The 56,120-nt window shown below is 71.1% G+C and carries 53 protein-coding genes and 1 pseudogene; 28 read left to right on the plus strand and 26 right to left on the minus strand.

The window, feature by feature from the left end; translation table 11 throughout:
- Positions 1–136: 136 nt before the first annotated feature.
- The 3 genes from ABT063_RS42480 to ABT063_RS42490 form a co-directional block, all read right to left on the minus strand.
- Positions 137–328 (minus strand): hypothetical protein, encoded by a 192-nt coding sequence (locus ABT063_RS42480; RefSeq protein ID WP_351066307.1) that lies wholly within the window; start codon positions 326–328, stop codon positions 137–139.
- Positions 329–400: 72 nt separating this feature from the next.
- Positions 401–1,405 carry a TIGR01777 family oxidoreductase gene (locus ABT063_RS42485; RefSeq protein ID WP_351066308.1) on the minus strand — a complete coding sequence of 335 codons (1,005 nt, stop codon included), beginning with the start codon at positions 1,403–1,405 and terminating at the stop codon, positions 401–403.
- 146 nt (positions 1,406–1,551) lie between these two features.
- The gene (locus ABT063_RS42490) at positions 1,552–2,505 is read right to left on the minus strand and encodes an ROK family protein (protein WP_351066309.1); all 954 of its coding nucleotides are present in this window, start codon (positions 2,503–2,505) and stop codon (positions 1,552–1,554) included.
- A gap of 172 nt (positions 2,506–2,677) precedes the next feature.
- Here ABT063_RS42490 and ABT063_RS42495 point away from each other — a divergent pair, with 172 nt between their 5' ends.
- Together ABT063_RS42495 and ABT063_RS42500 are read left to right on the plus strand one after the other, a co-directional pair.
- Entirely contained in the window at positions 2,678–3,772 is a 1,095-nt protein-coding gene (locus tag ABT063_RS42495; protein WP_351066310.1) for a LacI family DNA-binding transcriptional regulator, read from the plus strand.
- Positions 3,773–3,779: 7 nt separating this feature from the next.
- The gene (locus ABT063_RS42500) at positions 3,780–4,577 is read left to right on the plus strand and encodes a hypothetical protein (protein WP_351066311.1); all 798 of its coding nucleotides are present in this window, start codon (positions 3,780–3,782) and stop codon (positions 4,575–4,577) included.
- A 1,292-nt stretch (positions 4,578–5,869) separates the two neighbouring features.
- On the opposite strand, the pseudogene ABT063_RS42505 reads toward ABT063_RS42500, so the two are convergent.
- Both ABT063_RS42505 and ABT063_RS42510 read right to left on the minus strand, forming a co-directional pair.
- Positions 5,870–7,069 (minus strand): annotated as a pseudogene (locus ABT063_RS42505) (serine/threonine-protein kinase); the annotation flags it as partial.
- A 95-nt stretch (positions 7,070–7,164) separates the two neighbouring features.
- On the minus strand, positions 7,165–8,469 hold the full coding sequence (locus ABT063_RS42510) for a DUF6986 family protein (RefSeq protein WP_351066312.1): 1,305 nt from the start codon (positions 8,467–8,469) through the stop codon (positions 7,165–7,167).
- Positions 8,470–8,684: 215 nt separating this feature from the next.
- Between ABT063_RS42510 and ABT063_RS42515 the strand changes: the two genes are divergently transcribed.
- Positions 8,685–9,584 (plus strand): endonuclease/exonuclease/phosphatase family protein, encoded by a 900-nt coding sequence (locus ABT063_RS42515; protein ID WP_351066313.1) that lies wholly within the window; start codon positions 8,685–8,687, stop codon positions 9,582–9,584.
- A 64-nt stretch (positions 9,585–9,648) separates the two neighbouring features.
- On the opposite strand, the gene ABT063_RS42520 is transcribed toward ABT063_RS42515, so the two are convergent.
- From ABT063_RS42520 to ABT063_RS42535, 4 genes are all read right to left on the minus strand, one after another.
- A complete protein-coding gene (locus ABT063_RS42520) occupies positions 9,649–10,611 on the minus strand; it encodes an electron transfer flavoprotein subunit alpha/FixB family protein (RefSeq protein ID WP_351066314.1) in 963 nt (320 codons plus the stop codon).
- A 51-nt stretch (positions 10,612–10,662) separates the two neighbouring features.
- A complete protein-coding gene (locus ABT063_RS42525) occupies positions 10,663–11,451 on the minus strand; it encodes an electron transfer flavoprotein subunit beta/FixA family protein (RefSeq protein ID WP_351066315.1) in 789 nt (262 codons plus the stop codon).
- Between the two features lie 250 nt (positions 11,452–11,701).
- Positions 11,702–12,211: a flavin reductase family protein gene (locus ABT063_RS42530; protein WP_351066316.1), complete on the minus strand. Its 510-nt coding sequence runs from the start codon at positions 12,209–12,211 to the stop codon at positions 11,702–11,704.
- A gap of 228 nt (positions 12,212–12,439) precedes the next feature.
- The gene (locus ABT063_RS42535; RefSeq protein ID WP_351066360.1) at positions 12,440–12,853 is read right to left on the minus strand and encodes a TlpA family protein disulfide reductase; all 414 of its coding nucleotides are present in this window, start codon (positions 12,851–12,853) and stop codon (positions 12,440–12,442) included.
- Between the two features lie 86 nt (positions 12,854–12,939).
- Here ABT063_RS42535 and ABT063_RS42540 point away from each other — a divergent pair, with 86 nt between their 5' ends.
- Both ABT063_RS42540 and ABT063_RS42545 read left to right on the plus strand, forming a co-directional pair.
- Positions 12,940–13,356, plus strand: a complete 417-nt coding sequence (locus tag ABT063_RS42540; protein ID WP_351066317.1) for a DUF4395 domain-containing protein — start codon at positions 12,940–12,942, stop codon at positions 13,354–13,356.
- 189 nt (positions 13,357–13,545) lie between these two features.
- Positions 13,546–14,274, plus strand: coding sequence for a lysophospholipid acyltransferase family protein (locus ABT063_RS42545; protein ID WP_351066318.1), 729 nt, complete (start codon positions 13,546–13,548; stop codon positions 14,272–14,274).
- A 70-nt stretch (positions 14,275–14,344) separates the two neighbouring features.
- Here ABT063_RS42545 and ABT063_RS42550 read toward each other — a convergent pair whose 3' ends face one another.
- Together ABT063_RS42550 and ABT063_RS42555 are read right to left on the minus strand one after the other, a co-directional pair.
- On the minus strand, positions 14,345–15,040 hold the full coding sequence (locus ABT063_RS42550) for a B3/B4 domain-containing protein (protein ID WP_351066319.1): 696 nt from the start codon (positions 15,038–15,040) through the stop codon (positions 14,345–14,347).
- 8 nt (positions 15,041–15,048) lie between these two features.
- Complete coding sequence (locus ABT063_RS42555) at positions 15,049–15,621, minus strand: transglutaminase domain-containing protein (RefSeq protein WP_351066320.1); 573 nt, start codon at positions 15,619–15,621, stop codon at positions 15,049–15,051.
- 300 nt (positions 15,622–15,921) lie between these two features.
- Between ABT063_RS42555 and ABT063_RS42560 the strand changes: the two genes are divergently transcribed.
- Positions 15,922–17,217: a hypothetical protein gene (locus ABT063_RS42560; RefSeq protein ID WP_351066321.1), complete on the plus strand. Its 1,296-nt coding sequence runs from the start codon at positions 15,922–15,924 to the stop codon at positions 17,215–17,217.
- Positions 17,218–17,249: 32 nt separating this feature from the next.
- Here ABT063_RS42560 and ABT063_RS42565 read toward each other — a convergent pair whose 3' ends face one another.
- From ABT063_RS42565 to ABT063_RS42575, 3 genes are all read right to left on the minus strand, one after another.
- Positions 17,250–18,320, minus strand: a complete 1,071-nt coding sequence (locus ABT063_RS42565; protein ID WP_351066361.1) for a threonine aldolase family protein — start codon at positions 18,318–18,320, stop codon at positions 17,250–17,252.
- Positions 18,317–19,063: an SDR family NAD(P)-dependent oxidoreductase gene (locus tag ABT063_RS42570; RefSeq protein ID WP_351066362.1), complete on the minus strand. Its 747-nt coding sequence runs from the start codon at positions 19,061–19,063 to the stop codon at positions 18,317–18,319. Before ABT063_RS42570 ends, ABT063_RS42565 begins: the two co-directional genes overlap by 4 nt.
- A gap of 68 nt (positions 19,064–19,131) precedes the next feature.
- Complete coding sequence (locus ABT063_RS42575) at positions 19,132–20,529, minus strand: DUF6421 family protein (RefSeq protein ID WP_351066322.1); 1,398 nt, start codon at positions 20,527–20,529, stop codon at positions 19,132–19,134.
- 285 nt (positions 20,530–20,814) lie between these two features.
- On the opposite strand from ABT063_RS42575, the gene ABT063_RS42580 reads away from it, so the two are divergent.
- The gene (locus ABT063_RS42580; RefSeq protein ID WP_351066323.1) at positions 20,815–21,498 is read left to right on the plus strand and encodes a glycerophosphodiester phosphodiesterase; all 684 of its coding nucleotides are present in this window, start codon (positions 20,815–20,817) and stop codon (positions 21,496–21,498) included.
- A gap of 23 nt (positions 21,499–21,521) precedes the next feature.
- Here the strand turns inward: ABT063_RS42580 and ABT063_RS42585 are convergent, their stop codons facing one another.
- Positions 21,522–22,097 (minus strand): GNAT family N-acetyltransferase, encoded by a 576-nt coding sequence (locus ABT063_RS42585; protein ID WP_351066324.1) that lies wholly within the window; start codon positions 22,095–22,097, stop codon positions 21,522–21,524.
- 72 nt (positions 22,098–22,169) lie between these two features.
- Here ABT063_RS42585 and ABT063_RS42590 point away from each other — a divergent pair, with 72 nt between their 5' ends.
- Positions 22,170–22,562 carry a VOC family protein gene (locus ABT063_RS42590; RefSeq protein WP_351066325.1) on the plus strand — a complete coding sequence of 131 codons (393 nt, stop codon included), beginning with the start codon at positions 22,170–22,172 and terminating at the stop codon, positions 22,560–22,562.
- Positions 22,563–22,564: 2 nt separating this feature from the next.
- On the opposite strand, the gene ABT063_RS42595 is transcribed toward ABT063_RS42590, so the two are convergent.
- On the minus strand, positions 22,565–23,479 hold the full coding sequence (locus tag ABT063_RS42595) for a GNAT family N-acetyltransferase (protein ID WP_351066326.1): 915 nt from the start codon (positions 23,477–23,479) through the stop codon (positions 22,565–22,567).
- A 164-nt stretch (positions 23,480–23,643) separates the two neighbouring features.
- Between ABT063_RS42595 and ABT063_RS42600 the strand changes: the two genes are divergently transcribed.
- Together ABT063_RS42600 and ABT063_RS42605 are read left to right on the plus strand one after the other, a co-directional pair.
- Positions 23,644–24,408, plus strand: coding sequence for a VOC family protein (locus ABT063_RS42600; protein WP_351066327.1), 765 nt, complete (start codon positions 23,644–23,646; stop codon positions 24,406–24,408).
- A 173-nt stretch (positions 24,409–24,581) separates the two neighbouring features.
- Positions 24,582–25,337 carry a hypothetical protein gene (locus tag ABT063_RS42605; protein WP_351066328.1) on the plus strand — a complete coding sequence of 252 codons (756 nt, stop codon included), beginning with the start codon at positions 24,582–24,584 and terminating at the stop codon, positions 25,335–25,337.
- On the opposite strand, the gene ABT063_RS42610 is transcribed toward ABT063_RS42605, so the two are convergent.
- Positions 25,297–27,900: a cellulosome protein gene (locus tag ABT063_RS42610; RefSeq protein ID WP_351066329.1), complete on the minus strand. Its 2,604-nt coding sequence runs from the start codon at positions 27,898–27,900 to the stop codon at positions 25,297–25,299. The genes ABT063_RS42605 and ABT063_RS42610 overlap by 41 nt on opposite strands.
- Before the next feature lie 261 nt (positions 27,901–28,161).
- On the opposite strand from ABT063_RS42610, the gene ABT063_RS42615 reads away from it, so the two are divergent.
- From ABT063_RS42615 to ABT063_RS42640, 6 genes are all read left to right on the plus strand, one after another.
- A complete protein-coding gene (locus tag ABT063_RS42615; RefSeq protein ID WP_351066330.1) occupies positions 28,162–28,701 on the plus strand; it encodes a DUF5134 domain-containing protein in 540 nt (179 codons plus the stop codon).
- A gap of 134 nt (positions 28,702–28,835) precedes the next feature.
- Positions 28,836–29,771 carry a M56 family metallopeptidase gene (locus ABT063_RS42620; protein ID WP_351066331.1) on the plus strand — a complete coding sequence of 312 codons (936 nt, stop codon included), beginning with the start codon at positions 28,836–28,838 and terminating at the stop codon, positions 29,769–29,771.
- 89 nt (positions 29,772–29,860) lie between these two features.
- Complete coding sequence (locus ABT063_RS42625) at positions 29,861–30,532, plus strand: phosphatase PAP2 family protein (RefSeq protein ID WP_351066332.1); 672 nt, start codon at positions 29,861–29,863, stop codon at positions 30,530–30,532.
- The gene (locus ABT063_RS42630; RefSeq protein ID WP_351066333.1) at positions 30,529–30,825 is read left to right on the plus strand and encodes a hypothetical protein; all 297 of its coding nucleotides are present in this window, start codon (positions 30,529–30,531) and stop codon (positions 30,823–30,825) included. Before ABT063_RS42625 ends, ABT063_RS42630 begins: the two co-directional genes overlap by 4 nt.
- 9 nt (positions 30,826–30,834) lie before the next feature.
- On the plus strand, positions 30,835–31,527 hold the full coding sequence (locus tag ABT063_RS42635; protein WP_351066334.1) for an HAD family hydrolase: 693 nt from the start codon (positions 30,835–30,837) through the stop codon (positions 31,525–31,527).
- A 189-nt stretch (positions 31,528–31,716) separates the two neighbouring features.
- Positions 31,717–32,424 carry a TetR/AcrR family transcriptional regulator gene (locus ABT063_RS42640; protein ID WP_351066335.1) on the plus strand — a complete coding sequence of 236 codons (708 nt, stop codon included), beginning with the start codon at positions 31,717–31,719 and terminating at the stop codon, positions 32,422–32,424.
- Here ABT063_RS42640 and ABT063_RS42645 read toward each other — a convergent pair.
- Positions 32,412–33,911, minus strand: coding sequence for an LVIVD repeat-containing protein (locus ABT063_RS42645; protein WP_502991000.1), 1,500 nt, complete (start codon positions 33,909–33,911; stop codon positions 32,412–32,414). The genes ABT063_RS42640 and ABT063_RS42645 overlap by 13 nt on opposite strands.
- A gap of 211 nt (positions 33,912–34,122) precedes the next feature.
- On the opposite strand from ABT063_RS42645, the gene ABT063_RS42650 reads away from it, so the two are divergent.
- Entirely contained in the window at positions 34,123–34,776 is a 654-nt protein-coding gene (locus ABT063_RS42650) for a DUF305 domain-containing protein (protein WP_351066337.1), read from the plus strand.
- A gap of 23 nt (positions 34,777–34,799) precedes the next feature.
- On the opposite strand, the gene ABT063_RS42655 is transcribed toward ABT063_RS42650, so the two are convergent.
- On the minus strand, positions 34,800–35,258 hold the full coding sequence (locus ABT063_RS42655; RefSeq protein ID WP_351066338.1) for a DUF6214 family protein: 459 nt from the start codon (positions 35,256–35,258) through the stop codon (positions 34,800–34,802).
- A gap of 198 nt (positions 35,259–35,456) precedes the next feature.
- Here ABT063_RS42655 and ABT063_RS42660 point away from each other — a divergent pair, with 198 nt between their 5' ends.
- Both ABT063_RS42660 and ABT063_RS42665 read left to right on the plus strand, forming a co-directional pair.
- Complete coding sequence (locus ABT063_RS42660) at positions 35,457–36,800, plus strand: FAD-dependent oxidoreductase (RefSeq protein WP_351066339.1); 1,344 nt, start codon at positions 35,457–35,459, stop codon at positions 36,798–36,800.
- Positions 36,801–36,928: 128 nt separating this feature from the next.
- The gene (locus ABT063_RS42665; protein ID WP_351066340.1) at positions 36,929–38,350 is read left to right on the plus strand and encodes a nucleobase:cation symporter-2 family protein; all 1,422 of its coding nucleotides are present in this window, start codon (positions 36,929–36,931) and stop codon (positions 38,348–38,350) included.
- On the opposite strand, the gene ABT063_RS42670 is transcribed toward ABT063_RS42665, so the two are convergent.
- A complete protein-coding gene (locus ABT063_RS42670; RefSeq protein WP_351066341.1) occupies positions 38,273–38,623 on the minus strand; it encodes an ArsR/SmtB family transcription factor in 351 nt (116 codons plus the stop codon). The two genes, ABT063_RS42665 and ABT063_RS42670, sit on opposite strands and share 78 nt — an antisense overlap.
- 120 nt (positions 38,624–38,743) lie before the next feature.
- Here ABT063_RS42670 and ABT063_RS42675 point away from each other — a divergent pair, with 120 nt between their 5' ends.
- The gene (locus ABT063_RS42675; protein ID WP_351066342.1) at positions 38,744–39,823 is read left to right on the plus strand and encodes an NADH:flavin oxidoreductase/NADH oxidase; all 1,080 of its coding nucleotides are present in this window, start codon (positions 38,744–38,746) and stop codon (positions 39,821–39,823) included.
- 60 nt (positions 39,824–39,883) lie between these two features.
- Here ABT063_RS42675 and ABT063_RS42680 read toward each other — a convergent pair whose 3' ends face one another.
- Positions 39,884–41,209, minus strand: coding sequence for an extracellular catalytic domain type 1 short-chain-length polyhydroxyalkanoate depolymerase (locus ABT063_RS42680; protein ID WP_351066343.1), 1,326 nt, complete (start codon positions 41,207–41,209; stop codon positions 39,884–39,886).
- A gap of 64 nt (positions 41,210–41,273) precedes the next feature.
- Positions 41,274–42,356: a glycoside hydrolase family 62 protein gene (locus ABT063_RS42685; RefSeq protein WP_351066344.1), complete on the minus strand. Its 1,083-nt coding sequence runs from the start codon at positions 42,354–42,356 to the stop codon at positions 41,274–41,276.
- A 377-nt stretch (positions 42,357–42,733) separates the two neighbouring features.
- On the opposite strand from ABT063_RS42685, the gene ABT063_RS42690 reads away from it, so the two are divergent.
- Positions 42,734–43,711, plus strand: coding sequence for a pectate lyase family protein (locus ABT063_RS42690; RefSeq protein ID WP_351066345.1), 978 nt, complete (start codon positions 42,734–42,736; stop codon positions 43,709–43,711).
- A 27-nt stretch (positions 43,712–43,738) separates the two neighbouring features.
- Positions 43,739–44,533, plus strand: a complete 795-nt coding sequence (locus ABT063_RS42695; protein ID WP_351066346.1) for a pectate lyase — start codon at positions 43,739–43,741, stop codon at positions 44,531–44,533.
- Positions 44,534–44,596: 63 nt separating this feature from the next.
- On the opposite strand, the gene ABT063_RS42700 is transcribed toward ABT063_RS42695, so the two are convergent.
- Positions 44,597–45,355 (minus strand): PaaX family transcriptional regulator C-terminal domain-containing protein, encoded by a 759-nt coding sequence (locus ABT063_RS42700; RefSeq protein ID WP_351066347.1) that lies wholly within the window; start codon positions 45,353–45,355, stop codon positions 44,597–44,599.
- A gap of 72 nt (positions 45,356–45,427) precedes the next feature.
- Between ABT063_RS42700 and ABT063_RS42705 the strand changes: the two genes are divergently transcribed.
- Positions 45,428–47,080, plus strand: a complete 1,653-nt coding sequence (locus ABT063_RS42705; RefSeq protein ID WP_351066348.1) for an acyl-CoA dehydrogenase family protein — start codon at positions 45,428–45,430, stop codon at positions 47,078–47,080.
- Positions 47,081–47,146: 66 nt separating this feature from the next.
- A complete protein-coding gene (locus ABT063_RS42710) occupies positions 47,147–47,644 on the plus strand; it encodes a HEAT repeat domain-containing protein (RefSeq protein WP_351066349.1) in 498 nt (165 codons plus the stop codon).
- Positions 47,645–47,843: 199 nt separating this feature from the next.
- Here the strand turns inward: ABT063_RS42710 and ABT063_RS42715 are convergent, their stop codons facing one another.
- A complete protein-coding gene (locus ABT063_RS42715; protein WP_351066350.1) occupies positions 47,844–48,428 on the minus strand; it encodes an Rv1733c family protein in 585 nt (194 codons plus the stop codon).
- Between the two features lie 273 nt (positions 48,429–48,701).
- Between ABT063_RS42715 and ABT063_RS42720 the strand changes: the two genes are divergently transcribed.
- The 4 genes from ABT063_RS42720 (at position 48,702) to ABT063_RS42735 (ending at position 52,616) form a co-directional block, all read left to right on the plus strand.
- Positions 48,702–49,787, plus strand: a complete 1,086-nt coding sequence (locus tag ABT063_RS42720) for a WD40/YVTN/BNR-like repeat-containing protein (RefSeq protein WP_351066351.1) — start codon at positions 48,702–48,704, stop codon at positions 49,785–49,787.
- Positions 49,788–49,881: 94 nt separating this feature from the next.
- The gene (locus ABT063_RS42725; RefSeq protein ID WP_351066352.1) at positions 49,882–50,559 is read left to right on the plus strand and encodes a uracil-DNA glycosylase; all 678 of its coding nucleotides are present in this window, start codon (positions 49,882–49,884) and stop codon (positions 50,557–50,559) included.
- Entirely contained in the window at positions 50,556–51,548 is a 993-nt protein-coding gene (locus ABT063_RS42730; RefSeq protein ID WP_351066353.1) for an N-acetylglucosamine kinase, read from the plus strand. Before ABT063_RS42725 ends, ABT063_RS42730 begins: the two co-directional genes overlap by 4 nt.
- A 144-nt stretch (positions 51,549–51,692) precedes the next feature.
- The gene (locus ABT063_RS42735; RefSeq protein WP_351066354.1) at positions 51,693–52,616 is read left to right on the plus strand and encodes a sirohydrochlorin chelatase; all 924 of its coding nucleotides are present in this window, start codon (positions 51,693–51,695) and stop codon (positions 52,614–52,616) included.
- Between the two features lie 81 nt (positions 52,617–52,697).
- Here the strand turns inward: ABT063_RS42735 and ABT063_RS42740 are convergent, their stop codons facing one another.
- Both ABT063_RS42740 and ABT063_RS42745 read right to left on the minus strand, forming a co-directional pair.
- On the minus strand, positions 52,698–53,735 hold the full coding sequence (locus tag ABT063_RS42740; protein WP_351066355.1) for a lactonase family protein: 1,038 nt from the start codon (positions 53,733–53,735) through the stop codon (positions 52,698–52,700).
- A gap of 126 nt (positions 53,736–53,861) precedes the next feature.
- On the minus strand, positions 53,862–55,346 hold the full coding sequence (locus ABT063_RS42745; protein ID WP_351066363.1) for an FUSC family protein: 1,485 nt from the start codon (positions 55,344–55,346) through the stop codon (positions 53,862–53,864).
- Positions 55,347–56,120: the final 774 nt, after the last annotated feature.

A 56,120-nucleotide genomic window follows, 5' to 3' on the forward strand; every position in this document is an offset into this window, starting at 1 on the left:
TTGGACGCCCCCGTGGTGCTCCCCCCCACCCCCCCCCCACCCAACCCCCCCCTTCTTCTCCCACCCACCGCGGGGCGGCCCCCCCCCCCCCCGGGGGGCGCCCCCCCCCGCCACGGTAGTGCTGTGCCGTACCTCGTCAGCCGTTCTGCCCGGGTGCCTTGTCGTCGGCTGCCGGGCTGTCGTCGGCGAGCGTGTGGTCGAGGCCGCTGAGGGTCTTGTCGGCGTCGGGGTGACCCAGTTCCTCGCCCAGGCCGTGGGACGGGGTGACCGCCGCGACGACGAAGCCGGTGGCGAGGGAGGCGATGGCGAGCATGCTGCGCTTCTTCATGCCGGGTTCAACTGGCGAACCGCGCGGGGGTCACGCCCGGCATCGGTGTGATCACGGCCGCCGCGCCGATGCTCACGAACGGAGCCGGACCGTCCGCTGCGGCCGACGCGGTGCCGGGATCCGTTCGGTCCGGCCGGACATGCTGCGCCGGCGCTGGACCAGATCCTCGGCGGCCTCCGGCCATGCGGCATGATCGAAGGCGAAGCCCGCTTCGAGGAGGCGGCCGGGGACGACACGGCGGCTCTTCAGCAGGAGTTCGGTGTCCGAGCGAAGCACGAAGGCGCCGAACTCCGCCATCCACTTCGTGGCGGGCAGACCCGCCGGCACACCCCAGGCGGAGCGCAGCGCGCGCATGAACGCACGGTGCGGCAGGGGCGCGGGGGCGGCGAGGTTCACCGGGCCGGTGAGGTCGTGCCGGTCGATCAGGAACTCGACCGCGCGGACGAAATCGCGGTCGTGGATCCAGGAGACGTACTGGGCACCGCCCGCGACGGGGCCGCCGAGCCCGAGCCGCGCGAGCCGCGACAGGACGTCGAAGACGCCGCCGCGGTCGGGGCTCATCACCATGGCCGAGCGCAGGGCGACCTTGCGGGTGTGCGGGGTGTCGGCCTGTTCCTGCGCCCGCTCCCAGGCCTTGGCGATCTCGACGCTGTAGGCCCAGTAGTCCGGGACGCCGGGCTCGCCGCCGCCCACGAGGCCTGTCGCCTCGTCGTGGGGCGCGTCGAGGCGGTGGGCGTAGACGGTGGCCGTGCTCATCTGCAGCCAGACCCGGGGCGGTCGCGCGGCGGCCGCTATCGCCTCGCCCACGACCTGTGTGGAACGCACCCGGGAGTCCATCATGGCCCGCAGGTTGGCCTCGGTGTAGCGGCAGCCGACACTGCGGCCGGCCAGGTTGATCACGATGTCGCTGCCGTCGATCTCCTCGGTCCACGGGCCCAGGCTCTCGCCGTCCCAGCCGACTTCGCGCGCGCGTTCCGGCCGCCTGGTCAGGACCACGACCTCATGGCCGTCGGCGGTCAGCGCGCGGTTCAGGACCGTGCCCACCTGCCCGGTTCCTCCGGGTATCACGATCTTCATCCGGCTCCCCCTTCGTGTGGGGACGAGCCTAGCGCAAAAAATTGAACATGTTCAAAAAGGCTTCCGAGATACGCGCGACATGCAAGGAGCCCGGCCAACCCATGCGGTCGGCCGAGCTCCCGACTGAACGTTCCTGCGGAGGCTCGTCACACCCCCGCCGCGGTCGCGCCCGCCTGCCGGGTGAGCGCCGCCGCGGCCGCCCCCACCAGCCCCGCGTCCGTACCCATCTGCGCGGGCGCCACCGTCAGACCCTGGACGAAGGACAGGGTCGCGTAGTCGCTGAGGGCCTTGCGCAGCGGCGTGAACAGCACGTCGCCCGCCTTGCCCACGCCCCCGCCGATGACGGCGATGTCGATCTCGACGAGGGTCGCGGTGGCCGCGATGCCCGCGGCCAGCGCCTGGGCGGCCCGCTCGAAGGAGGCCACGGCGACCGGATCACCGGCCCGGGCCGCGGCGGCCACCGCGGCGGCGGAGGTGTCGCCGTCGGGGCCGGGCAGCCAGCCGTTCTCGATCGCCCGCCGAGCGATGTTCGGGCCGCTGGCGATCCGCTCGACGCAGCCACGCGCGCCGCACGGGCACGGGTCGCCGTCGAGGTCGACGCTGATATGGCCGATATGGCCCGCGTTCCCGGTGGGACCGGGATGCAGCTGGCCGCCCAGGACCAGGCCGCCGCCGACGCCCGTCGACACCACCATGCACAGCGCGTTGTCGTGGCCACGGGCGGCGCCCTGCCAGTGCTCGGCGGCCGTGATCGCGACACCGTCGCCGATCAGCTCGACAGGCAGCCCCCCGGTCACCGCCTGGACCCGCGGGACCAGCGGGAAGTCACGCCAGCCGGGCACGTTCACCGGGCTCACCGTGCCCATGGAGGCGTCCACCGGGCCCGCGCTGCCGATGCCGAGGGCCGTGGCGCGACCAAACAAGGGCGCGGCGGTCAGCTCGCCGAGCACCTCCTCGACGGCCCGCATCACGGACTCGCCGTCTTCTTGTGCGGGCGTGGCCCGCTGCGCGCGGGTCAGGATCCGGCCGTGGCCGTCCACCAGCGCCCCGGCGATCTTGGTGCCGCCGATGTCGAGCGCGGCCACGAGGTCGGTGTGCATCAGTGTCGGATCTCCCCGTCAGACGTGAGAACAACCAGAGAACAACCATGAGGAAACAGCAGGCCGACTCTCGCGGTGGGGGCGCAGGCCGGAGATTGCGGTGGACAGTGTCCCCCGCATCTGACAACGTTGTCCAGGCTCTATGCTCGACGCCACATCCTCATACAACATCATGACCGACGCATCCGAAGTGGACGACAGGACAGGACACCGCACCGTGCCCGAGACCCACCGCCGCGCAGACCGCCTCTCCGGAAGTCGTTACGGCAACCGTCCGACCATGAAGGACGTGGCCGCGCGGGCCGGCGTCGGACTCAAGACGGTCTCGCGGGTGGTGAACGGGGAGCCGGGTGTCACGCCGGAGACGGAGCGCCGTGTCCAGGAGGCCATCGACGCCCTCGGGTTCCGCCGAAACGACAGCGCGCGGGTGCTGCGCAAGGGCCGCACCGCCAGCATCGGGCTGGTCCTGGAGGACCTCGCCGACCCGTTCTACGGCCCCCTCAGCCGCGCGGTCGAGGAGGTGGCCCGCGCCCATGGCGCGCTGCTCATCAACGGCTCCAGCGCGGAGGACCCGGAGCGCGAGCAGGAGTTGGTGCTGGCGCTGTGCGCGCGGCGGGTGGACGGGCTGGTCGTCATCCCGGCCGGGGACGACCACCGGTATCTGGAGCCCGAGCTGAAGGCGGGCGTGGCGACGGTGTTCGTGGACCGTCCGGCCGGGCACATCGACGCCGACGTGGTGGTCTCGGACAACTACGGCGGCGCCCGCGACGGCGTGGCGCACCTGATCGCCCACGGGCACCGCCGGATCGGTTTCATCGGCGACATGCCCCGCATCCACACCGCCGCCGAGCGGTTGCGCGGCTACCGGGCCGCCATGGAGGACGCCGGCATCCCGGTGGAGGACTCCTGGATGTCGCTGGGCGTCACCGACCCCGAGCGCGTACGGCGGGCGGCCGAGGCGATGCTCTCCGGGCCGTCCCCCGTCACCGCGGTCTTCGCGGGCAACAACCGGGTGACGGTCACCGTGATCCGGGTCTTGGCCGAACACGCCCGCCGGGTCGCCCTCGTCGGCTTCGACGACATCGAGCTCGCCGATCTACTCCAGCCGGGGGTCACAGTCGTCGCCCAGGACGCGGCGGCCCTCGGCCGTACCGCCGCCGAGCGGCTCTTCCGCCAACTGGACGGCACCCTGCTCACCCCGGAGCGCATCGAACTTCCGACCCGGCTGATCACCCGCGGCTCGGGCGAGCTGCCGCCGGCGGACTGAGCGGCTCGTGGACAACCGCACACTGGAGGCGCTCGGCCTCGCCGAGGCGCCGCGCGATCGCCCGCTGCTCTACCCCGGGGCCTGGCCGCGGGAGTCCGGGCTTCTCCACGGCGACCGGCTGCTGCCCCTCGACCTTCCCGTGCACGAGGACCGCGTCCCCGTCCTGGCGGTCGGCTCCAACGCCAGCCCGGCCCAACTGCGGCACAAGATGGCCGAGTTCGGCATCGCCTCGCCCATCCCGATGGTCAAGGCGCGGGTCACCGGCATCGACGTGGGCGTCTCCGCGCACGTCAGCCGCATGGGATACGTCTCCGCATCACCCTTCGAAGCGCCGGGCACGGTACGGGAGTTGTTCGTCATCTGGCTCGACGCCGAGCAACTCGCGGTGGTCGACGCGAGCGAGGGCGTGCCGCTGCCGAACGGCAACTACGGCCGCGCCTGGCTGCCCGCATCCGAGGTGCGGGTGGAGGTGAGCGCCGGAGTGACGCTGCCCGGCGTGCACATGTACGTCAACCGCCACGGCGTCCTGCACAACGGCACTCCCGAGGCCCCGCGCACGCACCCCGGCCAGCGGCCCCTGCTCACCGAACTCCTCGTGGGTTCCGCCCGGTTGAGGGAACTGTTCGGGGTCACTCCCGAGGAGTTCTGCGCGCGTGCCCGGGCGGACCGTCGGCTGTGCGAGCGGGGCACGCGGCTGTTCAGGGAGGAGAAACGGGTGACGGTCTCCGGCCTGGAGCGGTATGTGCGGGTTCAGCAGACCGGGAGTCCTGGGACCGGCGCGTCGTTGTCGCCGCCCTTGATGTAGACGTCGCTGACGAAGACGTTCGTGTTGCCGCTGTCGTCGTCCGTCTTCGCCCACCATACGTTGGTCCATTCGCCGTACGTCTCGCGGCGGCCCAGGTTCTGCTGGCAGTAGAAGTAGTTGGTGCCCGCGTTGAGGATGCCGGCCTCAGTGCCGTCGGCAGTGTAGGACTTGGCGGTGCGCCAGACGTTGCAGTTGTACTTGCCGTCGCCTATGTGCCAGCAGGAGGGGGCCGGGCTGGTCTCGCCGCCTCCGCCGCCCACCGTAGCGCCGCCACCGGTTGTGCCGCCGCCCGAGGTCTTGGTAGGGGATGGGGTGGTCCGGTCGGCGGGCGCGGTCTCGTCCTTGTCGCCCGGCGTCTTCGTCGCGGTCGGGGTCTTCCCGTCGCCCTCCTCGGCGGGCTTCGGGTCGTCCGAGCGCTTGGCGTCGGTGCGGTCGGCGGTCGAGGACGAGGCGGCCGCGGAGGCGCCGGAGGTGGGCTGCGCGCCGGCTTCGGCCTCACCCGGGTCGTTCAGCAGGGCGACGGTGGCTCCGGCCGTGGCGAGGACGACGGTGACGGCCGCTGCGGCGAGCAGGACGCGTCCCTTGCGGCGGGAGGGGCCGGAGGAACCGGCGGAGGACAGGGGGCTGGTGACGGACGGGTCCGGCCCGGGCGGGGTGGGGGGTGCGAAGCCGGGCGTGTGCGATCCGGCGGGGGCGGTTTGGCCGGCGTGGCCGCTCGGGGCGTCGTGGGCGCTCCGGGCGGCGTGGGCGGTTTGACCAGCTTGCCCGGCCTCGCCGGCATGCCCCGCCTGGCCGGTCGGACCAATCGGGCCGCTCGCCCCGGGCAGACCGGCCGAGCCGACCGAGCCGGACGAGCCGGGGGGTTCGAAGGCAGGTGTGGGCGATCCACCGTGGGCGCTCTGACCGGCGTGGCCGCTGTGAGCGGCCTGACCAACGTGCCCGGCCTCACCAGCATGCCCCGCCTGGCCGGTCGGACCAATCGGGCCGCTCGCCCCGGGCAGACCGGGCAGACCGGACGAGCCGACCGAGCCGGACGAGCCGGGGGGTTCGAAGGCAGGTGTGGGCGATCCACCGTGGGCGCTCTGACCGGCGTGGCCGCTGTGAGCGGTCTGACCAACGTGCCCGGCCTCACCAGCTTGGCCAGCATGCCCGGCGTGCTCGATCGGGCCAGCCGGGCCAGTCGGGCCGCTCGCCCCGGGCAGACCGGCCGATCCGGCCGATCCGCTGTGCCCCGCCGACCCACTCGACCCAGTCCGCCCCGCAGACCCAGCCGGCCCGTTCTCCCGCGCCGCCCCGGAATCGCCGAAGCCGGAAGCCGCCGGTGCTCCATGGCCTGGAGTGCCCTGACCGGGAGCCTGCGGTGTCCCCTGCTCCGGAGCCCCGAACCCTCGCGCCTCCGGCGTTCGCCGCTCTGAAGCGCCGGCCCCCTGAACCCCTGGAATGCCCTGCCCCGCAGCCCCGAATCCCTGCCCGGCCGAATCCCTCGACTCGGCCGAACCCTCCGTCTCCCCCGATCCCGACGGCCCCAGCGCCCCGCCCCCCGGCGGTACCGCCGGCACGCTCCGCTCCGGCTTCGTCGGCGCCGGCCTCGGATCCGTCGCCGCCCGTAGCGTCGTCGTCGGCGTGTCCCTGGCGGACGCGTCCGCCACTGTCTGCAACAGCTCTCGCGCCTCGTCGGCCTCCGGGCGGCCCTCCGGTCGCTTGTCCAACAGGCGCTGGAGGACGGGGCCCAGGGGCCCGGCGAGACGGGGCTCCGGGAGTGGCTCACTGACGATCGCGGTGAGCGTGGAGAACGTCGACGTACGACGGAAGGGCGAACCGCCCTCGACGGCCGCGAACAGCGTGGCGCCCAGGGCCCAGATGTCGGAGGCCGGGCCGGGGTCGGCGCCCTGGGCGCGCTCGGGCGCCAAGTAGTCCAGGGAGCCGACGAGTTCGCCGCTGCGGGTGAGGCGGGAGGCCGAACCGTCGTCCGGGTCCTCCATGGTGGCGATGCCGAAGTCCGTCAGCATGACGCGGCCCGACCGGTCGAGCAGGATGTTGCCGGGCTTCACGTCGCGGTGCAGGACGCCGACGGCGTGGGCGGCGGCCAGCGCGTCCATGACCTTGGCACCGATCCCGGCCACCTCGCGCGGCTCCAGGGTGCCCTTCTCGCGCAGTACGTCGTCCAGGGACGGCCCGTCCACCAGCTCCATCACGATCAGCGGACGGCCGTCGACCTCGGTCACGTCGTGCACGGCCACGACGCCGGGATGGCGCACCCGAGCCGCCGCGCGGGCCTCCCGCTGCATCCGCAGCCGCAGACCGGCGAGTTCGGGCCCGTCGGCGTCGGTGTAGGTGCGCAGCTCCTTGACGGCGACCTCACGGCCGAGCACGTCGTCGACTGCCCGCCAGACCACCCCCATGCCGCCGCGCCCGAGCTGCGCCACGACGCGATAGCGCCCCGCCAGCAGCCGCCCGGCCCCCTCCGCCTGCCCGTACTCCCCCGAAGACACCGCCGCCCCGTTCCTGTGACCCGTCCTTGCGTGCCGTACAGACTACGGGGCAGGGGTGACAACGCCGACCGGATGGTGCCGCTGTGACAGGCCCGCTACTTGGCGGAGACCGTCAGATCGCCCCGGCGGGGCGCCGCGAAGCCCTCGAGGTCGGCCCGGGTCAGGCCGGTCAGGCGGGCGACCTCGGCGATGTCGAGGGCGCCGCAGTCCAGGCCGCGCAGCAGGTAGCCGCCGAGTGCCTTGGCGGTGGCGGGCTCGTCCATGACGTCACCGCCCATGCGGCCCGCGTAGCGGGCGAGGCGACCGGCGGCCTGTTCGAAGCCCTCGCGGTAGAAGGCGAAGACGGCCGCGTACCGGGTGGGGATGTGGCCGGGGTGCATGTCCCAGCCCTGGTAATAGGCGCGGGCCAGGGCGCGGCGGGTGAGGCCGTAGTGCAGCCGCCAGGCGTCGTGGACCTTCTCGGTCGGGCCGACCGGCAGGACGTTCGTCGAGCCGTCCGAGACGCGGACGCCCGTGCCCGCCGCCGCGACCTGCATGATCGCCTTGGCGTGGTCGGCGGCGGGATGGTCGCTGGCCTGGTAGGCGGCCGACACGCCGAGGCAGGCGCTGTAGTCGAAGGTGCCGTAGTGGAGGCCGGTGGCGCGGCCTTCGGCGGCCTGGATCATACGGGCGACCGTCGCGGTTCCGTCGGTGGCGAGGATGGACTGGCTGGTCTCGATCTGGATCTCGAAGCCGATCCGGCCGGGTTCGATCCCGCGCGCCTTCTCGAAGGCCTCCAGGAGCCGCACCATGGCGGTGACCTGCTCGGGGTACGTCACCTTCGGCAGCGTCAGCACCAGCCCGTCGGGCAGGCCGCCGGCCTCCATCAGGCCGGTGAGGAAGATGTCGAGGGTGCGGATGCCCCGCTCGCGGACGGGCGCCTCCATGCATTTCATACGGATGCCCATGTACGGGGCCGCCGTGCCGTTCTCGTACGCCTCGGCGATCAGCCGTGCCGCTCGGGCGGCCGTCTCGTCCTCCTCGGCGTCCGGGCGCGGGCCGTAGCCGTCCTCGAAGTCGACACGCAGGTCCTCGATGGGCTCGCGTTCCAGTTTGGCGCGCACGCGCGCGTAGACCGGCTCGGCGAGTTCGTCGGACAGGCCGAGGACGGCGGCGAAGGAGGCGGCGTCCGGGGCGTGTTCGTCCAGGGTGGTGAGGGCCCGGTCGCCCCAGGAGCGGATGGTGTCGGCGGCGAAGGCGTCGCCGGGGACGTAGACGGTGTGGACGGGCTGACGGGTGCCGGGGTCTCCGGGGTAACGGCGCTCCAGTTCGGCGTCGACCGGCGCGAGGGAGGCGCTGATCTCCTCGCTGACGGCGCCCGCGAGGCTCGTCGCCACCTGCTCCTGCTGGCCCTGGCCCATCCCACATCCTCCTAGTTTCCGCTATACGGAATCAACAATCCGTAGAATGAAGCTAACGGTCACCCTTCCCGCCGGTCAACACCGTCTTTCAACTCGATCCACTCCGGCATCTCGGCATGTTCACGTCCATCTGGCACCGTTTCCTCACCTGCTTCGCACAACTGCACAGCGCACCCCGCCCGACTCGCCCGGAAGCCGCCGCAGAAGGAGCCCCTGTGCGAAACCACAGCCGAGTCACGCGCCGCATGGGCCTGAAGGCCGCGTTAGCCGCCACGATCTCCGTACCCCTGTCCAGTACAGCACTCTCCCCCGCGCCCGCCGCGGCGGACGAACGCCTGAGCGGTCCACTGGAGGTCATGTCCTTCAACCTCCGCTTCGCAAGCACCACCCAGCCCAACAGCTGGGCCGTCCGCAGACCCGTGATGCGCGAGCTGCTGCGCCGCGAGGGCCTGCACCTCATCGGTACCCAGGAGGGCCTTTACCAGCAGTTGCACGACATCGAGTCCGACCTCGGACCGCAGTGGGACTGGATCGGCACGGGGCGCGCGGGAGGCAGCCGCGACGAGTTCATGGCGATCTTCTACGACACCCGCCGCCTGGCCCCGCAGGAATACGACCACTTCTGGCTCTCCGACACGCCGAACGTGGTCGGGTCGAACACCTGGGGCGGCGGCTCCATCCGGATGGTCACCTGGGTCCGCTTCCGGGATCTCCTCGACGGCGACCGGGAGTTCTACTTCCTGAACACCCACCTCGACAACGCGAGCCAGTACGCGCGTGCCGCGACCCTGACCACCCAGCGGATGGCCGGGCTGAACCGCTCGCTGCCGCGCGTGGTGACCGGCGACTTCAACGTCGCCGCCCACAAGAACCCGGTCTACGACACGATGCTGGGCGCCGGCCTGGTCGACACCTGGGACACCGCGGCCGAGCGGAGCAAGCTGTACGCGACCTTCCACGGCTACAAGCCACTGACGCCCGACGGCGACCGCATCGACTGGATCCTCGCCACGCCCGGCGTTCGGACGCACCGGGCCTCGATCAACACCTTCGCGCGGAACGGGCAGTTCCCGAGCGATCATCTGCCGGTGCAGGCGTCCCTGAGCCTGGGATGAGCCGAGGCCCCCGCGACCGCGCCCAAGAAGCGGTCACGGGGGCCTCGTACGCCCGAGAGCGGGATCAGCCCTTGCGGGTCTTGATCTCCTCGGTGAGCTGCGGCACGACGTCGAAGAGGTCGCCGACCACGCCGTAGTCGACCAGGTCGAAGATCGGGGCCTCGGCGTCCTTGTTGACCGCCACGATCGTCTTGGAGGTCTGCATGCCGGCCCGGTGCTGGATGGCGCCGGAGATGCCGGAGGCGATGTACAGCTGCGGGGAGACGGACTTGCCTGTCTGGCCGACCTGGTTGGTGTGCGGGTACCAGCCGGCGTCCACCGCCGCGCGGGAGGCGCCGACGGCCGCGCCGAGGGAGTCGGCGAGGGCCTCGATGAGTCCGAAGTTCTCCGCGCCGTTCACACCACGGCCGCCGGAGACCACGATCGCGGCCTCGGTCAGCTCCGGACGGCCCGTCGACTCACGGGGCGTACGGGCGGTGACCTTGGTGCCGGTGGCCTTCTCGGAGAAGGACACCGCCAGGGCCTCGACCGCGGCGTTGGCCGGGGCGGCCTCCACTGCGGCCGAGTTCGGCTTGACCGTGATGACCGGGGTGCCCTTGGAGACCCGGGACTTGGTGGTGAAGGCGGCGGCGAACACCGACTGGGTGGCCACCGGACCGGAGTCGCCGGCCTCCAGGTCGACGGCGTCGGTGATGATGCCGGAGCCGATGCGCAGCGCGAGGCGGGCGGCGATCTCCTTGCCCTCGGCGGAGGACGGGACCAGCACGGCGGCCGGGGAGACGGCCTCGTACGCGGCCTGCAGGGCGTCGACCTTCGGCACGACCAGGTAGTCGGCGTACTCGGCGGCGTCGTGGGTGAGGACCTTGACCGCGCCGTGCTCGGCGAGGGTGTCGGCGGTGTCGGCGGCGCCGTTGCCCAGCGCGACGGCGACCGGCTCGCCGATGCGGCGGGCCAGCGTCAGCAGCTCCAGGGTGGGCTTGCGGACGGCACCGTCCACGTGGTCGACGTAGACGAGAACTTCAGCCATGGGATTGCTCTCCTGCTTACGAAAGTTGAGGGGCGGTCAGCGAAGTCGAGCTCAGATGAACTTCTGGCTCGCGAGGAACTCAGCGAGCTGCTTGCCGCCCTCGCCCTCGTCCTTGACGATCGTGCCGGCCGTGCGGGCCGGGCGCTCCGCCGCGGAGTCCACGACCGTGTAGGAGCCCTCCAGGCCGACCTCCTCGGCCTCCAGGTCCAGATCCGACAGGTCCCAGGACTGAACCGGCTTCTTCTTGGCCGCCATGATGCCCTTGAAGGACGGGTAGCGCGCCTCGCCCGACTGGTCGGTGACCGACACGACCGCCGGGAGGGAGGCCTCCAGCTGCTCCGAGGCGGCGTCGCCGTCGCGACGGCCCTTGACGGTGCCGTCCTCGACCGAGACCTCGGACAGCAAAGTGACCTGCGGTACACCCAGGCGCTCCGCGAGCAGGGCGGGTACGACGCCCATGGTGCCGTCGGTGGACGCCATGCCGGAGATCACCAGGTCGTAACCGGCCTTCTCGATCGCCTTGGCCAGCACCAGCGAGGTGCCGATGGCGTCGGTGCCGTGCAGGTCGTCGTCCTCGACGTGGACGGCCTTGTCGGCGCCCATGGACAGCGCCTTGCGCAGCGCGTCCTTGGCGTCCTCCGGGCCCACCGTCAAGACGGTGATCTCCACGTCGTCGTCGGAGTTCTCGGAGATCTGCAGCGCCTGCTCGACCGCGTACTCGTCGAGCTCGGAGAGCAGACCGTCCACGTCGTCCCGGTCGACGGTCAGGTCATCGGCGAAGTGCCGGTCGCCAGTGGCGTCGGGCACGTACTTCACAGTGACAACGATCCTCAAGCTCACGCCGGCTCTCCTACTGCATCGACATTTCTCTGCTGCCTCTTGCAGGCAGCATAGGCGCCCCAAGCGGCCGATCCCGGTCGGGGCGACCCGCGCTCCGAACGAAATATTACTCGCCAGTACACCCAGTTCATTCCCGCTAAGCAAGCGCTTTGAACTGTGACCTTTGCAACGCAGCGTAATCGGAACTCGACGGCTTCGCACTCGACGACTTCGACGGCTTCGGCGACGTCACAGAAGACGGGCGAGCCGATCAGTCCCGCAGGCCGTGGAACCGTCCCTGGTGGTAGAGGAGCGGGCGGCCCGGGCCGGTGGGGTCGCCGAGGACGACCTCGGCCACCACGATGCGGTGGTCGCCGGCCGGTACGCGTGCGGCGATCCGGCACACCAACCACGCTTGGACGTCGTCGAGGACGGGGACGCTTTCGGGGCCCTCGTGCCAGGAGGTCGACGGGCCGAAGCGGTCGGCGCCGCTGCGGGCGAAGGTGGCGGCCAGGTCCTGCTGGTGCTCGCCGAGTATGTGCACGCCGACGTGGTCGGCCTTGGATATCGCCGGCCAGCTGGAGGCACCCGTGCCGATACCGAAGGAGAGGAGCGGGGGTTCGGCGGAGACCGAGGTGAGGGAGGTGGCGGTGAAGCCGACCGGGCCGGCGTCGCCGCGCGCGGTGATCACGGCGACTCCCGCCGCGTGCCGTCGGAAGACGGAGCGCAGGAGGTCGGGAGAGGCGAGCCGCGGGGTGCCGAGGCCGGACGTGGCCGTCATGAAGTGGTCCTTCTGCGAGGAATGGCGATCGGGTCCGTGGCTGCTCAACAGCCCGGACAGCGCGCGCTCGCGGTACGGGCCAGGTCGACGTGGACCCGTCCGAGGAGAAGGAGTTCCGAAGGCATACGGTCAGGCTGACGATAGGTGGTGCGCACAGTCAAGTACGTCCCGGCATATGGGAGATGCCTCACGCCCGCACCACCGCCCTCACGTCGGCACACGCCGCCCTCACACGGCCTCCCCCAGCGCGGCGATCACGTCGGCCCTGCGCGGCTGGCCGGTGGCACGCCGTACGACCCGGCCGTCGGCATCCAGGACCAGCACGGTCGGGGTCTTGAGGATGTCGAGTGCGCGGACGAGGTCGAGGTGGTCCTCGGCGTCGATCTCCACATAGGTCACGCCCGGGACCATGTCGGCCACCTCGCCGAGGACCCGTCGGGTCGCCCGGCAGGGGGCACAGAAGGCGCTGGAGAACTGGACGAGCGTGGCGCGCTCACCGAGCGGCCCGCCCAGTTCGGCCGCGCCGAGCCGCTTTCCGTCGTCGCGCCCGCGCACCCGTACCCTCCCGCTCCGCCGTCGATGCAGCACTCCGTAGGCGCTCGCCAGCGCGAGCACCGCCACGCACACCACGAGTCCGGTCATCTTCTGCACAAGCATTCACGAGACCGCAAAGATTCCCGGCCCCCCGAACCCCCTCCGGTGCGGAATGCTTGGTTCCCATGAACCCCATGGACATCGATGTGAGGGGGCCGCGCTTCGGTGCGGCCGTGACGACCGTCGTGCTGGCGGTCGTGCTGATCACGGGCAGCGCCTGGCTGCTGGCCTGGCAGACGCTGGCGTTCGCGACGGGGGCGGCGGGCGGGGTGGGCCGTTCGCCGTACGGCTGGCTGTTCCGCAAGGCGCTGCGGCCGCGGATCGGGCCGCCGACCGAGTTCGAGGCGCCGGAACCACCGCGGTTCGCGCAGGCGGTGGGGCTGGTCTTCGCCGGCGTCGGGCTCGTCGGTTACACGCTCGGGCCGGACTGGCTGGGACTCGCCGCCACCGGTGCCGCGCTCGCGGCCGCCTTCCTGAACGCGGCGTTCGGGTACTGCCTGGGGTGCGAGATGTACCTGCTTGTACGGCGGGCAACGGTACGCGCGCAGTAAGGGCGCCTTAAAACCGCGAGGTGGGTCATGGGGGTGGACGTGACGAGAATCTCGCTGTCGACGGGCACCAGGACTGGCTACCCGTCCGTTCTTCGGGCACGATCTGCGAGATGCCGTAAACCTACGGCCGCGTAACTTTCCGCCTGGAGCTTCCCTTCCCAGGCAGAGAAGGAAGGGCCCACACCGTCCATGGCAGAGCTTGTCTACCGTCCCGTCGTTGGTCTCGCCCAGGTGTTGTTCAAGGCGTGGGACCTCAAGATCGACTGTAAGGGTTCGGAGAACATCCCCCGCTCGGGCGGTGCCGTGCTGGTGAGCAACCACATCAGCTACCTGGACTTCGTCTTCAACGGACTGGCGGCGCTCCCGCAGAAACGTCTCGTTCGTTTCATGGCGAAGGAGTCCGTCTTCCGCCACAAGATCTCCGGCCCGCTGATGCGAGGGATGAAGCACATCCCGGTCGACCGCAAGCAGGGCGAGGCCGCGTACGCGCACGCGCTGGACTCGCTGCGGTCCGGCGAGATCATCGGGGTCTTCCCGGAGGCCACGATCTCGCCATCGTTCACGCTGAAGACCTTCAAGTCGGGTGCCGCGCGCCTGGCCCAGGAGGCGGGCGTTCCGCTGATCCCGATGGCGGTGTGGGGTACGCAGCGGCTGTGGACCAAGGGCCACCCGCGCAACTTCAAGCGCAGCCACACCCCGATCACCATCCGGGTCGGGGAGGCGCTCGAGGCCTCCCGCGACAAGTACGCGGGCGCCATCACCCGGCAGCTGCGCGAGCGCGTCCAGGAGCTGCTGGAGGCCGCTCAGCGGGCCTACCCGGTGCGCCCCAGGGACGCGAACGACACCTGGTGGATGCCGGCGCACCTCGGCGGCACCGCGCCGACACCGGAAGAGGTCCGCGCGGCCGAGGCACGCTGACACGACACCGCACCCCGGGGGCCGTACGACAGCCGACCGCTGAAACCGGTCGGCTGTGCGGCGGCGTGGGTCAGGACACGGCGGACCCGACCGTGATCCGCGCCCCCGGGCTGAACTTCTCCAGCAGTTCGGCGAGTTCGGCGGCCGCCGCCTCGACGTCCGCGACCGGCATCGGTGCCAGGCCCTCCAGCAGGAAGATCCCGGAGACGGTCTCCTCGGTGAGTCGGGTGCGCGGGCCCTGGCGCCAGTTCCAGCGGCGGCAGGTGACGCCCGCCTCGTCGCGCCACACGACCTCGCCGGCGTCGGGGTGTTCGACGACCTCCTCACCGTCGGCGACCGTCGGGAAGTCCTCGTCGCCGGTGGCGCGCACCAGCCGCATCCCGCCCTGGATGCGGTCGATGTCCTCGCCGCCGACGGGGATGAGGTGGGCGACGCTGATGGCGTTGTAGAGGTCGACGAGCAGGTTGATCCGAGGCAGTCCCGCCTCCGACAAGGCCCTTTTCGCCAGCGCCTCGGCCGAGTTGCGGGTGCGCGACGGTTTCGACCCGAACGCCGTGTAGACCTCGCGCCAGGCTGCCATGTGCGGGTCCTCGTGCGGGGCGCGGCCGTCCAGGCGTACGGCGAGACGGCGGGCCGCTTCGTCGAGGATGGCCGAACTGCCGTCGGTGCTGGGACCGTTGACGAGACCATGGGCCTCGATGGCGACGTGCGTGAAGCCGGGTGCGAGGGTGCGCACCTCGTCGGACACGGTCAGGGAGAGAGTCATCGCCTGCCTCAGAGTGCGGTGGGGAGCGTCTTCCACAGATACGGCCGGTCGGGGGCGGCTTTGAGGACGCCGAGCACCACCGGGTGTGGTTCAGCGTACAGGACCGGGTAGTCCAGCTCATTGGACTTCGCGTCCGGCATGAAGGCCAGGCGCTCCCCTTCGAGGGAGAACCGGGCGTCCACGCCCGGCTTGTTGCCCCGGGGATCCTGCCGATGCCAGGCCCCGTTGAACCGTACGGCGACCAGACCGTGGACCACTTCCAACTTCTGGTAGCACAGCGCGGTCGGGATGTCCTCGACCCGGAGCAGCGCGGCGAGGGCATGTGCCTTGGCGTAGCAGATGCCGGTGCCCTGCTTCAGGACGTCGGAGGCGCGCCAGGTGACACGCGGATCGCCCGAGTCCTGGGAGTGCGGGATGGCGTCACGGACGAACTCGAACGCCGCTCGCGCATACTCATACGAATCCACCACTCCCTCGGCCAGCTTGGCGGCCGTCTCCCGGACAAGCGGATGGTGGTGGTCGATCGCCTCATCAGCGGCCAAATAGGCAGAGAGGTCAGCGGTTTCCTGGATCAGCTGCATGCCCGTAGAGCATAGGTATGGGACCGGGCGAACGTCAATGGATTTTCGATCACACGTATATCTATGCAACTCGTCGCTCGGCGGACGAAGAACGGCCGAACACCGCCGCAACCCGATGCCCCGGCACAACCCTTCCTCCGTACCGCGGGTCTGGCCACGGACAGACCGCAGATCATGCACAAGGGGGAAGACATGAAAGACCCACAGACCAGGCCGGCGCGACCCGCGAGACACCGACTGCTCGGAGCCGCACTCGCCGGTTGCGCCTTTGCGGCGGTCGGGGCCGGGCCCGTGCAGGCCGTGTCCCACCAGCTGTGGATCAGCGCGCCGTACGAGACGGTGCTGCCCGGGGCGGACGCGGACGGCAGCGCGCGTGAGCGCACCTTCGCGGTGGGGGTCAGCCGCGACAACGCCGACGACAGCGTGCCGGCCGGCCAACTGACCGTGGACGCGAGCGAGATCGGCTCCTTCGCGCGGGTGTCGTGGCCCGCCAACTGCGTGCCCGAGTCGGCGGTCAAGGCGGTGTGCGCCTTCCCTGAGATGCCGGTCGGGACAGACGGCGTGCGGGCCGCCGAGTTCGGGGTCCGCGCGCTGCCGGGCGCGGACCCCGACGCGTCGGGGTACGTGCGCTACACGGCCACCGCCGGGGAGGCTACGTCGCATCCGCAGGAGACCCGGGTCACCGTGGGCAACGGCCCGGACCTGGGGCTCAGCGAGGCCGACGACCAACGGGGTCTCAAGCCGGGCACGGACACCCGCGTACGGGCGAGCGTCTCCAACAGCGGCAACCGCATCGCGGAGCGTACGCTGCTGTGGCTCAACGCCTCGTACGGGCTGCGCTTCATGGAGCGGCATTCCAACTGCGAGTACCACGAGCGCGCCACCGGTACGTCCGCGCTGTGCGTGCTGGACGAGCCCGTGGCGCCGGGGCAACAGTACGCGCTGGAGACGGAGCTCGGCGTCGGGCGGAAGGCGCTGTACGAGCGGTTCGACCACTCCGTCCAGCCCTACTCGGACGAGGCGCTGGAAGCCGCCCGCGGCAGCGCGACGTACACCAAGGGCACCGGGCCCGAGCTGAACCTGCGCCCCGTGGCAGCGGCACGGGGCGCGGCCGAGGACCCCGACCTCGACATGTCGGACAACTACCGGACGGTCATCCTCGAGGCCAGGAACACCGCCGACCTGAAGCTCACCGGCAGCAAGGTGCTCGGGGCCGCCGGTGACACCGTGACCGCCCGGATGACCGTGTACAACCGCGGCCCGGCGTGGGTGGCGTCGCTGGGCGCGGGCGCGGCCGTGGCCACGGTGCGGTTCCAGGCGCCGGAGGGCACCACGGTCGTCGGCCTGCCGGAGGACGACTGCTGGACGCTGCCGCCGTCCCCGGAGGGCCAGCCCGCCACGACGTACTTCTGCGCGACGCCGATCTGGCTGCACGACAAGGCGTCCCACACCATGGAGGTCCAGTTGCGGATCGACCGGGTGGTGCGCGGGGCACGCGCCGCCATCGCCACCGTCAACGACCACCCGGAGCTGGACATCCGGAAGTTCGACCCGAACCTGCGCAACAACAGCGCGGCGATCGTCGTCAACGGCTGAACACCACGCAGGGCCTGTCCGCCGGGCAGGCCCTAGCGGGCCATCTCCTCCTTCAGCGCCGCCACGAACATGTCCACGTCCTCCTCCGTCGTGTCGAACGCGCACATCCAGCGCACGTCGCCCGCCGCCTCGTCCCAGAAGTAGAAGCGGAACCGCTGCTGCAGGCGCTCGCTCACGTCGTGCGGGAGGCGTGCGAAGACCGCGTTGGCCTGCACGGGGTAGAGGATCTTCACTCCGTGCACGGCCCGCACCCCTTCCGCGAGCCGCTGGGCCATCTCGTTGGAGTGGCGGGCGTTGCGCAGCCACAGGTCCCTGGCGAGCAGGGCCTCCAACTGCACCGACACGAAGCGCATCTTGGAGGCGAGCTGCATGGACAGCTTGCGCAGGTGCTTCATGTGGCTGACGGCGTCCTGGTCGATGACGACGACCGCCTCGCCGAACAGCGCGCCGTTCTTCGTGCCACCCAGGGAGAGGATGTCGACGCCCACGGCGTTGGTGAACGTCCGCATCGGCACATTCAGAAAGGCCGCCGCGTTGGCTATGCGGGAGCCGTCCAGGTGCACCTTCATGCCGCGGGCGTGGGCGTGGTCGCAGATCGCGCGGATCTCGTCCGGCGTGTAGACCGTGCCCAGTTCGGTGGCCTGGGTGATCGAGACGACCTGCGGCATCGCGCGGTGCTCGTCCTCCCAGCCGTGCGCCTGCCGGTCGATCAGCTCGGGCGTGAGCTTGCCGTCGGGCGTGGGCACTGTGAGCAGCTTCAGGCCGCCCATGCGCTCGGGGGCGCCGCCCTCGTCGGCGTGGATGTGCGCGGTCTCGGCGCAGATCACCGCGCCCCAGCGGTCGGTGACCGCCTGGAGGGCGACGACGTTGGCGCCGGTGCCGTTGAAGACCGGGAACGCCTCGGCCGTGGCGCCGAAGTGGCTGCGGACGATCCGCTGGAGGTTCTCGGTGTAGACGTCCTCGCCGTACGCGACCTGGTGCCCGCCGTTGGCCAGGGCCAGGGCGGCGAGCACCTCCGGGTGGGCCCCGGCGTAGTTGTCGCTGGCGAAACCGCGAACCTCCGGGTCGTGATGGCGACGCGCGTCGGTCTTCGGCGGGTTCACGGCTTCTCGGTCAGCCACAGACGTTTTCCGTTCACTTCGGCGGCGGGCTTCTCCCAGATTCCGACGATCTTCTCGGCCAGGTCCTCGACGTCGGTGAAGCCCGCGAACTTCGCGTTGGGGCGCTCGGCGCGCATGGCCTCGTGCACCAGTGCCTTCACCACCAGGATCGCAGCCGCCGACGTCGGCCCCTCGGCGCCCCCGGCCTTGCGGAAGTAGTCGGCCATGGCCAGCGTCCACGCCTCGGCGGCGGCCTTGGCGGCGGCATAGGCGGCGTTGCCCGCGGTGGGCCTGCTCGCGCCCGCGGCGCTGATCAGGACGTACCGGCCGCGGTCGCTGCGCTGGAGCCCCTCGTGGAAGGCGAGGGAGGTGTGCTGGACGGTGCGGACGAGCAACATCTCCAGGAAGTCCCAGTCGTCCAGGCTCGTCCTGGTGAAGGTCTCGCTGCCGCGCCAGCCGCCGACGAGGTGGACCAGCCCGTCGACACGGCCGAAGTCCTTCTCGACGCGAATGGCCCACTCGCGGGTCGCCTTCAGGTCGAGCAGGTCGACCGTGTCACCCGTGACGGTCGCGCCGCCGTGCGCGTAGCTCGCCGCGTCCACGGCTTCGGCCAGGCGCTCGGGGTCGTTGTCCGAGCCGATGACGGTCGCGCCCGCCTCGGCGAGCCGGAGCAGTGTCGCCCGCCCGGCGGGTCCGCCCGCGCCGGCCACCGCGATCACCGCACCGCTGAGAGCCCCATTCCCCATGATCTTCGCCTCCTGAGCAGTGTCCGTGTCCATGGTGTGCCGCGGGGGCGCACCGGTAGCGCGGTCGCTCACGCGGCGACCCGCTCGGCGCCGTCCGCCGTGATGCCCTTGGTGGAGGCGATCACGTTCTTGAGCTTCTTGGACAGTGCCTCATAGAACATGCTCAGCGGAAACTCGTCCGGAAGCACGTCATCGACGAGTTTCCGCGGCGGCAGGCTCAGGTCCAGGGCGTCGGGGCCCTTGGCCCACTTGGAGCCCGGGTGCGGGGCGAGGTAGGTGGCGACCAGCTCGTACCCGGCGAACCAGTGGACGAGCTTGGGGCGGTCGATGCCCTCGCGGTAGAGCTTCTCGATCTCCGCGCACAGCTGGTTGGTGACCTGCGGGGCGCGCTGCCAGTCGATGGACAGCTTGTTGTCGGTCCAGCGGACGACGTCGTGCTTGTGCAGGTAGGCGAAGAGAAGCTGGCCGCCCAGGCCGTCGTAGTTGCGCACGCGCTCGCCGGTGACCGGGAAGCGGAACATGCGGTCGAACAGCACGGCGTACTGCACGTCACGGGCCTGCGGGACGCCGTCCGCCTCCAGCTTCACGGCCTCCTTGAAGGCGGTGAGGTCGCAGCGCAGCTCCTCCAGGCCGTACATCCAGAACGGCTGGCGCTGTTTGATCATGAACGGGTCGAACGGCAGGTCGCCGTGGCTGTGGGTGCGGTCGTGGACCATGTCCCACAGCACGAACGCCTCCTCGCAGCGCTTGTGGTCGTCGACCATGGCGGCGACGTCCGCGGGCAGGTCCAGGCCCAGGATGTCGACGGCGGCCGCGGTGACGCGGCGGAAGCGGGCGGCCTCGCGGTCGCAGAAGATGCCGCCCCAGCTGAACCGCTCGGGGGCCTCGCGCACGGCGATGGTCTCGGGGAAGAGCACGGCGGAGTTGGTGTCGTAGCCGGCCGTGAAGTCCTCGAAGGTGATGCCGCAGAACAGCGGGTTGTCGTAGCGGGTGCGCTCCAGTTCGGCCAGCCAGTCCGGCCAGACCATGCGCAGCACGACCGCTTCGAGGTTGCGGTCCGGGTTGCCGTTCTGCGTGTACATCGGGAAGACGACCAGGTGCTGGAGGCCGTCCGCGCGGTGTGCGGCGGGCTGGAAGGCCAGCAGCGAGTCGAGGAAGTCGGGCACCTTGAAGCCGCCGTCGGCCCAGTGGCGCAGGTCCTTCACGAGGGCCGCGTGGTAGTCGGCGTCGTGCGGGAGCAGCGGGGACAGCTCCTCGACCGCGTGGACGACACGCCGTACGGCGAGTTCGACGTCCGCGGGTTCCGGGGCGCCCTCGGCCTCGAAGTCGATCGATCCGTCCTTGGACTGCCATGGCCGGATCTGCTCCACGGCATCCTTGAGCACCGGCCACGCCGGGTGCTCGACCACCCGAGTCGCGGGAGGAACCTGCTCCTCCGAAGCCGTCTGCACAAGAATTTCCGTCATGTCCCATCCTCCACTGGAGAACCTCGCGTAAGGAGACCGTATACACACGCGGTTTCTCCCAGCAAGCGGAGACTCGGGAAATTATCCTGCACACCCCTGGTCTACACAGAATATTTTCCTGCCTGATACCGCGATGGCAACTGCTTCCGCTCCACACACCCGCTCCCGGCGCAGGCTCGGGTCCAACACGGGGCAGGGCCGTTAGGCTGCGAATCTGCCCGCGTGGCCGCCCCCCTGCGGCCCGCGCGAGCCTCCGAGTCGCCGTCGACGGAAGCGAGTTGAACCTTGAACTTCCTTACCATCGGTCACCGCGGAGTCATGGGTGTCGAACCCGAGAACACCCTCCGTTCCTTCGTCGCGGCCGAACAGGCCGGCCTCGACGTACTCGAACTCGATCTGCATCTGAGCAAGGACGACGCCCTGGTCGTCATGCACGACACCCACGTGGACCGCACGACGGACGGCAGCGGCCCGATCGCCGAGCTGACCCTCGCCGAGCTGCGTGCCCTGGACGCAGGCCGCGGGGAGAACGTTCCGGTGTTCGAGGAGGTCCTGGACGCCGTGCGGTCGCCTTTGCAGGCCGAGATCAAGGACGTTGCCGCGGCGCGTGCGCTGGCCGAGGTGATGCACGAGCGAGACCTGGTCTCGCGGGTCGAGGTGTCCTCGTTCCACGACGAGGCGATCGCCGAGATCGCCCGGCTGGTGCCGGGTGTACGGACCGCGCTCATCGGCAGCCGCTACGGCACCGACATCGTGGACCGCGCGGTGGAGGCCGGTGCCGCGACCGTCTGCCTGAACATCCGCCGGCTCACCCTGGAGGTCGTGGAGCACGCGCGGAAGGCCGACCTGAAGATCATCGGCTGGGTGGTGAACACGCAGGACCACCTGCGACTCGTACGCGCCCTGGAGCTGGACGGCGCGACCACCGACTACCCGGAGATCAAGCGCACCGGCCGCTTCACGGCGTAAGGATCGGCTGACCGCCGTAACGATTATGCGAGCTCCTTGACCAGCAGCTCGAACTGCAGGTCGTCGCGCTGCGGGATGCCGAAGCGCTCGTCGCCGTACGGGAAGGGGGTCATCCGACCCGTACGGCGGTAGCCGCGGCGCTCGTACCAGGCGATGAGGTCGTTCCGTACGGAGATCACGGTCATGTGCATCTCCTGAGCGTCCCAGGTCTCGCGGGCCGTGCGCTCCGCCTCCGTGATGATCACCTTGCCGAGGCCCCCGCCCTGCTGCTCGGGGCTGACCGCGAACATCCCGAAGTAGGCGTGGTCACCGCGGTGTTCGAGCTGGCAACAGGCGACGATCCGCCCGTCGCGCTCGACCGTGAGCAGCCGGCTGTCGGGCGACTTGATGACGGCCAGCACGCCCTCGGGGTCGGTCCGCTGCCCTTCGAGGATGTCCGCCTCGGTGGTCCACCCGGTGCGGCTGGAGTCCCCTCGGTACGCCGACTCGATCAGCGCGACCAGCGCGTCCACGTCGGCCTCGGTGGCATCACGGAAGGTCAGTCCGGTGGCGGTTCCGGTGGCGGTTCCGGTGGCGGTTCCGGTGGCGGCGGTGTCCATGACTCGGATCTCCGGTTGCTCGGCGCGGCTCAGGCATCGAAGAGAGTAACCCCGCCACTAGGCTCCGGGTGCATGGTGCACGTACTGAGTGGCCGAACGCTGCTGCGGCCCACCGATCCGGAACGGTCCCGTGTCTTCTACGGCGAGCAGCTGGGCCTCGCCGTCTACCGCGAGTTCGGCACGGGGGCGGAGCGCGGCACCGTCTACTTCCTCGGTGGCGGCTTCCTGGAGGTCTCCGGGCGGTCCGACACTCCCCCGTCCCCGGCCGTGCGGTTGTGGCTCCAGGTCGAGGACGTGGCCGCGGCGCACGACGAACTGCGGGGCAAGGGCGTCGAGATCGTCCGGCCGCCGGTGAAGGAGCCGTGGGGGCTGGTCGAGATGTGGATCGCGGATCCGGACGGCACGCCGATCGTGCTGGTGGAGGTGCCTGCGGACCATCCGCTGCGCTACCGGCCCGGTGTCTGAGGTCAGCCGGGCCGGTGCTCCCAGCGGCGGTCGGTGCGGGTCAGTTCGCGGAAGCCCGCCGAGGTCAGGTGGCCGATCATCGTGCGGTCGGTGGCCGGTTCGTAGGCCAGGAGCCGGTCCACGCCGCACAGGCGCAGCCAGTCGGCGGCCTGGCCGAGGAGCCAGTGCTCCAGGCCCTGGCCGTACTGCTCCGGGTCGATGTGCAGGTTGCCGATGTCGGCGAGGCCCGCGGCGCGGGTGTGGCGTTCGGGGCGGGCGAGGGAGGTGTCGACCTCTATGAAGCCCAAGGTGCGGCCGTCTGCGTACGCCGTGAAACGGGTGCCGCACTCCCCCAGCGTGCGCTCGACGGTGACGCCCGCCCGGGGCTCGCAGGGCGGCAGGTCGGCCACCCGCGCGATCAGGATCACCTCGGTGTCCCCGGTGTGCCGGAAACCCGCGCGTTCGAAGACGGCGCGGATGTGCGGCCAGTTGCGGGGCAGGCCGTAGACGACGGGGGCGGGCACGTCGGCACTGGCGTACCGGGCGCGGACGTTCCAGCGGGCGAGCCGGGCCAGGCAGGCGGACATCAGCAGGTCGGCGGCCTCGTCGGAGTCCGGCCAGAAGGAGGCCGGCGGCTGCCGGACGAACCAGTCGATCTCACCGATGTCCCGGTAGCACTCGCCGACGTCGGCGTCGGCGCGGTAGCGCAGCAGATGGGCCGCCGCCACCACGGAGCCGCGCTGCACGGCGACGAGAGTGACCCGCTCGCTCACCCACGGGTCGGTGAAGGACTCGCCGGGCTGTCGCTCCATGTCGCTGAGAACCGTGTTCACCGAGACGGAGACGCCGGGGACGACGGCGGCGACGTGGGCGTTGATCAGGTCGGTGAGCTGGTCACGGTCGTCGCGGCGGAAGGGGCGCACCTCGATCGCGGACATGCGGGACCTCCGGGCAGGGCGGTGGGCGGGAGGCCGCGACGGGTGCGGTACGGGGTCGAGCGTACGTCGGTGTACGGCGCCGGCTCCAGTGAATTTCGCCGGATGGCCGGTGGCCGGGGAGGGGCTTAGCGTGCTGGAAGGGGCTTCTCAGCGGAAGGAACGCCATGAAGCTCGACAAGCCGGTGACCGGCGGGCCCTGCTGGGCCGAGCTCGGGACCAGTGACCTGGCGGGTGCCAAGCGATTCTACGAGGAGTTGTTCGGCTGGCGTGCCGAGACGGATCCCCGCCAGGAGGCGGGTGGCTACACGTTCGCGCACCTCGGGGACGCGCCGGTCGCCGCGCTGAGCCCGCTGTACCAGGAGGGGCAGCCCGTCGCGTGGAGCGTGTCGTTCGCCGCGCCGGACGTGGACGCCACCACGGCGCGGGTTGCGGAGGCCGGCGGGAGCGTCCTGGTGGGCCCGATGGACGTCTTCGACCTGGGCCGCTTCGCCGTGGTCCGCGATCCGACCGGCGCCGCCTTCCACCTGTGGCAGGCACGGGCCTTCCCGGGCGCCGGGCTGCTCAACGCGCCCGGCTCGCTGGGCTGGGTGGAGCTGCTGACCCGCGCCCCCGAGCGGGCCGTCGACTTCTACACGACGGTGTTCGGCTGGAGCGTCAACGCCTCGGAGCACTACACCCAGTGGCGCATCGACGGCGCGGACTTCGGCGGCATGGTGACGATGGACGACAAGTTCCCCCACGAGGTGCCGGCGCACTGGCTGCCGTACTTCGCGGTGGAGGACGTGGACGCGACCTCGGCCAGGGCGACGCAGGCGGGCGGCGCCATCCTCATGGAACCCACCGCCGTGCCGGACGGACCGCGGATCGCCGTGCTGCGGGATCCGCAGGCGGCGATGTTCGGTGTGTACCGGGCGGCCGACGAGGGCTGAGCGAGGGAGAAAACCGGGGGCGGGCGGCCGTCCGAGCCGGGTAGCGTGCGGCGCGTGCGTTGACCTTCAGGGCGGCGGCGCAGCGGCCGCCGCGGACGGAACGACCACCCTCCCGCCGGCGTGGCGGCGAGGGCGGTCGGTGTTCTCATCCCGTCGCACCCTGGAGATCACACGTGAGTCACGAACTCCCCTTGTCCTACGACGCGTTCCTCGCCCGCGCCGCCGACGACCCGGCCGTCGTCGGTCTCGTCCTGAAGGGCTCCCAAGCCCACGACGGCATGGCCACGGAACACTCCGACCACGACCTGTACGTCGTCCTCGCCGACGACACGGTGAGCGACCTCACCCGTCTTGACGGCCACCGCTCCGCGCGGCTCGACCTCGTCGTCACCACGGTCGAGGACTTCCGCCGGCTCGGCGGCTGGGAACGGTATGCCCTCGCCCGGGCTCGGGTCCTGCTCGACCGGCTCGACGGCGGGATCGCCGAGATCGTCGCCACCAAGGGACACCTGGGCGAGGAAGAGGCGTTCAGGGCCGCGGCCGGCTGCCTGGACGCCTACGCCAACTCGCTCTACCGGTCGGTCAAGAACGCCCGGGACGGCCATCCGCTCGCCGCCCGGCTGGACGCGGCCGACAGCATGTCGTCCCTGTTGGACCTGCTCTTCGCCCTCGATCGCCGTCCGCGGCCGTACAACAAGTACCTGGAGTGGGAGCTGGAACGGTTTCCCTTGCCTGGATGGGAGACGGACGCGCTGCTGGAGGTGGTCGGCCGGATCGCGGGCACCGGCGAGGTGGCTGTGCAGCGGCGGCTCTTCGCCCGGGTCGAGGACGCGGCACGACGGGCCGGGCACGGCCCCACGCTGGATGCGTGGGGCGAGGATCTGGACCTCATGCGGCCGAGGTGCCCGGGAACAGCGGCGTCACGGTGACTTGGTCGATGACCGGGGCGTGAGCGGAACGCCGGCCGTGCTCGTCGCCGGTGTCGCCGTCGAAGCCGGGGAGGAGGTCGGCGGTGAAGGTGACCGTGTTGACGCCTTGTCGCAGCGTGACGGGGATCGAGAGGTTCCAGAAGTTGTTGAAGTGGAAGGTCGTGGGGAACAGCACACGCCGCGGGTCGGCCGCGTTGACGGAGACGTCCGCGTGGCGGCAGACCGGGTCCGGGTTGTAGTGGGTGGCGGGCGCCTGCTCGCCGCTCGCGTAGCGGATCGTCAGCGCGTGGCGTCCGGCGCGCTCCGCCGTCACGGTCAGCGTGAGCGCGTTGTCGGTCCCGCCGCCGATGCCGTCCACCGCCTTGCCGCCGGTGGCGTACGAGTATCCGGTCACCTTCGCGGTGCCGGTCAGGACGCCTTCCTCGGCCGGGTACGCGGTGGTGGGCAGCAGCCCGCGGGACGGGCCGACGCGCAGCCGGTCCACCACCAGGCACTCCGAAGTGCCGGTGACCGTGAGCTTGTTGATCCCTCCGTTCAGGAACAGCGGGACGGTTCCCCGCTCCACGCGTCCGGCCTCCTCGCCGTTGACCGTCAGCAGGCCCTCCCCGGGTCCGAGCACGTCGACGGTCACGCTCGCCTCGCCCCCGTCGGCCGCGTGCACCCAGAAGGTGACCGTGCCGCCCTTCGGCAGCACGGCTGCGCCGGGCCCCGACGCGCCGAGATGCGCGTGGCTGACGACCGCGCCGCCGCCGAGAGACGCGTACTCGGCCTCGTACAGCGCGGTGTCGTCGTCGGGGCGCAGGGCGAGGTCCAGCTTGTCGATGACCGCCTCGCCCTTCGTGACGCCGAGGTCCGGGTCCTGTGCGGCGAGGGTGATCCGGTGCCGGCCGGCGGTCAGCTCGACCCGCGTGTCCGTGTGGCCCCACACCGCCCACTTGTAGCCGAGCGGCAGCCGCAGCTCTCGCGGGTCCTCGCCGTCGACGCGCAGGAAGACGTTGGTGGGGCCCTGCTCGCGCACCGGCTCGGCGAGGTTGTAGGAGTTGGCGAACACGCTGATGTCGTACGTCCCGTCCTGCGGGACCTCGACGTCGAAGGTGAGGACGCCGTCGGAACCGGTGCGCAGACCGCCCACGTGGTAGCCGCCGGAGGTGGCGAACCTGTCCACTGCGGACGGGGATCCCTCGGGCCCGTTCTTCGAGTAGCCGCCGCCGGTGTACGTGGCGTCCTCGGCCTCGTACGTCCATCTCCCGCCGACCGAGGGCGGCAGGGACACGGCTCCGTTGCCGCCCGGCGACAGGATGACCTGGTAGGCGGACATCGCGTCGAGATCGCTCACCGGAAGCGTCACCCGGCCGTCCACGACCGGCAGTTCACCGTCGTGCAGGCGCAACGGCCGGGCACAGGCGCCCACTTGCCCGGTCCACGGGATCTCCTGGAGCCGTATGTGCACGGCCGAACCGAAGACGTCCGGGTCCACGCCCTCGAAGACGACGTCGGCCGCCCCGCCCGCCCCGCCGAACAGGACCCGGGCCTGCCGTTTGTCCCGGTCCAGGGTGGCCAGCCCCTGCAGCGTGTACTGCACGTTGGGATGCGGCGCGACGACCCTGACCGTGTTCCCGGTCAACTGCCCGTACGCGTTGAACAGCCACCACTGCCCGTTGCCCTTGCCCGCCTCGACCGCAGAGTCGTTGAGGTTGCCGGCGATGTTCCAGTACGCGATGTCGGCGTCGACCTTGGACTCCTCGATCGCGGAGATCCACTGCACCATCTGGCCGGGTACGGACACGTGGTAATTGTGCGCGTACTCGTTGAGGTTGACGGGCAGCGGGCCGATGCCCAACTCCCGTTCCATCTCACGGTACTTGGCGACGTTCGTGCGGACCTCGGCCGGTGAGGACAGCTCGTGCCAGGTGATCACGTCGGGCAGGACGTCGTGCGCCTCGGCGAACTCCAGGAAGCCCCTGACCTCGGGGTACAGGATGCTGGTGTTGGGTCCGGCGATCCGCGCATCGGGGTCGAGGCCCTTGATCAGGCGGTAGGCGTCCTTCCAGGCCGCGAAGTAGTGCCGTGGATCGGTGCGCCAGGAGACCCCGTCGTAGCTCCACTCCCCCTCGCCGAACATGTTGCCCTCGGGCTCGTTGAAGGGGACGTACACGACGTGGGACTTGTGCGCGCCCAGCGTCAGGACCTGTTCGACCTGGCGGCGGATGATCTCCAGGAAGCCTGCGAGCCGTTCCTCGCCGGTGGTGCCGGGCCATTCGTAGGGGAAGCCGCGGTAGAAGTCGGTCAGGTAGACGTACACGTCCTTGCCGCCCGCCGCGACGAAGGACGGCAGGATCTCCAGGGCGTCGGCGCCGGGGTGCTGGACGCCGTCCTGGGCCTTGGTCGTGACCGTGCGGACGTACATGCCCTCGACCAGGGCGCGACTGGGGACACCGTCGCCGTACAGGCCGTAGAGCGTTCCGCTCGCGCCGCCGTGGAAGGGGCCGGTCTCGGTGCCGAGATCGACGACGAGCTGCTGGGGATCGGGGGCGGCGGGGGTCTCGGCTGCCACGGCATCCATCCTTCGTCCGGCATGTCGTACGCCAGTCGATGATCCGAACCGGCCCGGGTCGAACGTAAGAAGGAGGCGTCGGCCACGTCAATGGCCCGCCGGCCTCCGAAACTTCCGGTACCCGACCGCGGAGCAGTTCAGGCGCGGATCGAACATCGGTTACCCGCTGTGCTCCGTCGAGTGCTCCCCGTGTACACCCTTGCGCTCGCGTTCGCGCCGCACGGCCCGGGCATCGCATCCCTTGACCGACCGTCGAGCGGGGAGGTGGGCGTGCACGGACCGGCTTCGCCCGGCTGGCTGCTGGTGGCGTTGTGTGCGGCGACCGGGGCCTACTGTCTGCTGCGCATGCGCAGCACCGTCGAGGAGCAGCGCAGTGCGGCGGGCGGCGAGGCGCTCATGGGCTTCGGGATGGCCGCGATGGCCGTACCGGCGGCGGTGTTCACCCCGCCCTCGTGGGCCTGGCCCCTGTACGCGGTCGTCTTCGGCGTGGCCGCGCTGCACGCCCTGTGGGCGGCCAGGGCAGGCGCCCGCCATCTGCACCACCTCGTGGGTGCCTCGGCGATGGTCTACATGGCGGTGGTCATGGCCGCCTCCCCCGTCGGCCACACCGGGCACGGTGGTGCCGGGGTCCCGCTGCTGACGGGGGCGCTGCTCCTCTACTTCGCGGGGTACGTGCTGCTGTCGGGCGTACGGCTGGTCCCTGTGGCCGCCGGTGGCGGGGCCGGGGGGTGGGGCGACCGGCCGGAGCTGGCGCGGGCGTGCCGGTTGTCGATGGGGATCGCGATGGTGGCCATGCTGCTGACGCTCTGACGCCGGGACGTGGCGCGCCGTACGACGGCCTTGCTGCCGTACAAAGCCATTGCCGCCGTACGCAACCGTTGCCTGCGTCACTTTGGCCTCGCGGTCCGTACCCCTGAGCGGCACGGCGCTCATAGGGTGGCCGCATGATGCTCCCCGCGGCACTGTTGCTGCTCGGCGGCCTGACCGCCGTCGTCGCGCCCCGGCTGCTGGCCCGGGCCGACTGGGCGGATCGTGAACCGGTGCTCGCGCTGTGGGTGTGGCAGTGCGTGGTGGCGGCGGTGCTGGTGTGCTGTGCGCTGTCGATGACGCTCAGCGCGGCGGTGGCCTGGCAGGCGGTGCGCGGCCATGTGTTCGCCCCGGCGCCGCATGCCGTCGTGGAGGCCTACACCCTGGGTACGGCCGCCGGACCGTGGGCCGCGACGACCGCGGTGGCGCTGGCCTGCGGCGGGGTGTGGAGCGCGGCGATGCTGGTGCGCGAGGTGGTGCGGGCGCGTGCCCGGCGTCGGCTGCGCCGGGCCGAACTCCTCGTCCGCGCCCCGCTGTTGCCCGGCGAGGAGCCCGGCGGCGGGCTGGTGGTACTGGAGGGCGAGCGGCCCGACGCCTGGTGGCTGCCGGGTGCGGCGCCCCGGCTCGTGGTCACCACGGCCGCCCTGAGCCGGCTGAAGGGCAGGCAGCTGAACGCCCTCGTCGCCCACGAGGAGGGGCACGCCCAGGCCCGGCACGACTGGCTGCTGCACTGCTCGGCCGCGCTGGCCGGCGGCTTCCCCCAGGTGCCGGTGTTCGCCGCGTTCCGCGACGAGATGCACCGCCTGGTCGAGCTCGCCGCCGACGACATGGCCTCCCGCCGCTTCGGCCGGCTGACGACCGCGCTCGCGCTGGTCGAACTCAACGAGGACCGGGGCGTGTTCGGCCCCTGCCCGACCCCGCAGGCCCAGGTGCCGCAGCGCGTGCACCGGCTGCTCGCGCCTGCGGACCGGCTCACGACGGCACGCCGGCTGCGGCTGACGGCGGCGGCGGCGCTGGTGCCGGTGGTCCCGGTCGTGGTGGCGTTCGTACCGGGGCTGCGGGCGCTGGGGTGACGCGGGGCGGTTCCTCGGGTGGGTTCCGAGACCGTCCCAAGATCGCCCCCGACTGGCCTCCCGCCCCATCGGTCGGCGAGGATCGCAGCATGCACACCCAGTCCGTCGACTCCCCGCCCCGTCCGCCGGTCCACCGCACCGCCGCCCGTGCCGCGGGCGTCCTCGCCCTGTGCTCCGCGCTGCTGCTCGCGCTGGTCGCCGCCGAGTGGCACCCCCTGTTCACCCTGGACGGCGACATCTCCCGCACCACCCACCGCTGGGCGGTGGACGAGGGAGGCGTCACCCAGGCCTTCCGCATCCTCACCGACTGGGTGTGGGACCCGTGGACGATGCGCATCCTGTGCGCGGTCGTCGTGGTGTGGCTGGTGTGGCGGCGCTCGGCCTGGTGGACGGCCGGCTGGCTGGCGGCCGCCTGTGCGCTGGGCACCCTGGTGCAGCAGTCCCTCAAGGCCGCGGTCGACCGGCCGCGGCCGGTCTGGCCCGACCCCGTGGACTCCGCCCACTACGCCGCCTTCCCGTCGGGCCACGCCATGACGGCCACGGTCGTCTGCGGCCTCCTGCTGTGGCTGCTGCACCGCCACGGCGTCGACCGCGCCCTGTGGCGTACGGCCGTGACCGTGGCCGTGATCTCGGTCGTCGGCGTCGGCCTGACCCGCGTGTGGCTGGGCGTCCACTGGACCTCGGACGTGGTGGGCGGCTGGCTGCTGGGCGCCCTGGTGGTGACGCTGGCGGTGGCGGTCCACGAGCGGCGCCGGGCGTGAGCACGCGGACTACAGCTATGTGGGCCCGCCCGACCCGAGATCGGCCGCGGCCGGGCGCCACGGGCCACGCCGTCCGCTCCGCCACCGATCTCACCGCGTGGCGGTCCGGTCGCGAGACGGCGGAGCTCTCGGAGCCCTTCACCTTCGTCATCACCATGGACGGCCTGCTGCGGCTCGCGCCGCGCAGGAGCGAGCACGTGGCGTGCGGGGGGTGCTCAGTGGTGCGCGAGGGTGACCTCGTCTGCGTCTTCTGCGGCGGTGAACTTCCCGTGGCGTGGAACGTGGCCCCGTAAGATCACCCCATGGCTGCCGTGCTGTTCGACTTCTCGGGAACTCTCTTCCGTATCGAGTCCGCCGAGTCATGGCTGCGGGCCGTCCTGGCCGAGGCCGAACTCTCCCTCACCGAGCCCGAGATGCTGCGGACCGCGCAGGACCTGGAGCGAGTGGGCGCCCTGCCGGGCGGAACCGTTCCCGACCAGCGGATCCCCGACGAGCTCGCCGCGCTCTGGGACATCCGCGACAAGAGCGCCGAGCTGCACCGGGCCGCGTACACCGGTGTCTCCCGCCAAGTACCGCTCCCCGACCCCGCGTTGTACGACGCGCTGTACGACCGGCACATGACGCCGGCCGCGTGGGCCCCGTACCCCGACGCCTCCGAGGTGCTGCGCACGCTGCGCGAGCGCGGTATCGGGGTCGGCGTGGTCAGCAACATCGGCTGGGATCTGCGGCCGGTCTTCCGCGAGCACGGCCTCGACCCGTACATCGGCACCTACGTCCTGTCGTACGAACACGGCATCCAGAAGCCCGACCCCCGGCTGTTCGAGACCGCCTGCGCGACGCTCGGCACCGATCCGCGGGACGTGGTCATGGTCGGCGACGACCGCCGGGCGGACGGCGGCGCGGCGGTCCTGGGGTGCGGGGTGCACTTCGTGGACCACCTGCCGGTGACGCAGCGCCCGGACGGACTGCTGCCGGTGCTGGACCTGGTGGGCTGACCCGGGCGCCAAGAAAGTACCGGACCTAAGGAAAAGCAGCCCGGCCCACCACTGGTGGATGCCCGCCCGCCTCGGACGATCCCCCGCGTCGCCCGAGGCAGGACGGCAGCCCGACCAGGCCCTTCACAGGGCCGATCCGGACGAGCTGAGTATAGTTGGCTGGCAGCCAGTCAACGCAGGAGTTACAGGATGTCCCCGCGCAGCGCCTCGGTCAATGAAGAGTTGCGGCGGCGTTCCCGGGAGCGGCTTCTGCAGGCGGCCATCGAGCTGGTCAGCGAGCGCGGGTACGAGGCGACGACGCTCGGCGACATCGCGGACAGAGCGGGCTCGGCGCGCGGTCTGGTGTCGTACTACTTCCCCGGCAAACGCAGACTGGTGCAGTCCGCCGTGCACCGGCTGATGCACCGCACGCTGGAGGAGGCGCTGGAGCGCGAGCCGTGTACCGAGGACGGCCGGGAGCGGATGGCGCGGGCCATCGACGCGATCCTGGGCCTGGCCCGGGACCAGCCCGTGCTGATGCGCCAGCACATGGCCGGGATCCTGCAGGCCGAGGGGTTCGTGCAGTGCCCGGAGCAGCAGCGCCTGTCCCAGTTGCTGCGGGACACCGTCACCCGCCATGGCTCCGAGGACGTCGACGCGGACTACCCCATGCTGCGCGCCCTGCTCATGGGCTCGGTCTTCGCGGCACTGGTGCCGGGGGTGCCGATGCCCCTTCCGGTACTGCGGGCGGAGTTGTTCAAGCGGTACCGGCTCGACTGGGAGCTGGGTGTCCCGCCGGACGCCGGGTCGGCGTCCGGCGGGACATGTGACACGGATCTGTCACGGTTCTTCGCGACCGGGGACGCACCGAAGTGCGGCCCCGACGGCCAGATCGACCAGGCCGATCAGTTGAAGTAGTCCGGCTGCGTCTGGACGTTGAGTTCGCTCATGCGGACCCACTTCGCAGGGTCAGTGCGCCGGTCGTTGAGCTTCAGTACGTCGAAGCCCTTGGCGATGTCGTTCGAGTAGATGTAGCCGTTGTAGTAGTACGCCGACCAGGAGCCGGCGGTAGTGACCCGGTCGGTGGTCAGCGGACCGCGCTCGAAGTAGGCGATCTCCTTGGGCTTCGAGGAGTCGGTGAAGTCCCAGACGGACACGCCGCCCTGGTACCAGGCCTGGACCATGAGGTCCTTGCCCTTGACCGGGATCAGCGATCCGTTGTGGGCCACGCAGACCTCGGTGTCCGCCTGGTGACGGTCGATCTTGAAGTAGCTGCGGAAGACCAGCTTGCGCTTGTCGCCCTTGCCCACGATGTCGTAGATGCCGTCGGCGCCGCGGTTCGGGCCGATCTCCGCGTTGCAGGTGGCCGCACCGCCGCCGCCCAGCTCGTCGGTGAACACGACCTTGTTCGCCCTCTGGTTGAAGGTCGCCGAGTGCCAGAACGCGAAGTTCACGTTGTCCTGCACCTGGTCGATGACCTTCGGGCGCTCCGGGTCCTTGATGGAGAACAGGATGCCGTCGCCCATGCAGGCGCCCGCCGCCAGGTCCTTGGACGGCAGGACCGTGATGTCGTGGCAGCCGGTGGTCTTGGAGACGCCCGGGTTGGTCGGCGCGCCGGGGTTGCCGCCGCCGTCGGGGCCGTCACCGGGGAAGAGCACCGGGAAGCCCACGACCGCCGCCTTCTCGGGCGCGCTGCGCGGCACCTTGATGACCGAGAGCCCGTCGTGCGGCGGCTGGCAGTCCGGGTACGCGGCGTTCGGCGAGTACGAGGAGACGTAGACGTAGACGTTCCGGCGCTCGGGCACCAGCGTGTGGGTGTGCGAGCCGCAGGCGGTCTCGACGGCGGCGACGTACTTCGGGTTCTTCTTGTCGCTGATGTCGAAGACCTTCATGCCCTCCCACGACGACTTCTCGGTGGCGGGCTGCGTGGTGCTGTTGCAACTGCTGTCGCTGCGCGAGGAGTCGGTGGACAGGAACAGCAGGTTCCCGGAGACGGAGATGTCGTTCTGCGAGCCCGGACACAGGACCTGGGCGACGGTCTTCGGCGCCTTCGGGTTGCTGATGTCGAAGATGCGGAAGCCGTCGTAGTTGCCGGCGTAGGCGTACTTGCCCTGGAAGGCCAGGTCGGAGTTGGTGCCGGGCAGGACGTCCTTGGGGACGTTGACGACGTGTTCGATGTTGGCGGAGTGGACGATCTCGTCCTGGCCCGGTATCTCGCCCTCGGCGATCGCCGACCGGACCTGGGCCTCGGTGCTCTCGGACACCTCCTTGCTCGTGGCCGGCTTGTCCCCGGGGTCAGGGGTCGCGGCCGCCGGACCGGCCGTCAGCAGCGCGGCCAGAAGACCGACGGCTGTCGCGGCAACTCCCAGGCGTCTGTGCCTGGTTCGGGGGTCCTTCAGGATCACTGTTTCCTCCCTAGTGCCGTTCTCGTGGGAACGGATCACGCACCCACGAAGTATCGTCTTCACCATGCACATATCAACAGGGGGCAACGAACATGTAATAAAGGTTTTTGATCAGTCACGCGCGGAAGCGTGTTAGGACGGTCTTCGACACTCACGAGGTGTCCGACGCCTTACGAGGTGTCCCTCATCCCGCCTGCCACAGGAGGTCGTTGTGCTCATCCGCCGTGCGTCCCGCGTGCCCCTGGCCGTTGCCTCGCTGGCCGCCCTGGCCGTACTCGGTGCCGGGGGCTGCGATTCCGGATCGGACGCCGAGTCTGCCGCCGAGACCGGCCCGTCGGTGCTCGTGCCCGGCAAGCCCGGTGAGGAGAACCGGAAGATGTCCGCCGAGGACGCGGCGCGGCAGCGCACCGACGACGACTCACCCAACTCCGCGGACGTCTCCTACGCGCGGATGATGATCGAGCACCACGCCCAAGCCCTCGTGATGACCGAACTGGTCCCGGACCGCGCCGAGTCGGCGAAGGTCAAGGCGCTCGCCGAACGGATCGCGGCCGCACAGAAGCCGGAGATCGCCGGCATGCAGGGCTGGCTCAAGGAGCACGGCGAGGACGACAAGGGCACGGGCCACGAGCACGCCACGATGTCCGGGATGGCCACCGAGGCCCAGCTGAAGAAGTTGCGCTCGGCCCGGGGGGAGGCCTTCGACCAGCTCTTCCTCACGCTGATGATCACTCACCACCAGGGCGCGATCACCATGGCCACGGACGTGAAGGGGCAGGGCAACAACGTCCGGATCGAGGAGATGGCCGACGACGTGATCGCACAGCAGACCAGCGAGATCACGCGGATGCGGGACATGGTGTGACCGGTTGCCGGTAACCGACCCGCTCAGCGCCGCGCGTGACGTGGTGCCAGAAAGCCCGCGTCACGCGCCTGGGCGATGAGCCGGAGCGACATGCGGCGGCTGTGCCCGGTCGCGCACATCACCGCGAGGACGGGATCGACGCCCTCCTCCTGGGCCGTGCGGTATTCCTGGGCGGCCAGCCACCGCCCCTCGACCCCGTGCGGCCACACGGGGCGGGCACGGCGCGATCCGGCCGCCTCCGGGGCAGGCTCCGGCCCGCCTCCGCAGGCCTCGGCGAGCGGGCCCTCGATCCAGTCCGCGAGCACCGCCAGATCATCGAGCGACAGCGCCGGCTGGGCCCGGACGTCCTCGACGGAGACGCACCCCTCGGACATCACGGCGAGCACGTCGACCCGGGCTCCGTCGGTGAACGCCAGCCGGACGTCGAACCACGACGTCGCTCCCCCGTCCTCCTGCACTTCCCACGCGGACCACACGGACACGGTGCCGTCCGTCGGAGAACGATCAGAAAGGTCAAGAAATGATGCTTCGAGCACACACACAACGTAACCGCATGATCACATTCCACACGGACGGACACGCATGCCCGTCTGGCGCACAGCACCCTGTCAGCGCAGCGTCGGCGGTGCGATGCTGGAAGTACCAGCGATCTCCTCCGACCCCGGACAAGGAGTTCCGCCGTGCTGCATGTCGCCGTCGTCGGCTCCGGGCCGAGCGGGTGCTACACCGCCCAGAGCCTCGTACAGCAGGATTCCGGGACGCTCGTCGACGTCCTGGACCGGCTGCCGTGCCCGTACGGCCTGGTGCGGTACGGCGTGGCACCGGACCACGAGAAGATCAAGTCGCTGCAGAACAATCTGCGGACCGTCCTGGAGCACGAGCGGGTGCGGTTCCTAGGGGGCGTCCAGGTCGGCCCCGGCGGAGTGCCGGCCGCGCGGCTGCGGGAGCTGTACCACGCCGTCGTGTACTGCGTGGGCGCCGCCACCGACCGGCACCTCGGGATTCCCGGTGAGGACCTGCCGGGCAGCTGGTCGGCGACCGAGTTCGTGTCCTGGTACAGCGCCCATCCGGACGCCGCCGCCGAGGGTTTCGTGCTGGGCGCACGGTCGGCGGTCGTCATCGGCGTCGGGAACGTCGCCGTCGACGTCACCCGAATGCTCGCGCGGGGCCCGGCGGAGCTGAATCCCACCGACATGCCGCAGGCGGCGCTCACGGCGCTGGCCGCGAGCCGGGTGACCGACATCAGCATGGTGGGGCGGCGCGGCCCGTCGCAGGCCCGCTTCACCACCAAGGAGCTGCGCGAGCTGGGCACCCTGCCGGACACAGAAGTGGCCGTGGACCAGGCGGAGTTGGCGATGGACTCCGGGTACCTCGACCCCTCCGCGCTGCCCGCCGCGCAGCGCCGCAACGTGGAGGTGCTGCGCGGCTGGGCGGAGACCGAGTCACAGGCCGCGTCGCGCCGGATCCGGCTGCGCTTCTTCCTGCGCCCCGTCGAACTGCTCGCCGAGGAAGGGCGCGTGGGAGCGGTGCGCTTCGAGCGCACGGTTCCGGACGGACAGGGCGGGGTGACGGGCACGGGCCGGTACGAGGACATCGAGGCGCAGCTGGTGCTGCGGTCGGTGGGCTATCGCGGTGTACCGCTGGAGGGCCTGCCGTTCGACGCGGCGAGAGGCACCGTTCCGCATCTGGCCGGGCGGGTGCTGCGCGAGGGCCTCGTCGCGCCGGGCGAGTACGTGGCCGGCTGGATCAAGCGGGGCCCGACCGGCGTCATCGGCACCAACCGGCCCGACGCCAAGGAGACGGTGACCTCCCTGCTCGAGGACGCCTCCGTGCTCGTACGGAAGGAACTGCCCGGCGACCCGCTCGCGGCACTGCGCGCCGAGGTGGTCGAACCGGTCGAGTGGGCCGGGTGGTGCGCCATCGAGCGGGCGGAGGCGGAGCTCGGGGCCTCGCTCGGGCGGAGTGTGGTCAAGCTGCCCGACTGGGAGTCACTGCTGGCGGCGGCGCGCACGGAAGCCCCGTAGCAGAGTCGGCGGTCATTGAGTGGGCATGACACACAGCGGCAACACACCAGCAATCAACAAACTGTTCAAGCCGCTTACGGTCTCATGTTGTTCGACCGTCCCCGCTCGTCCGCCGCTCTGGAGCGTCCATGGCAACCACCACCCCCGTGCATCCCGTAGACGAGGTCCCACCCGTACGGCAGCTGGCCGCCTTCGGTCTGCAGCACGTGCTCGCGATGTACGCGGGCGCGGTGGCCGTTCCGCTGATCGTCGGCGGGGCGATGAAGCTGTCGGCCACGGACCTGGCGTATCTGATCACCGCTGATCTGCTGGTGTGCGGCATCGCCACGCTCATCCAGTGCATCGGGTTCTGGCGCTTCGGCGTGCGGTTGCCGATCATGCAGGGCTGTACGTTCGCGGCCGTGTCGCCGATGGTGCTCATCGGTACGACGGGTGGCGGGCTGCCCGCGATCTACGGCTCGGTGATCGTCGCGGGGCTCGCGATCGTGCTGCTCGCGCCGGTCTTCGGGAAGCTGCTGCGCTTCTTCCCGCCGCTCGTCACGGGCACGGTGATCCTGGTCATCGGCATCTCGCTGCTGCCGGTCGCGGGCAACTGGGTGGCGGGCGGCGCCGGTGCGGAGGACTTCGGGGAGCCGAAGAACATCGCGCTGGCCGCCTTCGTGCTCGCGGTGGTGCTGGGCGTGCAGCGGTTCGCGCCGGTCTTCCTGAGCCGGATCGCGGTGCTGATCGGCATCGTGGTGGGTCTGGCGGTCGCCGTCCCCTTCGGGATCACGGACTTCGGCGGGGTCGGGGACGCCGACTGGGTCGGGATCAGCACGCCGTTCCACTTCGGTGCGCCCACCTTCGAGGCGTCGGCGATCATCTCCATGCTGGTGGTGGCGCTGGTGACGATGACCGAGACCACGGGCGACTTCATAGCGGTCGGCGAGATGACCGGACGGAAGGTCGAGCCGCGCTCCCTCTCCGACGGCCTGCGCGCCGACGGCCTGTCGACCGTCCTGGGCGGCATCTTCAACACCTTCCCTTACACGGCGTACGCGCAGAACGTCGGCCTCGTCGGTATGACCCGGGTGCGCAGCCGCTGGGTGGTCGCCGCCGCGGGCGGCATCCTCGTCCTGCTCGGCCTGCTGCCCAAGCTGGGCGCGGTGGTCGCGGCCATTCCGGCGCCGGTCCTCGGCGGCGCGGGTCTGGTGATGTTCGGGACGGTCGCGGCGAGCGGCCTGAGGACCCTGGCCCAGGTGGACTTCAAGGGCAACAACAACCTGACGGTGGTGGCCGTGTCGGTGGCCATGGGCGTACTGCCGGTCGGTGTGCCGACGATCTACGAGAAGTTCCCGGACTGGTTCCAGACGGTGATGAACAGTGGCATCAGCGCGGGCTGCCTGACGGCGATCGTGCTGAACCTGCTCTTCAACCACCTGCCGGCGAAGGCGGGTTCGACCGCTTCAGCCGGTTCAGCCGGTTCGACCGGTTCAGCCTCCGAGGCGGACGGCCTGCCGGTCGGCGGCGGCGAGCAGCCGGTCGAGAAGCCCCGGGAAGAGATCGTCTAGGTCGTCCCTGCGCAGGCCGTTCATCTTGGCCGTGCCCCGGTAGATCTGCCGGATCACCCCGGCCTCGCGCAGCACCCGGAAATGGTGCGTGGTGGTGGACTTGGTGACGGGCAGGTCGAAGTGCGAACACGAGAGCTCGTCGCCGTCGGCGGCGAGCTCTCGCACGATCCGCAGCCGCATGGGGTCGGACAGCGCGTGCAGCACGGATTCCAGCCGGATCTCCTCGCGCGCCGGGTGCGGGAGGTCACGGCTGCTGACGGCGGAGGTGGTCACGGTGGCTCCACTTCTTCAAGGAACTCCATTGTACGAGAACTCTCGTAGTTTGACATCCGACGTACTACGATGCCTATCGTACGAGTCGAACCAACGGCCCCGTGACGAATGGACTCCGCCGTGAGCGCGCTCTTCGAGCCCTGCACCCTGCGCGATGTGACGATCCCCAACCGGGTGTGGATGCCCCCGATGTGCCAGTACTCGGCCGCGCCCGAGGGGCCGGACATCGGCGCTCCCACCGACTGGCACTTCGCGCACTACGCGGCACGCGCGGCGGGTGGCACCGGCCTGATCATCGTCGAGGCCACCGCCGTCAGCCCCGAGGGCCGGATCTCCCCCTACGACCTCGGCATCTGGAACGACACCCAGGTCGAGGCGTTCCGCCGGATCACGGGCTTCCTGAGGGACCAGGGCACGGTTCCGGCCATCCAGCTGGCGCACGCCGGCCGCAAGGCCTCGACCGACCGGCCCTGGAAGGGCGGCGCACCGGTCGGACCGGACGCCCACGGCTGGCAGCCGCTGGCCCCGAGCCCGCTGGCGTTCGACGAGCGGCACCCGGTGCCGACCGAGCTGACGGCCCCCCAGATCCAGAAGGTCGTCGGCCAGTTCGCGGACGCGGCCCGCCGTGCACTCGACGCCGGGTTCGAGGTCGCCGAGATCCACGGCGCCCACGGCTACCTGATCGGCAACTTCCTCTCCCCGCACTCCAACCACCGCACGGACGCCTACGGCGGCTCGTACGAGAACCGCACCCGTTTCGCCCTCGAGGTCGTCGACGCCGTACGGGAGGTGTGGCCGGACGACAAGCCGCTGTTCTTCCGGATCTCGGCGACGGACTGGCTCCAGGAGGGCGGCTGGACCCCCGACGACACGGTCCGCTTCGCCCGGGACCTCCAGGCGCACGGCATCGACCTCCTGGACGTCTCCTCCGGCGGCAACGCCTCCGGCGTCCGCATCCCGACCGGCCCGGGCTACCAGGTGCCCTTCGCCACCCGCGTCAAGGCCGAGACCACGCTTCCGGTCGCCGCGGTCGGCCTGATCACCGAGGTCGAACAGGCCGAGAAGATCCTGGCCAACGACGAGGCCGACGCCGTACTCCTGGGCCGCGAACTGCTGCGCAACCCGTCGTGGGCACGGCTTGCGGCTCGGGAGCTGGGCGGGGAGGTGCAGGTGCCGGACCAGTACCACCGGTCGGTCTGATCAACGCCGGGGTCGGGTGGGCCGGAAGCTCCACTTCCGGCCCACCCGACCCCGCTGGTGTCAACCCCGCGTGCACCCCTTCCCGTTGAGCGTGAACTCACCCGGTGCCGCGCTGTTGCCGCCATGGTTCGCCTGGTAGCCGATGGTCACGCTCGCGTTCGGGGCGAGCGTGCCGTTGTACGTGGCATTGGTCGCCGTCACCGAGCCGGACGACGGGGTGTACGTGGCACCCCAGCCGTTGGTGATGGCTTGGCCGGCGGGCAGGGTGAAGCCGAGCTGCCAGCCGTTGACCGAGCTCGTACCGGTGTTGGTGATCGTGACCGAGGCCGTGAGGCCCGTACTCCAGGCACTGGTCGTGGCGGTCACCTTGCAGGCGCCCGGCTGAGGTTGGGGTGCCGGCCCCGAGCCGGTCAGCCCGAAGAAGGTGAGCGCGCGCTCCGCCATGCCCCAGGCGTAGAGATTGTGGCCGACGCCCTGGAGGCTGATCGCCTCCACGGGGGCCCGGTCACCGGGCGCGCCGTAGCGGGTGCGGATCCAGCCGGAGACGGGCGAGTCGGTGGCCGCGGGAGTCTGGCTGACGCCGAGCACGTTCGTCCACTGCTTGATCTCCTCCCCGAAGTTGGGGTAGCGCAGGACGTCGTCCTCGGTGCCGTGCCACACCTGCATCCGTGGCCTGGGGCCCGTGTAGCCGGGGTAGGCGGCGCGGGCCAGGTCGCCCCACTGCTGCGGGGTGCGGGTCACCGTGCCGTTCGCGCAGGCGCTGTTCCACTCCGAGCCGTCGGTGGTGGCGAAGCAGCCGAAGGGCACACCGGAGAACGCGGCCCCCGCCGCGAACACGTCCGGATAGTCGCCCAGCAGGACGTTCGTCATCATCGCGCCGGAGGAGATACCGGTGGCGAAGATCTTGCTCGTGTCGGCGGAGTAGGTGCGGGTGACCCAGTCGACCATCGACTTGATGCCGACCGGGTCGCTGCCGCCGCCCCGCTTCAGCGCCTGCGGCGAGGAGACGTCGAAGCACTTGCTGGCGCGGGTGACCGACGGATACACGACGACGAACCCGTGGCGGTCGGCCAGTTGGGCCCACTCGGTGCCGGAGTACATGGCCGGCCCGGAGCCCGTGCAGTAGTGCACGGCCACCACGACCGCCGGGCGCGCGGTGACGTTGTCCGGCACGTACAGGTACATCTGGAGGTTGCTGGGGTTGGGTCCGAAGTTTGTCACTTCGGTGAGCGTCGCGGTCGGGACCGCCTCGGCCGCCCTGGGGCGGGCGGAGGCGGCGGGCGCGGTGAGCACGGTGGCCGCGAGCAACGGCACCAGCGCTCCGAGGAGCGCCACGAGCACCGAACGCGGCGATCTCCTGGCGGTGTTGCGGGGGGTGGTGGACACGTCCTTGTCCCTTTCTGGTCGCGGCTCGGGGGACGTGGTGCGGCGTTCCTTCAGAGGTGTTCGTTCAGCAGGAGGAGTTCGTCTGGGTCACCAGACCCAGCATCCAGGGGAGTTGCGAGTAGTCGCCGCTCGCGGACGGGTCCATTCCCTGGTAGAGGAACCGCAGCCGACAGGGGTTGATCGTGAGGGCCTGGTCGACACCGTCGCGGATCATCTCGCCGTGACTGAAGTCCGTGGTCCAGGCGGGCTGCCCGGCCGCGAAGGTCACGTTGTTGGAGCGGATGAAGGCGTTCGCCTCGGTGTCCGCCAACGGCGCCCAGGTGCCGCCCAGACTGTCGGCCGTCCAGGCCCGGAAGTAGCGCCGCCAGTCGGACTTGGTGGCCAGCGCCTCGACGAGCATCAGGTACTTGCCGCTGTCGCCGAGGCGGTAGACGTTGCTCCCCTCGAACAGGTCGAAGCGATTGGGTTCGGACAGCACGATCGCGGTGTCGCGGAAGCCGTTCGGGAACTCGGCGAGCGTGGTCCGGGAGCGGTACTCGTGACCGTTGCCGTCGGAGAAGAACAGGTAGCAGTCGGTCTTGTCGCAGATCGTCCAGAAGTCCAACCAGCTGCCGGACCCCTTGTTCTCCGTGACGATCGGGGGCTCACTGTCGAAGAAGTACTTCGGCGCGCTCCAACTGCCCGGCCTGCTGGGGTCGGTGGTGGTGGAGTAGGACGGCGGACCGGTCTGGTAGACCATGTACCACAGCTTCTGGGGTGCGAAATAGAACACCTGGGGCGCGGCCGCGTACCGGTTGCCGATGTTGGGGTTGCTGTCCAGGAAGGTCTGCGGTGCGGCGGACGCCTGCGACCAGTCCGTGAAGCTGGTGTGCGCCAGGCTCCACGCACCCGCGGTGTTGGCAGTCGTGGCGTAGACGTGCCAGCGGTCCTTGTACCGGAACACCGTCGGGTCCTTCACGGAGACGATCGGGTGTCCGGCGTCCGGCTTGGGGCTGATCAGCGGCCCGGTCGAGGACCAGCTGAAGGAGCCGGGCAGCGGGGCCGCCCGGCCGGGCGGGGCCCCTTCGGCGGCCGCCGGTCCGGACGGCAGGGCCATCAGGCCCACGGCGAGTAACGCCAGGACAAGCCCGCTGATGAACGTACGCATCCTTGGAGTCATCATCGACTCGCCCCTCTCGGAAGGGAAGCATCCGCCGAGCATCGTGGCATGGACATGGCTGACGTGGAAGCGCTCCCACGGTTCGAAAGGATTCGCCGTGCCACTCACCAGGGCTGGCCGAATGTGTTCTGCGCGAGGCGTTGACTAGAAAGCGCTTGCCCCCTACGTTCCGTTCAGCAGTGTGACCCGTCACCGTCATCTTCTGGATGGCGACGACGACCACTGGAGCCCGAGAGGCCAAGGGAACTGCACTCCCCTGGACTGCGGCGGAGCCTCCGATTTGGTCACCCGCACGCGCGGTGATCAGCATGGCGTACAACATTCACATACATGACCCACCAGGCACCCTGAAGGGACGCACCCGCATGCCTACTCGTCCCCCACGCACACATGCGCAAAGATCCGCACTGGTAGCCGGTGCGGCCGCTCTGGCGACGGTGGTCGTCCTGGCCCTTCCCCAGCCGGCCGGGGCGGCCGAGACCTCGCCGATCGGGTTCGGCGCCGGGACGACCGGCGGCGGCAGCGCCTCGGCGGTCACCGTCTCGACGCTGGCCGCCTTCAAGACGGCCGTGACCGGCAACGCGGCCAAGGTCGTCAAGGTCAACGGCCTGATCTCGCTGAGCGGTCAGGTCGACATCGGCTCCAACACCACGGTCCTGGGCGTCGGTTCGTCGTCCGGGTTCACCGGGGGCGGGCTGCGGCTGAAGAGGGTGACGAACGTGGTCATCCGCAACCTGAACATCAGCAAGCCGGTCGCGCCCGCCGACGGCGTCACCGTCGAGCGGTCCACGAAGGTGTGGATCGACCACAACTCCTTCTCGGCCGACCGCCAGCACGACAAGGACTACTACGACGGCCTGCTGGACATCAACCACGGCTCCGACAACGTCACGGTGTCCTGGAACACCTTCAAGGACCACTTCAAGGGCTCGCTCGTCGGCCACAGCGACAACAACGCGAGCGAGGACACCGGGCACCTGAAGGTGACGTACCACCACAATCACTTCAGCAACGTCTACTCGCGCATCCCCAGCCTGCGCTTCGGCACCGGGCACTTCTACGACAACTACGTCGTCGGCGCCGAGACGGCCGTGCACTCCCGCATGGGCGCACAGATGCTCGTCGAGAACAACGTCTTCCGTTCGACGAAGGTCGCGGTCACCACGAACCGCAGCAGTGACATCGACGGATACGCCAACCTGCGCGGCAACGACCTCGGTGGAGCCGCGACCGAGGTCTCGCGGGTCGGCACGTTCACCAATCCCCCCTACAGCTACACGGCAGAGCCAGCCTCCAGTGTCGCCGCCTCGGTGACGTCGGGCGCGGGCGCCGGGAAGCTCTGACCCCCCACCAGGAGAAGGAAACGGGACATGACTTCACAGACGCAGCACCGCCGCCGGATTTCCGGGCGGCAAAAGGTCATCGGCGGGCTCACCTCGCTCGGTTTAACAGTTGGCATGATCATGACATCCGGCGTCCTCACGCCGGCGAGTGCCGCCACGTGGCCGACGCCCAACGGCAGCCAGGGGACCTCCTCCACCATCTCCGTGTCCGGCACCAAGGACTACGGGATGAAGAAGTACTACGGCACCGGGGACCTGGCCGGTGACGGCCAGGAGGAGGGCCAGGACCCGATCTTCAAGCTCGCGGCCGGCGCGACGCTGAAGAACGTCATCATCGGCGCGCCCGGCGCCGACGGCATCCACTGCGAGGGCAACTGCACCCTGCAGAACGTGTGGTGGGAGGACGTCGGCGAGGACGCCGCGACCTTCCGTGGCGGCTCCACCTACAACGTGATCGGCGGTGGCGCCAAGAAGGCCGCCGACAAGGTCTTCCAGCACAACGGGCCCGGCACCGTGAACATCTCCAACTTCGCCGTCAGCGAGTTCAAGACGTTGTACCGCTCCTGCGGCGACTGCTCCACGCAGTACACGCGCAAGGTGAACCTCAGCAACATCGAGGTGACCGGAACGGGCTCCACCGCGCGGCTCGTCGGCATCAACGTCAACCGCAACGACGTGGCGACGCTGCGGGGCATCACGATCCTCAACGACGCCGGCCGCAAGGTCATCCCCTGCCAGAAGTACAACAACAACACCGCCGTCGGGACGGGCCCCGACAGCACGAACTGCAAGTACAGCACCTCGGACATCACCTACAGGTAATCCCCCCACGGTGAAGGCGGCCGTACGAAGCGTCCCCGCACGGCGCTTCGTACGGCCGCCCCGTCATGTCCGGTGTCCGCGCGCCCACTCCGCCGCGGTGATCTCCCGCCGGTAGTCCGCATACGCGGCGCGCAGGTCTGTCCCCGGCCAGTCGGCGGGGAGGAGTTCGGGCGGCAGGACGGGGTCGGCGAGCAGGTGGCGTACGACGGCCGCGAAGGCGGTGAGACGGCCGGCGGGCCGGTCCGTGCGGGCGACGTGAGCGAGCAGTGCCCGGGCGGTGGCCGCCCAGGTGTCGAGCGGCCACAGGCTCGCCGCCAGTTCGCGGGCGGGCGTGTCGGGCCGGGCCGTGAAGTGCCGGGCCACCCGGTCGAGGTCCTCGGGCAGCGGCCGGCGCAGGTTGGCGGGCCGGAGCCAGACGCCCTCGCGGAGTTCGGCGAGTCTGCGGCCGGCCAGTCGCGCCCGCAGGTCGGCGCGCTCGGCGGGGCCGCGGCCCGTCGCGGTGATCACGACCATCTCCCAGTCGCCGTCCCACGCGCGCGCGTGCGGCTCGACGGCGTCGTCCTGGCGGCGCTGGCGCTCCAGCAACCGGTCGCTCAGCCGGTAACCGGTGTCGGTGCGCCGCAGGTCCCCCGCGGCCGTCATCCGGCTGAGCGCCGCCCGCAGGGTGGAGCCGCCGACCTCGAAGGGCTCCACGGCCCGCACCAGATCCTTCGCCGTCAGCTCCGGGGGATGCACACCCAGCAGCAGGCTCAGCACGACCGACCGCGCGGACAGCGGACGCAGCTCCAGCTCGGCGGGCCGCGCCGACACGTTGATCCGCATGGGGCCGTACTGTACGGGACGACTCATGTTGCATGATTGCTGCGACCGCAGAGATAGTGCAACACTGGGTGCATGGAATACGAGGGATCCGCCACCCACGCCGTCACGAACCAGCCCCCTCCCCTGGCCCCGTACGACGCGTCCGCGGACACGGCCCTGCTCGAAGGGCTGCGCCGCGAGGGTGCCGGGTGGGCCGAGGAGGGCATCCGGCGGCTCGGGCTCAGGGCCGGCAGCGCCGAGGCACAGGAGTGGGGCGATCTGGCCAACCGCCACGAACCCGAGCTGCGCACGCACGACCGGTACGGCAACCGTGTGGACGAGGTCGAGTTCCACCCGAGCTGGCACCACCTGATGCGGGTCGCGGTCGCCGAGGGTCTGGCCGGGGCGCCCTGGGCGGAGGACCGGGTGGGCGCCCATGTCGCCCGTACCGCGGGTGGGCTGGTGTGGGGGCACACCGATGCCGGCCACGGCTGTCCGACGTCGATGACGTACGCGGCGATCCCCGCGCTGCGCAGGCAACCGGACCTCGCCAAGATCTACGAACCCCTGCTGACCAGCCGCCTGTACGAACCGGGCCTCAAGGTACCGACCGAGAAGCGCGGCCTGCTGGCGGGCATGGGGATGACGGAGAAGCAGGGCGGCTCCGACGTCCGGACCAACACCACGACGGCCACGCCCACCGCCGAGTCCGGCGTGTACACGCTGCGCGGGCACAAGTGGTTCACCTCGGCGCCGATGTGCGACGTGTTCCTCGTGCTGGCGCAGGCTCCGGGCGGCCTGTCCTGTTTCCTGGTGCCGCGTGTACTGCCCGACGGCAGCCGCAACACCTTCCGCATCCAGCGACTGAAGGACAAGCTGGGCAACCGGTCCAACGCCTCCTCCGAGCCCGAGTTCGACGGAACGGTCGCCTGGCTGGTCGGCCCCGAGGGGCAGGGCGTCAAGACGATCATCGAGATGGTCAACTGCACCCGGCTGGACTGCGTGATGATGTCGGCCACCCTGATGCGCAAGACGCTCGTCGAGGCGGGGCACCACGTACGCCACCGCAGCGCGTTCGGGGCGCGGCTGCTGGACCAGCCGCTGATGCGCAACGTGCTGGCCGATCTGGCGCTGGAGTCCGAGGCCGCGACGACGCTCACCCTGCGGCTGGCCGGCGCGGCCGACCGTGGGGTGCGCGGAGACGGCGAACACGACGCCGAGGCGGCGTTCCGCCGGATCGCGACCGCCGTGGGCAAGTACTGGGTCACCAAGCGGGGTCCGGCGTTCACCGCCGAGGCCCTGGAGTGTCTCGGCGGCAACGGCTATGTCGAGGAGTCGGGCATGCCCCGGCACTACCGCGAGGCTCCCCTGCTGTCGATCTGGGAGGGGTCGGGGAACGTCAACGCGCTCGATGTGCTGCGGGCATTGCGGCGTGAGTCCGGTGCCGCTCAGGCCCTCTTCGGCGAACTGGCTTCCGCGCGGGGCGCGGACGCCCGTCTGGATGCCGCGGTGGCGCGCCTCAAGGGGCAGTTGGCCCAGACGTCCGAGATCGGTGCGCGGCGGCTGGTGGAGCTGATGGCCCTGACGTTGCAGGCCTCGCTTCTGGTCCGGCACGCTCCGCCCGCCGTCGCCGACGCCTTCTGCGCGAGTCGGCTCGGGGGCGACTGGGGGCACGCCTTCGGCACGCTTCCCGACGGCGCCGGCCTGGACGCGATCCTGGCGCGTGCGTTGCCCGAGGGGAGCTGATTCGCCACGCGCGGGGGCCTCCTTCGGCATGGGACACCTGTCGGCCTCCAGCCCGGTGACGCGCACGTGGGACCCGTGCTGCGGGCACTGGGCACGTTCGGGTCCGCCGCGCGGGAGGCGATACCGGTGCTGCGGGATCTGCTGGACACCGAGTGCGCGAGCGCGGCGGCGCGTGCCCTGTGGCAGGTGGAGGGGGACGTGTCCGTCGTCCTTCCTGTTCTGCTGCGGGAGTTGGCGGCCGAGGAGGCCCATCGTCGCCGGTCGGCCGCGGAGGCGCTGTCGCGGTTGGGTCCGGCGGCCGCTCCCGCGCCGTCCGGGCTGCGTCGCACGGCGGAGGCCGGGTGGGTGTGGGAGCGGGTGACGGCGGCATGCGCCCTGTGGCGGATGGACGGGGGCGACGGGGGTACAGAATCCGTCGTTCCGGTGCTGCGCGCGGCGTGGACGGAGAACCCGCACACGCGCGGCGCGGTCGCCGGGTGCCTGGTCGACATGGGACCGGCGCGGCACCCCTGCGGGACCTGCTGGAGACGGAACTGTCCGCACGGCGGCGCCACTTGGCACTGACCGGGCGATACAGCGGTCACGACATCCTGAAGGACGGGCAGTGCTGCGGGCGTGCCGGAAGATTCTGACGGGCGAGTAGTACGGCGGGGACGGCTCTGCCGTGCGTGTCGGCATGCTGTCACTGTTTGCCGTCATGGGCATGCAGAACATACGGCCGACGCCGTCCTCGTCGCCGGGCCTCCCGCCGTTCAGCTCACGCTCAGCCCGCCGTGCGCCTCCACAGCGGACCGAACCGCGCCCACTCGGCATCCCACTGTTCCAGGCGGCGGTGCTCCAGGCGCCCGCGCAGCGCACGGCCGCCGACGAAGGGCACGGCCCCCGCGGTCACCCCGATCAGGCTGCCGATCATGGCGGCCCGCACCCTGGCCTGGGTCACGGTGGCGGGCTTCGTCACCAGTCGGCCCTCCCGGTCCGTCCACACCGTGACCGGAGCCCCGAGGTCGCTGCCCGGCCGGACCCGGGCCTGGCCCGTGTGTGCGGAACCGTCCGCCACGGTCCAGCGCACCTCGGCCCACACCCGGTCGCCGCTGGACCTACCGGAGTGCGTGGTGGCCGTTCCAGGGGCGGGCTCGGTGAGGTGCGCCACGACCGGTCGCCACTCGGCGCGCTCGCGGGCCAGGTCGTGCTCGACGGACCGGGCGACCGCCAGACCGGCGAGCACTCCGGCGAGGACGGTGAACACCCAGGCGCCGAGTACGACCCAGCCCTCCACCCAGTCGGCCCGACGCTTGAGCGGATTGCGCCGCCAGCGCCACAGCCACACCTTCCGACCACGGAACGCCATCGAAGGCATCCTCCTCACGAGCACACGGACATGCCGGACCGCCTTCCCATACGTCGGACGGGTCCTGGATGCTCACGACGGGTTTCCGGCTCGGGCGCTCCCATAACGTCCTCGCCCGTGCGGGGGTACCTTCCCGAAAGCGGCCCGCCATTCCCCTCGGCCGACTGCCATCGCCGCTCTGACCTGCGGCGAAGCTCTTCCCGGGGGTGAGTGTCAGTGGTGGGGTGCAGACTGGCCGGTGTCTGAGACGAAGACGTCGCGGAGGTGATCGGCATGACCGAAGTACTGCTCGCCGTGGGTACACGCAAGGGCCTGTTCATCGGGCGCAGGAGGGGCAGCGCCTGGGAGTTCGACGAGAGCCCCTACTTCAACGCGCAGGCCGTGTACTCGGTCGCCATCGACACCCGGGGCGACCGCCCACGGCTGCTGGCCGGCGGTGACAGCTCGCACTGGGGTCCGTCGGTGTTCCACTCCGACGACCTGGGCCGGACGTGGACCGAACCGGCACAGCCCGCCGTCAAGTTCCCCAAGGACACGGAGGCGTCGCTGGAGCGGGTCTGGCAGCTGCACCCGGCGGCCGCGGAGCCGGACGTGGTGTACGCGGGCACCGAACCGGCCGCGCTGTACCGCTCCGAGGACCGAGGCGAGAGATTCGAGCTCGTGCGGCCCCTGTGGGAGCACCCCACGCGGTCGCAGTGGGTGCCGGGCGGTGGCGGTGAGGGCCTGCACACCGTGATCACCGACAAGCGGGACCCGCGCGCGGTGACGGTGGCGGTGTCGACGGCCGGGGTGTTCCGCACGAAGGACGGCGGCGCGAGCTGGGAGCCGTCCAACTCCGGTGTCTCCGCGGTGTTCCTGCCGGATCCGAACCCGGAGTTCGGCCAGTGCGTGCACAAGATCGCCCAGGACGCGGCGACGCCGGACCGGCTGTACCTGCAGAACCACTGGGGGGTGTACCGCAGCGACGACGCCGGCGCGCACTGGACGGACATCGGCGAGGGCCTGCCCTCCACGTTCGGCTTCGCGGCGGCCGCCCACCCCCACCGGGGCGACACGGCGTACGTGTTCCCGATCAACGCCGACGCGGACCGGGTCCCCGCCGACCGGCGCTGTCGGGTGTTCCGCACGGCGGACGCGGGCAAGACCTGGGAGCCGCTCACAGCGGGCCTGCCGCAGGAGGACCACTACGGCACGGTGCTGCGGGACGCGATGTGCACGGACGACGCGGACCCGGCGGGCGTGTACTTCGGCAACCGCAACGGTGAGGTGTTCGCTTCGGCCGACGACGGCGACAGCTGGCGGCAGTTGGCGTCGCATCTGCCGGACGTGCTGTGTGTGCGGGCCGCGATGGTCGGATGACCCGGAGGGGGGTTCGATCGCCCAGGAGGGAGTTGAGGGCCGGCCTTGGCCACCGGTTGATCTCCGCCGCCCGTACGGCAGTAGGGTGACGCCCGTGGCTCCACGACCCTTGCATGAAATCGTCGAACCGGGCTGGGCGAAGGCCCTGGAACCCGTCGCCGGGCGAATCGCCGAGATGGGCGACTTCCTGCGCGCGGAGATCGCCGCGGGACGCACCTATCTCCCGGCCGGACCGAATGTCCTGCGGGCCTTCCAGCAACCCTTCGACGAGGTACGGGTTCTGATCGTCGGACAGGACCCGTACCCGACGCCGGGGCACGCGGTGGGCCTGTCGTTCTCGGTCGCGCCCGACGTACGTCCGCTGCCGGGCAGCCTGATCAACATCTTCCGCGAGCTCAACACCGACCTGGGGCTGTCGCAGCCGTCCAACGGTGATCTGACGCCGTGGACCCGGCAGGGCGTGCTGCTGCTCAACAGGGCGCTCACCACGGCACCGCGCAGTCCGGGGGCGCACCGCGGGAAGGGCTGGGAGGAGGTCACCGAGCAGGCGATACGTGCCCTGGCGGGGCGCGGCAAGCCGCTGGTGTCGATCCTGTGGGGCCGCGACGCCCGCAACCTCCGCCCGCTCCTGGGCGACCTGCCGTCGGTGGAGTCCGCGCATCCCTCCCCGATGTCGGCCGACCGCGGCTTCTTCGGTTCCCGTCCCTTCAGCCGGGCCAACGACCTGCTGGTCAGGCAGGGCGGACAGCCGGTGGACTGGCGTCTGCCGTGACCGGTGCGGGGGACGGGTTCCTCGCCGTCGACTCCGGCGGTTCCGGCCTCCGCATCGTTGTGGGCGCCGCCGGGCCCGCCGGATCCGGCCCGTCGGCCCAGCGGGAGTCCCGGGAGCCGGTGCGCACCGGTGACCGCGGCATCGATCCGGGGCACTTCCTGGAGCGACTGGCTCCCTTGGTCCGCGCGTTGGTCGCCGAGACGGGTGTCGGCGGGCTGGGTACGGCCGTGATCGGCGCCGCCGGGCTCGCCACCCTGGGCGACGCGCTGCGTGCCGAGCTCCCGGCCGCCCTGGCACGGGAATTCGGGGTGCGTACGGTCGCCCTCGTCGCCGACGCCGTCACCGCCTACACCGGCGCCCTCGGCCCACGGCCGGGTGCGGTCGTCGCCGCCGGTACCGGTCTGATCGCGATCGGCACCGACCTGAAGCACTGGCGCCGCGCGGACGGCTGGGGGCACCTGCTCGGCGACTGCGGCGGCGGTGCCTGGATCGGCCGAGCCGGGCTGGAGGCGGCGCTGCGCGCCCATGACGGGCGGGAGGGCGGCTCCGCCCGGCTGCTGGCGTGCGCCGAGGAGCTGTTCGGCCCGATGCCGCAACTGCCCGGCAAGGTCTATCCGCGCCCCGACCGACCCGCCGTCCTCGCATCCTTCGCACGTCGGGTGTCCGCGTGCGCCGCCGACGCCGACCCCGTCGCCGCGGGCATCCTGCGTGCGGCGGCCCGGCACATGGCCGACTCCGCGGCCGCCGTCTGCCCGCCCGACGGCGAGCCCCGCCTCGCCCTCACCGGCGGCCTGTTCAAGATGGGCGACCCTCTCCTCGTACCGCTGGAGGAGGAGCTGGCGAGGCGGCTGCCGCATGCCCGGCGGGTGCCGGCCGAGGGGGACCCGTTGCACGGCTCGGTCCGCATCGCCACCGACCTGGCGGCCGGTTCGTTCACCCTTCCGGGTGACGAGAGGATGCTGTGCGTGGTGACCCCGCAGGGTGATTGATCCCGCCGTCGGGAAACCCGCTGATCACTTCAGATCCCTTCGTAACTCATCCGTAGGTAACTCATCAGACAAAACCGGACGGATACCGCTCACCTGCACCCTCCCCGAACAGGGGAGCCCAAGAAGCCAGTAACATGCGACGCCATGAGCTCCCCCACTGGGCCCGCGTCCGGCCTGCCAGTACGAATGCCGCGACCCCGTCAGCCCGGACGGCACCGCCGTCCGGAGCCCCTGGCGGCTCCCGAGGGTGCGCCCGCGCTCGTCCTCGCGGTGCCGGGCACTCCGGGCACCGCCACGCGCAGTCTCGCCGATGAGGTCGTGAGCATCGCCCGCTCCGAGCTCCCCGGCCTCGACGCCCGGATCGGGTACCTGGACGGGGGCGACGCGGAGTTCCCCGCGCTGCAGGCCGTGCTCGCGCGCGCCGCCGAGGAGCGCACCGCGCGCTATGAGCAGGCCAGGGCCGCCGGTATGGACGTCAGGGAGCCCGACGGCCCGGTGGCGGTCGTCGTACCGCTGCTCGCCGGCCCGGACAGCGCGCTGCTGCGCCGCATCCGCCAGGCCGTGATGGACAGCCGCGTCGCGGCCGAGCTGACCGACGTGCTGGGCCCCCACCCGCTGCTCGCCGAGGCGCTGCACGTGCGTCTGTCGGAGGCCGGTCTGGCCCGCGCCGACCGCGCCCGCCTGTTCACCGTGGCGACCGCCGCGGACGGCATCATCCTGGCCTCCGTGGGCGGCGAGGAGGCCGTGCAGGCGGCCGGGATCACCGGCATGCTGCTCGCCGCACGTCTGGCCGTGCCGGTGATGGCGGCGGCCCTGGACCAGGAGGGCTCGATCGCGTCCGTCGCCGAGCAGCTGCGGTCCTCGGGCTCGCAGCAGCTGGCGCTGGCGCCGTACCTGATAGGGCCGGAGATCGACCCGGCGCTGATCACGGAGGCGGCCAAGGAGGCGGACTGCCCCGCCGCGGAGGCGCTCGGCCCCTACCCGGCCATCGGCAAGCTCGCGCTGGCCAAGTACACGACCGCGCTGGGCATCGCCCCGCAGCAGGCGCAGGGCACGCCGGTCCGCTGACGCGCACCGCGCGTTCACGTTCGTACGGCGAAAGGGCCCGCTCCCCACGGAAGCGGGCCCTTCGCCATGTGCGCCGAGGTGTCAGTCCAGAACCACGCAGGAAGCCGCCGGCACCTCGACCGAGCCGCCGTACCGCGGCAGCCCCGTGTCCGGGTCGACGGCGAACCAGGACACGTCTCCGGAGCGCTCGTTCGCGACGTACAGGAATCCGTCCGACGCGGTGATCGCCCGTGGCCAGTGGCCGCCGCAGGGCACCGTGCCGAGCAGCCGCAGGCCGCCCTCCTCCTCGACGACGAACGTGGACAGGACGTCCTCGCCGCGCGTGGCGGTCCACACGAAGCGGCCGTCGGGCGCGGCGGCGATGCCCGACGGGTAGGCGTCGCCGTCCGGCGCGCCGGGCAGCACCGGTGTCTCGGCCAGCGGCTGCAATGTGCCGTCTGCGGGGTCCCAGCGGCAGACGGTGACGGTGGGCGCGAGTTCGTTGACCACGTACGCGTACCGGCCGCCCGGATGGAAGGCCAGGTGGCGCGGTCCGGAGCCGGGCCGCATGGTGATCTCGCGGTGCGGTACGAGAGCTCCGTCGGCCAGCGCGCACACCCGCACCGAGTCCGTGCCGAGGTCGACGCTCACGGCCCAGCGTCCGCTCGGGTCGGGCCGCACCTGGTGGGCGTGTGGGCCCTGCTGGCGGGGCGTGTACGGGCCCGAGCCGGTGTGCCGGAGCACGCCCGACGGGGCGTCGGCGAGGGTGCCGTCGGCGCGGACGGGCACGGCGGTCACGCTGCCGGAGCCGTAGTTGGCGGTCAGGACGTGGCCCGCGTGGACGCAGAGGTGGGTGGGCCCGCTGCCGTCGACCGGTACCGGCGGGCCGGCCGGTTCGGGCTTGTCGCCGGTCACGCGGTAGGCGGCCACCGTGCCCTCGGCCGTCTCGCTGACCGCGTACAGCGTGGCCCCGTCGGGCGAGAGCGCCAGGTAGGACGGGTCGGGGAGGCTGTTCACGCTGCCCAGGAGGGTCAGCGCGCCGCTGTCCCGGTCCACGGCCGCCGTCACGATCCCGGGGCCTCCGGCCGCCGTGAAGGATCCGATGAAGGCTCGCCCGCGCCGCCTGCCGCCGTCTGTCACCGCAGTCCCCTCTCCGTGCTGTGCCGTTCGGGGTGACGGTAGCAGTCGATCACACGAGGTCTAGACCAAGAGGCCGGGGTTCGCCGGTCGACGCGAAGGCCGGCAGGCGGCGGAAGGCACCGTTCCTCAGGCGCCCACCACCGGTGAACCCGACGGTGCCCGCAGCGGCGTGGCCAGTTCGGCGAGGGCGCGCTCCAGGCCGTGCAGATGGGCCAACGCGGGTTCCGCCGCGGCCGGCTGGGGCGCGAGCGGGGTGACGTCCTCGCGGGTGCCGCCGGTGAGTGCCTCGACCGCGGTCTCGACGCGCCAGCACGCGGCGGCCAGCCGCGCGTCGTGCGAGGCCTCCGGGTCGGCGGCGACGGCGACCAGGCCACGGATCTCGCGGGCGCAGTCGTCGAGCAGGGCCAGCACCCGGCGGGCCCGCCGCTTGCGGCCGAGCATCGGGTTGAGGGGGTGGACCAGCGGGGCGACGGACAGCCGTACCCGGCCGAGCAGTTGCTCCAGTTCGGCGGCGTGCGGGGCAGGGTCGCCCTTCGGGTCTCCAGCGAGGCGAGCGGTCGCCTCCGCCGTGGCAGCGTGCACGCAGCGCAGTGCCCGCTGGATCCAGGCATCGTTCGTGGCGTGCGTGGTGACCGGCAGGACGAGGGCCACGGCCAGCGCGGCACACAGCGCGCCCACGCCGGTCTCTGCAAGACGGAGCCCGAGCAGGCTGGGGTCCAGCACGCCCAGCAGGCCGTAAAGCAAGCTGACCATGACCGTCACCGCCAGCATCATCCAGGAATACGAGACGGCGGCGGTGTAAAAGATGCCGAAGACACAGACGGCAACCAGGGCGGCCGTCGGCGCGGGCGCGCCATGCAGCGGGATGGCGACCAGCAGGCCGACGGCGATACCGATCACAGTTCCGAAAACCCGGCGAAAACCGCGGACCAGGGTTTCGCCGCGAGAAGCCGTGTTGACGAAGATCCACCAGGCAGTACCGACGGCCCAGTACCAGCGGTCTTCGGAGAGCAGCTGCCCGACCAAAAGCGCGAGAGCCGAGGCAGCAGTGGCCTGGAAGGCTTGCCGGGTGGTGGGCCGCGCCAATCCGATGCCGGGCAGGGCCGGCGGGACTGGCGCGGCTGGGGTATGACGCTCGATGGGCCAGAACACGAAGCGTGTGGCGCCGGCCGCGAAGAGGGCAAGACCCACGGCGGTGTACAGCTCGGGCAGCTGCGCGGGAACCGCATGCAGGAACTGCGTGATGAAGAAGTTCATGAACGCGAAGATCCCGAGCGCGTGGCCCCGCGGACCCCAGCGGCGGGCATAGACCCCACAGAAGACGATGGCCAGGAACGCGGCGTCACGGGCCGGGGTGATGCCGTGCAGTGTGGTGGCAAGCGCCAGCACGGGGAATCCGGCCATGGGAAGCAGGGCAGTGGTGATCCGCTGGTCACGGACGGTCGCATCGGTGACCGTGAAGAGAGCGAGCAGTGCCGCGAGCCCTCCGGTGATCGATGCGGTGAGCGGTAGCCCGCACAGTTCGGAAACGGCGACGGCGGCGGCGACACCGACGACAGCGCGGGTCGCGTTCCGCAGCCTCAAGCGCCCCGGGTCCGGAGCCACGAACATCTTCTTCACGGCGGTGCGCCGCCCCCCTTGCGGTGGTACGCGTCCTGCCCGCGGTCGTCCCGGGTGGCGGACAACAAGCAGGCACGACGAAGGCACCGCGGTCCGGACCCGGCCTCGTCGCCGTCCGGCGCTACGCGGCGCCGCAAGTACATGGATAGGCCAAAGATAACCACCTCCGGGCCCACTGGCTCAACTGTCGCGCCATTCACTGTGCCAATGGCACAGCTGATCAGCCTCGATGTCGACTGATGGGAGGCCAATGGATCAGACTTTACCCAGGCCCTGGGCCGCACGTGGCCTACTCCACCGGACTCTGGCAGCCACGCGCCACGCCCATTTGCGATCTCACGGCAACCTCCGCCGCATCTCACTCGGCCGACTCCCCGACGATCGCGGAGACGTACCCGATTCCGGCTCACAGCGAACCAGTCTGTCCAGCGCCCGTGAACCGACCGCCCATGGACACCAAACCTGCTGGCGGACCGACCGTATATGGCAGCGAATCCCCGGTTATGGAAACCGGGGATACTTCGGAACATAGGTGTCGTCCGTGTGCGATACGTGGCAGTAGCGCACTGCGGCAGCTGTGTTGACCGATACCCGCCTAAAGGACTCCGGTGCTCGACGCCCCGAACACCCCTCCTGATGGCATCCAGCCTTCGCCCAACCCTCCTCGAAGGACCCGCCGAGTGGAGCCCGTCCTCATGGATACCAATGAGCTCGCACGGTAAAGGTCGAAACGCCAAGGTTCTGTACAAGAAGACCGAGGTCCTT

Origin of the sequence: Streptomyces sp. NPDC002838, from assembly GCF_040295365.1 — a bacterium.
In the GTDB taxonomy this organism is placed as follows: Bacteria; Actinomycetota; Actinomycetes; order Streptomycetales; family Streptomycetaceae; genus Streptomyces.

Bases quoted from the DNA above. Each gene is read 5' to 3' on its own strand.
- ABT063_RS42480 (WP_351066307.1), bottom strand. From the start codon at position 328: ATGAAGAAGCGCAGCATGCTCGCCATCGCCTCCCTCGCCACCGGCTTC.
- ABT063_RS42485 (WP_351066308.1), bottom strand. From the start codon at position 1,405: ATGAAGATCGTGATACCCGGAGGAACCGGGCAGGTGGGCACGGTCCTG.
- ABT063_RS42490 (WP_351066309.1), bottom strand. From the start codon at position 2,505: ATGCACACCGACCTCGTGGCCGCGCTCGACATCGGCGGCACCAAGATC.
- ABT063_RS42495 (WP_351066310.1), top strand. From the start codon at position 2,678: ATGACCGACGCATCCGAAGTGGACGACAGGACAGGACACCGCACCGTG.
- ABT063_RS42510 (WP_351066312.1), bottom strand. From the start codon at position 8,469: ATGGGCCAGGGCCAGCAGGAGCAGGTGGCGACGAGCCTCGCGGGCGCC.
- ABT063_RS42520 (WP_351066314.1), bottom strand. From the start codon at position 10,611: ATGGCTGAAGTTCTCGTCTACGTCGACCACGTGGACGGTGCCGTCCGC.
- ABT063_RS42530 (WP_351066316.1), bottom strand. From the start codon at position 12,211: ATGACGGCCACGTCCGGCCTCGGCACCCCGCGGCTCGCCTCTCCCGAC.
- ABT063_RS42535 (WP_351066360.1), bottom strand. From the start codon at position 12,853: ATGACCGGACTCGTGGTGTGCGTGGCGGTGCTCGCGCTGGCGAGCGCC.
- ABT063_RS42540 (WP_351066317.1), top strand. From the start codon at position 12,940: ATGGACATCGATGTGAGGGGGCCGCGCTTCGGTGCGGCCGTGACGACC.
- ABT063_RS42545 (WP_351066318.1), top strand. From the start codon at position 13,546: ATGGCAGAGCTTGTCTACCGTCCCGTCGTTGGTCTCGCCCAGGTGTTG.
- ABT063_RS42550 (WP_351066319.1), bottom strand. From the start codon at position 15,040: ATGACTCTCTCCCTGACCGTGTCCGACGAGGTGCGCACCCTCGCACCC.
- ABT063_RS42555 (WP_351066320.1), bottom strand. From the start codon at position 15,621: ATGCAGCTGATCCAGGAAACCGCTGACCTCTCTGCCTATTTGGCCGCT.
- ABT063_RS42570 (WP_351066362.1), bottom strand. From the start codon at position 19,063: ATGGGGAATGGGGCTCTCAGCGGTGCGGTGATCGCGGTGGCCGGCGCG.
- ABT063_RS42575 (WP_351066322.1), bottom strand. From the start codon at position 20,529: ATGACGGAAATTCTTGTGCAGACGGCTTCGGAGGAGCAGGTTCCTCCC.
- ABT063_RS42585 (WP_351066324.1), bottom strand. From the start codon at position 22,097: ATGGACACCGCCGCCACCGGAACCGCCACCGGAACCGCCACCGGAACC.
- ABT063_RS42590 (WP_351066325.1), top strand. From the start codon at position 22,170: ATGGTGCACGTACTGAGTGGCCGAACGCTGCTGCGGCCCACCGATCCG.
- ABT063_RS42595 (WP_351066326.1), bottom strand. From the start codon at position 23,479: ATGTCCGCGATCGAGGTGCGCCCCTTCCGCCGCGACGACCGTGACCAG.
- ABT063_RS42600 (WP_351066327.1), top strand. From the start codon at position 23,644: ATGAAGCTCGACAAGCCGGTGACCGGCGGGCCCTGCTGGGCCGAGCTC.
- ABT063_RS42610 (WP_351066329.1), bottom strand. From the start codon at position 27,900: ATGGATGCCGTGGCAGCCGAGACCCCCGCCGCCCCCGATCCCCAGCAG.
- ABT063_RS42620 (WP_351066331.1), top strand. From the start codon at position 28,836: ATGATGCTCCCCGCGGCACTGTTGCTGCTCGGCGGCCTGACCGCCGTC.
- ABT063_RS42625 (WP_351066332.1), top strand. From the start codon at position 29,861: ATGCACACCCAGTCCGTCGACTCCCCGCCCCGTCCGCCGGTCCACCGC.
- ABT063_RS42635 (WP_351066334.1), top strand. From the start codon at position 30,835: ATGGCTGCCGTGCTGTTCGACTTCTCGGGAACTCTCTTCCGTATCGAG.
- ABT063_RS42640 (WP_351066335.1), top strand. From the start codon at position 31,717: ATGTCCCCGCGCAGCGCCTCGGTCAATGAAGAGTTGCGGCGGCGTTCC.
- ABT063_RS42665 (WP_351066340.1), top strand. From the start codon at position 36,929: ATGGCAACCACCACCCCCGTGCATCCCGTAGACGAGGTCCCACCCGTA.
- ABT063_RS42685 (WP_351066344.1), bottom strand. From the start codon at position 42,356: ATGCGTACGTTCATCAGCGGGCTTGTCCTGGCGTTACTCGCCGTGGGC.
- ABT063_RS42690 (WP_351066345.1), top strand. From the start codon at position 42,734: ATGCCTACTCGTCCCCCACGCACACATGCGCAAAGATCCGCACTGGTA.
- ABT063_RS42695 (WP_351066346.1), top strand. From the start codon at position 43,739: ATGACTTCACAGACGCAGCACCGCCGCCGGATTTCCGGGCGGCAAAAG.
- ABT063_RS42700 (WP_351066347.1), bottom strand. From the start codon at position 45,355: ATGCGGATCAACGTGTCGGCGCGGCCCGCCGAGCTGGAGCTGCGTCCG.
- ABT063_RS42705 (WP_351066348.1), top strand. From the start codon at position 45,428: ATGGAATACGAGGGATCCGCCACCCACGCCGTCACGAACCAGCCCCCT.
- ABT063_RS42715 (WP_351066350.1), bottom strand. From the start codon at position 48,428: ATGGCGTTCCGTGGTCGGAAGGTGTGGCTGTGGCGCTGGCGGCGCAAT.
- ABT063_RS42720 (WP_351066351.1), top strand. From the start codon at position 48,702: ATGACCGAAGTACTGCTCGCCGTGGGTACACGCAAGGGCCTGTTCATC.
- ABT063_RS42735 (WP_351066354.1), top strand. From the start codon at position 51,693: ATGAGCTCCCCCACTGGGCCCGCGTCCGGCCTGCCAGTACGAATGCCG.
- ABT063_RS42745 (WP_351066363.1), bottom strand. From the start codon at position 55,346: ATGTTCGTGGCTCCGGACCCGGGGCGCTTGAGGCTGCGGAACGCGACC.